Annotated in this window: 63 protein-coding genes and 1 tRNA gene (2 of these 64 only partly in view); 34 read left to right on the top strand and 30 right to left on the bottom strand. The window is 65.8% G+C overall.

The window, feature by feature from the left end:
- Positions 1-22, bottom strand: partial view of a DUF2726 domain-containing protein gene (locus tag B5D62_RS23450; RefSeq protein WP_085936451.1) — the 5' portion only. 860 nt of this gene lie to the left of the window's left edge; only the first 22 of its 882 coding nucleotides appear in the window; the start codon lies at positions 20-22; its stop codon lies off the left edge, out of view.
- A 678-nt stretch (positions 23-700) separates the two neighbouring features.
- Here B5D62_RS23450 and B5D62_RS23440 point away from each other — a divergent pair.
- From B5D62_RS23440 to B5D62_RS23430, 3 genes are read left to right on the top strand one after another with little or no spacing between them, the layout of a single operon-like run.
- Positions 701-1,006 carry a type II toxin-antitoxin system TacA family antitoxin gene (locus B5D62_RS23440; RefSeq protein ID WP_085936449.1) on the top strand — a complete coding sequence of 102 codons (306 nt, stop codon included), beginning with the start codon at positions 701-703 and terminating at the stop codon, positions 1,004-1,006.
- Positions 1,007-1,026: 20 nt separating this feature from the next.
- Positions 1,027-1,527 carry a GNAT family N-acetyltransferase gene (locus B5D62_RS23435; RefSeq protein ID WP_231714915.1) on the top strand — a complete coding sequence of 167 codons (501 nt, stop codon included), beginning with the start codon at positions 1,027-1,029 and terminating at the stop codon, positions 1,525-1,527.
- Positions 1,524-3,209: a recombinase family protein gene (locus B5D62_RS23430; protein ID WP_085936603.1), complete on the top strand. Its 1,686-nt coding sequence runs from the start codon at positions 1,524-1,526 to the stop codon at positions 3,207-3,209. The genes B5D62_RS23435 and B5D62_RS23430 overlap by 4 nt, the downstream gene beginning before the upstream one ends.
- On the opposite strand, the gene B5D62_RS23425 is transcribed toward B5D62_RS23430, so the two are convergent.
- Positions 3,168-3,244, bottom strand: a tRNA-Arg gene (locus B5D62_RS23425). The genes B5D62_RS23430 and B5D62_RS23425 overlap by 42 nt on opposite strands.
- 271 nt (positions 3,245-3,515) lie before the next feature.
- Here B5D62_RS23425 and B5D62_RS23420 point away from each other — a divergent pair.
- Positions 3,516-4,067, top strand: a complete 552-nt coding sequence (locus B5D62_RS23420) for a class I SAM-dependent methyltransferase (RefSeq protein ID WP_170921089.1) — start codon at positions 3,516-3,518, stop codon at positions 4,065-4,067.
- 9 nt (positions 4,068-4,076) lie between these two features.
- On the opposite strand, the gene B5D62_RS23415 is transcribed toward B5D62_RS23420, so the two are convergent.
- The 7 genes from B5D62_RS23415 to B5D62_RS23385 are packed head-to-tail and all read right to left on the bottom strand — an operon-like array spanning position 4,077 to position 10,262.
- Complete coding sequence (locus tag B5D62_RS23415; protein WP_085936446.1) at positions 4,077-4,862, bottom strand: alpha/beta fold hydrolase; 786 nt, start codon at positions 4,860-4,862, stop codon at positions 4,077-4,079.
- A gap of 52 nt (positions 4,863-4,914) precedes the next feature.
- A complete protein-coding gene (locus B5D62_RS23410) occupies positions 4,915-5,757 on the bottom strand; it encodes an SDR family NAD(P)-dependent oxidoreductase (RefSeq protein WP_085936444.1) in 843 nt (280 codons plus the stop codon).
- Positions 5,754-7,010 carry an amino acid ABC transporter substrate-binding protein gene (locus B5D62_RS23405; RefSeq protein WP_085936442.1) on the bottom strand — a complete coding sequence of 419 codons (1,257 nt, stop codon included), beginning with the start codon at positions 7,008-7,010 and terminating at the stop codon, positions 5,754-5,756. Before B5D62_RS23405 ends, B5D62_RS23410 begins: the two co-directional genes overlap by 4 nt.
- A 13-nt stretch (positions 7,011-7,023) precedes the next feature.
- A complete protein-coding gene (locus tag B5D62_RS23400) occupies positions 7,024-7,752 on the bottom strand; it encodes an ABC transporter ATP-binding protein (protein WP_231714914.1) in 729 nt (242 codons plus the stop codon).
- On the bottom strand, positions 7,745-8,452 hold the full coding sequence (locus B5D62_RS23395) for an ABC transporter ATP-binding protein (protein ID WP_085936440.1): 708 nt from the start codon (positions 8,450-8,452) through the stop codon (positions 7,745-7,747). Before B5D62_RS23395 ends, B5D62_RS23400 begins: the two co-directional genes overlap by 8 nt.
- Positions 8,449-9,387: a branched-chain amino acid ABC transporter permease gene (locus tag B5D62_RS23390; protein WP_085936438.1), complete on the bottom strand. Its 939-nt coding sequence runs from the start codon at positions 9,385-9,387 to the stop codon at positions 8,449-8,451. Before B5D62_RS23390 ends, B5D62_RS23395 begins: the two co-directional genes overlap by 4 nt.
- Positions 9,384-10,262 (bottom strand): branched-chain amino acid ABC transporter permease, encoded by an 879-nt coding sequence (locus B5D62_RS23385; RefSeq protein WP_085936437.1) that lies wholly within the window; start codon positions 10,260-10,262, stop codon positions 9,384-9,386. The genes B5D62_RS23390 and B5D62_RS23385 overlap by 4 nt, the downstream gene beginning before the upstream one ends.
- 265 nt (positions 10,263-10,527) lie before the next feature.
- Between B5D62_RS23385 and B5D62_RS23380 the strand changes: the two genes are divergently transcribed.
- A complete protein-coding gene (locus B5D62_RS23380; protein WP_085936601.1) occupies positions 10,528-11,517 on the top strand; it encodes an LLM class flavin-dependent oxidoreductase in 990 nt (329 codons plus the stop codon).
- Positions 11,518-11,523: 6 nt separating this feature from the next.
- Here the strand turns inward: B5D62_RS23380 and B5D62_RS23375 are convergent, their stop codons facing one another.
- From B5D62_RS23375 to rsmI, 7 genes are all read right to left on the bottom strand, one after another.
- Positions 11,524-12,405, bottom strand: a complete 882-nt coding sequence (locus B5D62_RS23375) for a LysR family transcriptional regulator (protein ID WP_085936435.1) — start codon at positions 12,403-12,405, stop codon at positions 11,524-11,526.
- 24 nt (positions 12,406-12,429) lie between these two features.
- Positions 12,430-13,281, bottom strand: coding sequence for an alpha/beta fold hydrolase (locus B5D62_RS23370; RefSeq protein WP_085936433.1), 852 nt, complete (start codon positions 13,279-13,281; stop codon positions 12,430-12,432).
- A 76-nt stretch (positions 13,282-13,357) separates the two neighbouring features.
- Positions 13,358-13,804: an alternative ribosome rescue aminoacyl-tRNA hydrolase ArfB gene (gene arfB, locus B5D62_RS23365; protein WP_085936431.1), complete on the bottom strand. Its 447-nt coding sequence runs from the start codon at positions 13,802-13,804 to the stop codon at positions 13,358-13,360.
- Positions 13,804-14,766: a glutathione synthase gene (gshB, locus tag B5D62_RS23360; protein WP_085936430.1), complete on the bottom strand. Its 963-nt coding sequence runs from the start codon at positions 14,764-14,766 to the stop codon at positions 13,804-13,806. Before gshB ends, arfB begins: the two co-directional genes overlap by 1 nt.
- A gap of 30 nt (positions 14,767-14,796) precedes the next feature.
- Complete coding sequence (locus tag B5D62_RS23355; RefSeq protein WP_139374043.1) at positions 14,797-15,642, bottom strand: SirB1 family protein; 846 nt, start codon at positions 15,640-15,642, stop codon at positions 14,797-14,799.
- Between the two features lie 3 nt (positions 15,643-15,645).
- On the bottom strand, positions 15,646-16,011 hold the full coding sequence (locus B5D62_RS23350) for a YraN family protein (RefSeq protein WP_085936428.1): 366 nt from the start codon (positions 16,009-16,011) through the stop codon (positions 15,646-15,648).
- Positions 16,008-16,904 carry a 16S rRNA (cytidine(1402)-2'-O)-methyltransferase gene (rsmI, locus tag B5D62_RS23345; protein WP_085936427.1) on the bottom strand — a complete coding sequence of 299 codons (897 nt, stop codon included), beginning with the start codon at positions 16,902-16,904 and terminating at the stop codon, positions 16,008-16,010. The genes B5D62_RS23350 and rsmI overlap by 4 nt, the downstream gene beginning before the upstream one ends.
- A gap of 29 nt (positions 16,905-16,933) precedes the next feature.
- Here rsmI and B5D62_RS23340 point away from each other — a divergent pair, with 29 nt between their 5' ends.
- Positions 16,934-18,106: a penicillin-binding protein activator gene (locus tag B5D62_RS23340; protein ID WP_085936426.1), complete on the top strand. Its 1,173-nt coding sequence runs from the start codon at positions 16,934-16,936 to the stop codon at positions 18,104-18,106.
- Between the two features lie 9 nt (positions 18,107-18,115).
- Positions 18,116-18,844: an HAD family hydrolase gene (locus tag B5D62_RS23335; protein ID WP_218191249.1), complete on the top strand. Its 729-nt coding sequence runs from the start codon at positions 18,116-18,118 to the stop codon at positions 18,842-18,844.
- A 250-nt stretch (positions 18,845-19,094) separates the two neighbouring features.
- Here the strand turns inward: B5D62_RS23335 and B5D62_RS23330 are convergent, their stop codons facing one another.
- The gene (locus B5D62_RS23330; protein WP_085936424.1) at positions 19,095-19,403 is read right to left on the bottom strand and encodes a putative quinol monooxygenase; all 309 of its coding nucleotides are present in this window, start codon (positions 19,401-19,403) and stop codon (positions 19,095-19,097) included.
- Between B5D62_RS23330 and B5D62_RS34275 the strand changes: the two genes are divergently transcribed.
- On the top strand, positions 19,307-19,756 hold the full coding sequence (locus B5D62_RS34275; RefSeq protein WP_139374041.1) for a type II toxin-antitoxin system prevent-host-death family antitoxin: 450 nt from the start codon (positions 19,307-19,309) through the stop codon (positions 19,754-19,756). The two genes, B5D62_RS23330 and B5D62_RS34275, sit on opposite strands and share 97 nt — an antisense overlap.
- Before the next feature lies 1 nt (position 19,757).
- A complete protein-coding gene (locus B5D62_RS23320) occupies positions 19,758-20,153 on the top strand; it encodes a hypothetical protein (RefSeq protein ID WP_085936421.1) in 396 nt (131 codons plus the stop codon).
- Positions 20,154-20,249: 96 nt separating this feature from the next.
- Here the strand turns inward: B5D62_RS23320 and B5D62_RS23315 are convergent, their stop codons facing one another.
- Positions 20,250-20,624, bottom strand: a complete 375-nt coding sequence (locus tag B5D62_RS23315; protein WP_085936420.1) for a (2Fe-2S) ferredoxin domain-containing protein — start codon at positions 20,622-20,624, stop codon at positions 20,250-20,252.
- Positions 20,625-20,631: 7 nt separating this feature from the next.
- Entirely contained in the window at positions 20,632-20,889 is a 258-nt protein-coding gene (locus B5D62_RS23310; protein ID WP_085936418.1) for a DUF6489 family protein, read from the bottom strand.
- 68 nt (positions 20,890-20,957) lie between these two features.
- Between B5D62_RS23310 and B5D62_RS23305 the strand changes: the two genes are divergently transcribed.
- The 4 genes from B5D62_RS23305 to B5D62_RS23290 all read left to right on the top strand — a co-directional run bounded on the left by B5D62_RS23305 (position 20,958) and on the right by B5D62_RS23290 (position 25,406).
- A complete protein-coding gene (locus B5D62_RS23305; protein WP_085936416.1) occupies positions 20,958-22,055 on the top strand; it encodes a diaminopropionate ammonia-lyase in 1,098 nt (365 codons plus the stop codon).
- The gene (locus tag B5D62_RS23300) at positions 22,052-24,091 is read left to right on the top strand and encodes a thioredoxin domain-containing protein (protein WP_085936397.1); all 2,040 of its coding nucleotides are present in this window, start codon (positions 22,052-22,054) and stop codon (positions 24,089-24,091) included. Before B5D62_RS23305 ends, B5D62_RS23300 begins: the two co-directional genes overlap by 4 nt.
- A 6-nt stretch (positions 24,092-24,097) precedes the next feature.
- Positions 24,098-24,520, top strand: coding sequence for a DUF2267 domain-containing protein (locus tag B5D62_RS23295; protein WP_085936395.1), 423 nt, complete (start codon positions 24,098-24,100; stop codon positions 24,518-24,520).
- Between the two features lie 142 nt (positions 24,521-24,662).
- Positions 24,663-25,406 (top strand): creatininase family protein, encoded by a 744-nt coding sequence (locus B5D62_RS23290; RefSeq protein WP_085936393.1) that lies wholly within the window; start codon positions 24,663-24,665, stop codon positions 25,404-25,406.
- Positions 25,407-25,442: 36 nt separating this feature from the next.
- Here the strand turns inward: B5D62_RS23290 and B5D62_RS23285 are convergent, their stop codons facing one another.
- From B5D62_RS23285 to tsaD, 3 genes are read right to left on the bottom strand one after another with little or no spacing between them, the layout of a single operon-like run.
- Positions 25,443-25,853: an EVE domain-containing protein gene (locus tag B5D62_RS23285; RefSeq protein WP_085936391.1), complete on the bottom strand. Its 411-nt coding sequence runs from the start codon at positions 25,851-25,853 to the stop codon at positions 25,443-25,445.
- Positions 25,854-25,867: 14 nt separating this feature from the next.
- Positions 25,868-26,857, bottom strand: a complete 990-nt coding sequence (locus B5D62_RS23280; RefSeq protein WP_085936600.1) for an NAD(P)H-dependent glycerol-3-phosphate dehydrogenase — start codon at positions 26,855-26,857, stop codon at positions 25,868-25,870.
- 8 nt (positions 26,858-26,865) lie between these two features.
- Positions 26,866-27,894 carry a tRNA (adenosine(37)-N6)-threonylcarbamoyltransferase complex transferase subunit TsaD gene (gene tsaD, locus B5D62_RS23275; RefSeq protein ID WP_085936389.1) on the bottom strand — a complete coding sequence of 343 codons (1,029 nt, stop codon included), beginning with the start codon at positions 27,892-27,894 and terminating at the stop codon, positions 26,866-26,868.
- A 46-nt stretch (positions 27,895-27,940) separates the two neighbouring features.
- Between tsaD and hemC the strand changes: the two genes are divergently transcribed.
- The gene (gene hemC, locus B5D62_RS23270) at positions 27,941-28,870 is read left to right on the top strand and encodes a hydroxymethylbilane synthase (protein ID WP_085936387.1); all 930 of its coding nucleotides are present in this window, start codon (positions 27,941-27,943) and stop codon (positions 28,868-28,870) included.
- Positions 28,871-28,891: 21 nt separating this feature from the next.
- On the opposite strand, the gene B5D62_RS23265 is transcribed toward hemC, so the two are convergent.
- Both B5D62_RS23265 and B5D62_RS23260 read right to left on the bottom strand, forming a co-directional pair.
- Entirely contained in the window at positions 28,892-29,422 is a 531-nt protein-coding gene (locus tag B5D62_RS23265) for a GNAT family N-acetyltransferase (RefSeq protein WP_085936386.1), read from the bottom strand.
- A gap of 47 nt (positions 29,423-29,469) precedes the next feature.
- The gene (locus B5D62_RS23260) at positions 29,470-30,975 is read right to left on the bottom strand and encodes a methyltransferase domain-containing protein (RefSeq protein ID WP_170921088.1); all 1,506 of its coding nucleotides are present in this window, start codon (positions 30,973-30,975) and stop codon (positions 29,470-29,472) included.
- Between the two features lie 132 nt (positions 30,976-31,107).
- Here B5D62_RS23260 and B5D62_RS23255 point away from each other — a divergent pair, with 132 nt between their 5' ends.
- From B5D62_RS23255 to B5D62_RS23215, 9 genes are all read left to right on the top strand, one after another.
- Positions 31,108-31,893: a M48 family metallopeptidase gene (locus tag B5D62_RS23255; protein ID WP_085936383.1), complete on the top strand. Its 786-nt coding sequence runs from the start codon at positions 31,108-31,110 to the stop codon at positions 31,891-31,893.
- Positions 31,890-32,117 (top strand): sulfurtransferase TusA family protein, encoded by a 228-nt coding sequence (locus B5D62_RS23250; protein ID WP_085936382.1) that lies wholly within the window; start codon positions 31,890-31,892, stop codon positions 32,115-32,117. Before B5D62_RS23255 ends, B5D62_RS23250 begins: the two co-directional genes overlap by 4 nt.
- A 137-nt stretch (positions 32,118-32,254) precedes the next feature.
- The gene (locus B5D62_RS23245) at positions 32,255-33,454 is read left to right on the top strand and encodes a phosphoglycerate kinase (protein ID WP_085936380.1); all 1,200 of its coding nucleotides are present in this window, start codon (positions 32,255-32,257) and stop codon (positions 33,452-33,454) included.
- Between the two features lie 12 nt (positions 33,455-33,466).
- Positions 33,467-34,078 (top strand): NUDIX hydrolase, encoded by a 612-nt coding sequence (locus tag B5D62_RS23240; protein WP_085936379.1) that lies wholly within the window; start codon positions 33,467-33,469, stop codon positions 34,076-34,078.
- A 152-nt stretch (positions 34,079-34,230) separates the two neighbouring features.
- Positions 34,231-35,559, top strand: coding sequence for a Rieske 2Fe-2S domain-containing protein (locus B5D62_RS23235; RefSeq protein WP_085936378.1), 1,329 nt, complete (start codon positions 34,231-34,233; stop codon positions 35,557-35,559).
- A gap of 87 nt (positions 35,560-35,646) precedes the next feature.
- Entirely contained in the window at positions 35,647-37,413 is a 1,767-nt protein-coding gene (locus B5D62_RS23230; protein ID WP_218191248.1) for an ABC transporter permease, read from the top strand.
- Positions 37,414-37,430: 17 nt separating this feature from the next.
- Positions 37,431-38,450, top strand: a complete 1,020-nt coding sequence (locus B5D62_RS23225) for an extracellular solute-binding protein (protein ID WP_085936377.1) — start codon at positions 37,431-37,433, stop codon at positions 38,448-38,450.
- Between the two features lie 12 nt (positions 38,451-38,462).
- Positions 38,463-39,563 carry an ABC transporter ATP-binding protein gene (locus B5D62_RS23220; RefSeq protein WP_085936376.1) on the top strand — a complete coding sequence of 367 codons (1,101 nt, stop codon included), beginning with the start codon at positions 38,463-38,465 and terminating at the stop codon, positions 39,561-39,563.
- A 29-nt stretch (positions 39,564-39,592) separates the two neighbouring features.
- On the top strand, positions 39,593-40,393 hold the full coding sequence (locus B5D62_RS23215; RefSeq protein ID WP_170921087.1) for an IclR family transcriptional regulator domain-containing protein: 801 nt from the start codon (positions 39,593-39,595) through the stop codon (positions 40,391-40,393).
- Between the two features lie 11 nt (positions 40,394-40,404).
- On the opposite strand, the gene B5D62_RS23210 is transcribed toward B5D62_RS23215, so the two are convergent.
- Genes B5D62_RS23210 through B5D62_RS23195 form a run of 4 tightly spaced genes read right to left on the bottom strand, consistent with a single transcriptional unit; the run spans position 40,405 to position 43,916 of the window.
- Entirely contained in the window at positions 40,405-40,995 is a 591-nt protein-coding gene (locus B5D62_RS23210) for a septation protein A (protein ID WP_085936374.1), read from the bottom strand.
- On the bottom strand, positions 40,992-42,155 hold the full coding sequence (gene ftsY, locus B5D62_RS23205) for a signal recognition particle-docking protein FtsY (RefSeq protein ID WP_085936373.1): 1,164 nt from the start codon (positions 42,153-42,155) through the stop codon (positions 40,992-40,994). The genes B5D62_RS23210 and ftsY overlap by 4 nt, the downstream gene beginning before the upstream one ends.
- A 9-nt stretch (positions 42,156-42,164) precedes the next feature.
- Positions 42,165-43,025 (bottom strand): diaminopimelate epimerase, encoded by an 861-nt coding sequence (dapF, locus tag B5D62_RS23200; protein WP_085936372.1) that lies wholly within the window; start codon positions 43,023-43,025, stop codon positions 42,165-42,167.
- A 6-nt stretch (positions 43,026-43,031) separates the two neighbouring features.
- Complete coding sequence (locus B5D62_RS23195) at positions 43,032-43,916, bottom strand: hypothetical protein (RefSeq protein WP_085936371.1); 885 nt, start codon at positions 43,914-43,916, stop codon at positions 43,032-43,034.
- A 74-nt stretch (positions 43,917-43,990) separates the two neighbouring features.
- Here B5D62_RS23195 and B5D62_RS23190 point away from each other — a divergent pair, with 74 nt between their 5' ends.
- Positions 43,991-44,593, top strand: coding sequence for a 2-hydroxychromene-2-carboxylate isomerase (locus tag B5D62_RS23190; protein WP_085936370.1), 603 nt, complete (start codon positions 43,991-43,993; stop codon positions 44,591-44,593).
- A gap of 27 nt (positions 44,594-44,620) precedes the next feature.
- Here B5D62_RS23190 and B5D62_RS23185 read toward each other — a convergent pair whose 3' ends face one another.
- A complete protein-coding gene (locus tag B5D62_RS23185; protein WP_170921086.1) occupies positions 44,621-45,289 on the bottom strand; it encodes a CPBP family intramembrane glutamic endopeptidase in 669 nt (222 codons plus the stop codon).
- Between the two features lie 145 nt (positions 45,290-45,434).
- Here B5D62_RS23185 and ffh point away from each other — a divergent pair, with 145 nt between their 5' ends.
- The 10 genes from ffh to leuB all read left to right on the top strand — a co-directional run bounded on the left by ffh (position 45,435) and on the right by leuB (position 53,522).
- A complete protein-coding gene (gene ffh / locus B5D62_RS23180; protein WP_085936368.1) occupies positions 45,435-46,838 on the top strand; it encodes a signal recognition particle protein in 1,404 nt (467 codons plus the stop codon).
- Positions 46,839-46,882: 44 nt separating this feature from the next.
- Positions 46,883-47,248: a 30S ribosomal protein S16 gene (rpsP, locus tag B5D62_RS23175; protein WP_085936367.1), complete on the top strand. Its 366-nt coding sequence runs from the start codon at positions 46,883-46,885 to the stop codon at positions 47,246-47,248.
- A 15-nt stretch (positions 47,249-47,263) separates the two neighbouring features.
- Positions 47,264-47,779: a ribosome maturation factor RimM gene (gene rimM / locus B5D62_RS23170; protein ID WP_085936366.1), complete on the top strand. Its 516-nt coding sequence runs from the start codon at positions 47,264-47,266 to the stop codon at positions 47,777-47,779.
- A gap of 6 nt (positions 47,780-47,785) precedes the next feature.
- Positions 47,786-48,505: a tRNA (guanosine(37)-N1)-methyltransferase TrmD gene (gene trmD, locus B5D62_RS23165; protein WP_085936365.1), complete on the top strand. Its 720-nt coding sequence runs from the start codon at positions 47,786-47,788 to the stop codon at positions 48,503-48,505.
- 16 nt (positions 48,506-48,521) lie between these two features.
- Positions 48,522-49,007, top strand: a complete 486-nt coding sequence (rplS, locus tag B5D62_RS34200; RefSeq protein ID WP_085936598.1) for a 50S ribosomal protein L19 — start codon at positions 48,522-48,524, stop codon at positions 49,005-49,007.
- A 7-nt stretch (positions 49,008-49,014) separates the two neighbouring features.
- Positions 49,015-50,460, top strand: a complete 1,446-nt coding sequence (gene leuC, locus B5D62_RS23155) for a 3-isopropylmalate dehydratase large subunit (protein ID WP_085936364.1) — start codon at positions 49,015-49,017, stop codon at positions 50,458-50,460.
- A 90-nt stretch (positions 50,461-50,550) separates the two neighbouring features.
- Positions 50,551-51,048: an RDD family protein gene (locus B5D62_RS23150; RefSeq protein WP_085936363.1), complete on the top strand. Its 498-nt coding sequence runs from the start codon at positions 50,551-50,553 to the stop codon at positions 51,046-51,048.
- A gap of 7 nt (positions 51,049-51,055) precedes the next feature.
- On the top strand, positions 51,056-51,550 hold the full coding sequence (locus tag B5D62_RS23145; RefSeq protein WP_085936362.1) for an RDD family protein: 495 nt from the start codon (positions 51,056-51,058) through the stop codon (positions 51,548-51,550).
- Positions 51,551-51,641: 91 nt separating this feature from the next.
- A complete protein-coding gene (gene leuD / locus B5D62_RS23140) occupies positions 51,642-52,256 on the top strand; it encodes a 3-isopropylmalate dehydratase small subunit (protein WP_085936361.1) in 615 nt (204 codons plus the stop codon).
- A 147-nt stretch (positions 52,257-52,403) separates the two neighbouring features.
- Positions 52,404-53,522 carry a 3-isopropylmalate dehydrogenase gene (gene leuB / locus B5D62_RS23135; RefSeq protein ID WP_085936359.1) on the top strand — a complete coding sequence of 373 codons (1,119 nt, stop codon included), beginning with the start codon at positions 52,404-52,406 and terminating at the stop codon, positions 53,520-53,522.
- Positions 53,523-53,566: 44 nt separating this feature from the next.
- On the opposite strand, the gene B5D62_RS23130 is transcribed toward leuB, so the two are convergent.
- A protein-coding gene (locus tag B5D62_RS23130; RefSeq protein WP_085936357.1) for an anti-sigma factor family protein crosses the window boundary here: on the bottom strand, positions 53,567-53,817 show its 3' end. 511 nt of this gene lie beyond the right edge of the window; 251 of the gene's 762 nt are visible here — the last part of the coding sequence; its start codon lies beyond the right edge, outside the window; its stop codon occupies positions 53,567-53,569.

Raw genomic sequence — 53,817 nt, 5'->3', positions numbered from 1 at the left:
GGTTCACAAGCCGCAGCACCATCCACTCCCTCAGTTTGGTATGAGCTTAGCCGAAAATTCCACAAGGCTGGGGTGCAGTCGTGGGCGGATCGTTGGCGAATACGTAACGGGATGCTCCCGTTGGCGCCGGCTGGTGGGTCGGCACCTTTCGTGCACTGCGCCGCTAATCGTCGAAGGTTCGGAAGTGAGGAACGGGGCCGTGGGAATGGCAGCTGTGCCCACCTGGATTACCTCGCCGCGACACTCATGCTCCACACACAAACCGCGGAACGGTTCTCCGACAAGCAGCACCCGCCTACTGCCTGTTTTCCTACGCCACAGCACGACGACGTGTCGTTTCGGTTGTGTGGGACGCCGCAGATCGGTCCACTAACGTATGGCGCAAAAACGACGTTCACGCCGAGTCCTGTCTGATTGGGCCGGCGATCCTCAGGACCTTTATGACTATGCAGATCCGCCTGCTCCGCGCGCGGCCCGCGCCCCGCTGGGCCCGGCAGGGCCTATCACCGTGACAGATGATTGGCCCGAGAGCGTACCGATCACCGACGCAGAACTCCGTGTCATAGAAAGCCACTTCGCCGACGAGCTGGACGAAATCCTCGGGCCGCGGGCTTGATGACGGGTTTGGTTAGAGGTTGCTTTGTTGGTCAATATGACGTACATTGTTGGCGAAACAAGAGACCCTGTCAGGAGTAGTTCAATGGCACGTAAGCTGGCCAAGACAACACGGGGTATGCCCAACCGAGTTGAGCGTCTCGGGTTCCGTCTGGATGAAGAAACAAAGGACCTTATCGAGCGCGCCGCCCATCTGTCGCGCCGCAAAATCAGCGATTTCTGCGTGACCGCGCTCACCGACACCGCGCGCCGGACGATCGCCGAGCATGAAACGATGGTGCTTTCCGATCGCGATCGCAAGGCGTTCTTCGACGCCTTGGTCAATCCACCCGAGCCGAGCGAGCGGCTGGTGCGCGCTTTGGCCGAACACAAGCGCCGCGTCGCCACCTGATGGCACCACCTCGGCCAGACTTGAGGATCGAGACCCTTGCGTCGCATCATGATCGGGATGGCTTTTCCTGCGGCGTGGACAGCCTTGACCGCTATCTCCGGACGCAAGCGAGCCAGGATGTTCGGCGCAAGGCGAACGGCGTCTTCATCTTGGTCGAGCCAGACAAACCGGATGTCGTACTCGGCTACTACACCTTATGTGCCACGGCGCTGCTGCCAGGCGATGTTCCGCCCGCTGCCCGTAAGCACGTCCCCCGCTATCCGCTCGTCAGCGCCACCCTCATCGGACGTCTGGCGGTTTCAGACAGACGGCAGGGCGAGCGCCTGGGCGCGGTGCTCCTCGCCGACGCGGTGCAACGCGCCTTCGCTAGCGCGGGCACGGTCGGCTCGTCGATGCTCGTCGTGGAGGCGATCAATGAGCGTGCCGCTGCCTTCTATGAAGGAAACGGCTTTGTACGTTTGCCGGACTCGCTTCGCCTTGTGCTGCCGATGCATGCAATCCAGCGACTGGTGAAACCATGATCGACACGGCTTCTACATCCTTTGAGGCGACAGCCGCCAGCACCGCCGCAAAGGCTGCGCTCTATCTGCGCGTTTCGACCGGCCGGCAGGCGGAAAGCGATCTGTCGATCCCCGATCAGCGCCGGCAGATCACCGCCTATTGCGTCGCCAAGAGCTGGGACGTGGCCACGGAGTTCGTCGAGCCGGGCAATACCGCTACGGATGATCGCCGCCCGGCATTCCAAGCGATGATCGATGCTGCGCTGGTGAAGCCGCCGACCTTCTCCGTCATCGTCGTCCACTCCTTCTCGCGGTTTTTCCGCGACCAGTTTCAGTTTGAATTCTACGTCCGCAAGCTCGCCAAGAACGGCGTGCGGCTGGTCTCGATCACGCAGGACCTCGGCAATGATCCGATGAGCGTGATGATGCGTCAGATCATGACCCTGTTCGACGAATACCAGTCGAAAGAGAACGCCAAGCACACGCTACGCGCCATGAAGGAGAACGCGCGCCAAGGCTACTGGAACGGCGCGCTGCCGCCGATCGGCTATCGCATTGTCGCCGCCGAACAGCGCGGCGCAAAGATCAAGAAGAAATTGGAGATCGACCCGATCCACGCCGACACCGTGCGCCTGATCTACAGGCTTGCACTGACAGGCGACGGCGGGAGTGGGCCGCTGGGGATCAAGTCAATCACTACCCATCTGAACGAGCGCAACATCCGGACGCGCGATGGCGGCCGGTGGGGTATTGGCTCGGTGCATCAGATCCTCACGCGTACAACCTACATCGGTGAGCATCGGTTCAACACCCGCGATCACAGGACGGGCGCGGCGAAGCCGGACACCGAGCATGCCGTTATGGCCGTACCGCCGATTGTCACCGAGGCGGAGTATCGCGCAGTCCAGGCAGCACTGAAGGCGCGCAGCCCGCAATGGATGCCGCCGCGCGCGGTCAGCGGTCCAACCTTGCTGACCGGTATTTGCTTCTGCGCGTCATGCGGTGGCGCAATGACACTCCGGACAGGCAAAGGCAGCCGATATCGCTACTACACCTGCTCGACTAAGGCGCGGATGGGCGAAAAGGGGTGTCGAGGCCTGACAGTACCCATGGACAAGCTCGACCGCGCCGTCGCTGATCATCTGGAGTGGCGGCTGCTCGATCCACCGCGCCTGGCGGCGATGATGGACCAATTGCTTGAGCGGCGTGAGGAGTGGAATGAACGCCGACGCGGACACATCGCGGAACTACGCAAGCGCGCCGCCGACGCGGGAGCGAAATTGAAGCGCCTCTATGACGCGATCGAAAACGGCGTCGTCGATGTCGCGGATCCATCTTTGAAGGATCGCGTCGGCGAACTCGCGGCGGTCCGCGATCAAGCCCAGGCCGATGCTGAGCGCGCAACCGCGGCGGTGGAGCGTCTCGGTCCAGCAATCACGTTGGAGAGTCTCAGGCGATTTGCGCTTGCCGCGCGACGCAAGCTGCGGAACGAAGATGGAACATATCGGCGGGACCATTTGCGTGCGCTTGCGCAGCGCATCGAAGTGGTTGACCCGAGCGAGATTCGCATCATGGGCTCGAAAGCCGAGCTGCTACGAACACTTGTCGCCGCTTCGGGCGTAGAATCGGCGACCGCTGGCGTTCGCAGTTTTGTACCGAAATGGCGTCCCCGAGAGGATTCGAACCTCCGACCTCCGGTTTAGGAAACCGCTGCTCTATCCGGCTGAGCTACGGGGACGTGGCGGCGGTATAGCATCCGATGCGGATGGCGTCAGCCCTGTCGCCGCCATGCGGGCCCTTGCGGCGGGAGGCCGGTTTTCAACAGGAAACGGCTGACACGGCCCCCTCGGATCGACCTACAATCGGCGGCGGAACCAGTGTCGCGATTATCCGTAGAAGCTATCGGTCTTCCGCAAAATGTGGTGCCCGCGACGATGACGATGACGGAGCGAACCAGGGCGTCCCGGACGCTGCTGCGCGGATCGACGTGGATCAGCGGATTCGCGTTCTTGCGAAGTTGGTGGCGCGCGCCCGCCGCCGTCGGCCTGCCCCTCACCAGCAGCCCCTGGACCGCCCGGCGGCTGGCCAAGGCGGTGCTCGAGGCCGGGCGATCGGACGGCCCCATCGTCGAGCTTGGTGCCGGGACAGGCGCCGTGACTGGAGCGCTCCTGGCACTGGGCTGTCTTCCCCAGGACGTCGTGGTGGTGGAGCGCGACGCCGAACTGTGTCGTGTCCTGAAGAAGCGCTTCCACGGTCTGCAGGTGCTTCACGGCGATGCCCTGCATCTTGGCGGGTTGCTGCGCGACGTGGGAATCGCCTCGGTGCGCGCGGTGTTGAGCGGCCTGCCGATGCGCGCCATCCCGGCCGAGCTGGCGGCACGGTGCTATGCGCAGGCGTTCGAGCTGATGCCGGACGGGGGCGCCATTATCCAGTACACTTATGGCCTGCGTGCGCCTGTCGATCCGACAGCGAGCGAACACAGATTCAAGGCGTCCTTCGTCGGCCGCGAATGGCGCAACTTTCCGCCCATGGGCATCTGGAAATATCGGCCCCTGCAATAAGGCGCTCTCTCATCCCAGAAACCGGCGGAACTGCTCGATCGCGAAATCGGGCCGCTCGCGCACGCTGGCATGTCCCGCCTGCGGCACCTCGACGATACCCTGGCTTCCCGGGATGTTCTCATTCATCCATCCGGCTGCATCCTTGAAGGCCTGGCCTTCGTTGGAACCCAACATGATCAGGGTCGGCATCTGCATGCGCCTAGCCTGCGGTTGCGCATCGACCATGGCCAGCATCTCGCAGGCAAGCGCGTACCCTTCGCCGCTGCAGGAGGCCCAGCTCTCCTTGACATAGCGCACGTCGGGTCCGTTCTCGTCGAGCGAGGCCTGGGTGAAGAACACCTTCTCCAGCATCGGGATCAGGCTCGCCACGCCGTTCTGGCGCGCGAGGGCCGCGCGGACCGGCCAGTTGGCGCGCATCTCGTCAGTGTAGCGCGGAGTGCAGTCGCACAGGATGACCCGCTCCACCATGTCGGGATACGTACCGGCGAAATGCTGCGCCGTCGAGCCGCCCATGGAGATGCCGGCGATGCTCGCCCTGGCAATGCCTTCGCGCTGCATCAAGGCGCGCAGCTGCTCGGTCAGCTCGGCCTCGCCATACTGGCCCTTGGGCAGCGGCGTGTCGTGATGGCCGGGCAGGCTATAGGTGATCAGCTCGAAGCGATCGGTCAACGGCTCCAGCACGTCCCAGAAATGCCAGTCCATGCCCAGGCAGTGGATCAGCACCAGCGGCTTGCCCTTGCCGCGCCGATGTACGGTCACGTCGGCCGGATCGAGGGGCTTCGGGTTCCAGTCCATGCAGCGTTCCTCCTTCGTTGGCTCTTCGCGTCGCTTTGCGGCGATGGCGCCGCTAGTGGCCCGCGAAGCAATCCGAGAGCGGATAGAGCTCGAACCCCGCCTTGCGGCCGGTGCGCGCGGCGCTCTGCGCCGGTGGGATGTCGCCGATCCAGGTGTTGGCGTCGAAGCGATAGCCGTGCACCTTGTCTGCCTCGCGCGACACGACAAAGAGCAGAGGTGCCACCATCTCGTCCGGCTCGACCAGCTTCGGTGCCTTGCCGGTGGCCGACCAATCGCGCATCTCCCTGGCCATGCCGGGCGTGTTGGCGCCGGCACCGGGATTGACGATGTTCACCGTGACACCGGTACCGGCCAGCTCCTTGGCCCAGATCTCGGTCGCCATTTCGAGCGCGGCCTTCGAGGGGCCGTAGGGCACGCTGCCTTCGCGGTTCATCGTGTCGAGCTTGGTGGTGACATTGACGATCCGCCCCCAGCCCCGCTCGAGCAGGATCGGCGCCACCCGTCGCGCCAGCTGATCCGCCACCATGTAGTTGGTATCCATGGTGTTCTGGACGATCTCGTCGGTCAGCTGCCAGAACTTCTTCGGCCCCTTCACGAAACGGTCGGGGTCGGTGTAGGTGAAGGTGAGACCGGCGTTGTTGACGAGGATGTCGAGCCCTCCGAAATGGCGTCGTGTCACGGCCACCAGTTCGTCGCACGCTGCGGGCTTGCGCAGATCGAGTGCCAGGCAATGCAAGCCATCCCGGTGGCCATCCGCCTCGCGCTGCAGTTCCGGGATGTCCTCGCTGATATGGCCGACCGCCACCACCTTGCGGCCGGTGCGCAGCAGTCCCAGGGTCATGGCCTTGCCGAGCCCGCGCAGGCCCCCCGTCACGATCGCGACATGCCCGGTCATTGCTTGGCCACTCCCATCGGATAGCGCAGCTCACCGGTCCGGTATTCCGGCGGATCGAGCACAACCTCAGCGGACGGATTGACGAACTGATCCATCCCCTGCCCCTTGAGGCCACGGAACTGCACCCACAGCATGCGCGGGTGGTCCCATTCGCCGTCGGCACCGAACTTGATGTCGCCGACGATGGTCTTGAACGTCGTGGCGTGCGCGGCCTTGGCGATCTTGTCCTGGTCCAGGCCGCCCGCCGCCGTCACGGCCTGCTGCAGGACCTCCATGGTCGCGTAGGCGAAGGGCGGCACGTAATAGCCTTGCGGGTCGATGCCCTTCTCCTTGGCGCGGGGCTGGTATTTCTTCAGCAAAGGCTCGACATCGGGAAACTTGTCGGCGACGGCCGGGCAATAGAGCTCGTAGCTCACCACGTCGTTCAGCATCTCGCCCAGATCGCCCTTGAGCGTCGCGGCCTGGGTGCCGACCATGCCGCCACCGAACAGCTTGGGACGGAAGCCGAGTTCACGCGCCGCGCGCACCATGCCGGAGGTGTCGACGGGATAGCTGCCGATATAGACGATATCGGGATTGGCGCTGGCGATGCCGCGAATGACGGGTCCGAAATCGACCGTCGAAGGCGGATAGGTGCGATCGTACACGATCTTCAGGCCGCGTTTCCGGGCCTGGTCGCGCGCGCCATCGACGGCGTTCTTGGAGAATTCGGCATCGGCCCCGACCAGAGCCACCGTCGCGGGCTTGGGACTCATGCCCATCGCCACGTCGAAGAAGCCCTCGCTGATCGACGCCTTGCCGTGCGGTCCGTAGGGCATGGTCTGGAAGAAGCGCGGGTACTTGAACTTGTCGTTGACCGCCAGACTCAGCATGCAGAAAACGACCATGCCGCGCTGCATGGCGATCGGCATGGCCGGCACGGTAAGGTTGGTGCCGTTGGTGACGATGAGGTCGACTTTGTCCACCTCGAGCAGCTTGGTGTAGATGCGCGGCACGTTGGCGGGGTTGGATTGATCGTCGTAGGTCACCAGCTGTACTGGCCGGCCAAGGATGCCGCCGCGGGCGTTCACGTCCTCGGACCAGATCTGCAGGGTCAGCAGCGCCTGCAGCCCGATCGCCGCCAGCCCCCCGGTCTGCGGGATGGAGAAGCCGATCTTGATGGGATCGGCGGCCCATGCCGTCCTGGTGCCGATGGCGGCCGTGCCGACGATACCGGCAAGGGCGGTACGACGGCCAATCAACTGCTGCGTCATGTGCGCCTCCTCCTCAAAGTCCCATGTAGAGCTTCTTGATGAGTTCGTTGTCGTTCAGCTCGTCGGTCGAGTTGCCGGTGAACACGATCCTGCCCTGGACGATGACATAGCCGCGGTCGGCGATGCCGAGGGCCTGATGGAAGTTCTGCTCGGCCATCAGCACCGTCAGCCGCTTCTCTTCCTTGAGTTCCTTGATCTTCTCGATGGTGCGCCTGACCATCAGCGGCGCGAGGCCGACCGACGGCTCGTCCACCAGCAGGATGCGCGGCTCGCTCATGAGCGCACGAGCGAGGGCCAGCATCTGCTGTTCACCGCCGCTCATGCTGCCGGCGAGCTGAGAGCGGCGTTCCTTGAGGCGGGGAAAGGTCTCGAAGCAGAAGTCGATGTTGCGCGCCAGGGATCTTCGCGCCACCCGTCGCGACGCACCGATGGTGAGATTCTCCTCGACCGAGAGGCGGGGAAACAGGCGGCGGCCTTCCGGCACCATGGCGATGCCGAGTCCGACGATCTCCTCTGTTTCGGCTCCCGCCAGCTCGTGCGTCCGCCCATCGATCTCGGCGGTGATGCTGCCGGCGGCCGGCTTGAGCAGGCCCATCACGCAGCGCATCAAGGTCGACTTGCCGTTGCCATTGGTGCCGAGCAAGGCCACGGTCTCGCCGCCGCGCACCTCCATCGACAGATCGGCCAGCACGCGCACGCGGCCATAGCCGGCGGTCAGGTTGCGGATGCTGAGGCTACTCACCGAGATAGGCCTTCAGCACATGCGCGTCGCCGGTGACCTCCCGCGGATCGCCATCGGCCACCTTGCGGCCGGCGACGATGCAGACCAGGCGCTGCGAGAAGGCCATGACCGCGCGCATGATGTGCTCGATCATGACGATCGTGACGCCGGCCTCGTTCAGCCGCAGCAGCAGCTCGACGATCTCGTCGACCTCGGCATGGGACAGGCCGGCCATGACCTCGTCCACGATCAGCAACCGCGGATTTGCCGCCATCGCGCGAGCCAGTTCGAGCTTGCGCATCTCGATCTGCGTCAGCTCGCGCGGCAGCCGGCCGGCCTTGTCCTCGAGGCCGAGCAGCGCCAGCAGATCGTGGATCGAGTCGGAGGACGGCTTGCCGGCATAGAGCATCGCCACCTTGAGATTGTCGGCGATGGTGAGGCTGCCGAACGGGCGCGGCAGCTGGAAGCTGCGCACCAACCCCAGCTGCGCCCGCCGGTGCGGCGGCAGCCTGTCGATGCGCTCGCGGTCGAGCAGCACGCGACCCGAGCTGATCGGCACGGTGCCGCTGATGCAATTGACGAGGGTGCTCTTGCCCGATCCGTTCGGGCCGATGAGGCCGAGGCGCTCGCCCTGCGCCACCTGCAGCGACACCTGGTCGAGCGCCACGAAGCCGCCGAAGCGTTTGGTCAGTTGGTCGACGGTGAGCAGCGGCGCCGTCATGCGCGGCTCCGCACGCCGCGCAGCAGGCCCATGATGCCGTTCGGTGCCAGCGAGATGAACAGCACCATCAGGAGACCGACGATCATCAGGTTGGCAGCCGACGAGATCGTGACCATCGCGGTTTCCTGGACGGCCGTGAGCAGCACCGCGCCGATCACCGGCCCGACCCAGGTGCTGGCGCCGCCGATCAGTGGCATGGCGATAGTGTTCACCGCGTAAGCGAGATTGAAGGCCGAGGGCGGATCGAGATAGGCCACGTAGAAGGGAAGCGGCGCACCCGCCATGCCCATCAGCGCGCCCGACAGCACCGTGACCAGGAGCTTGAGCCGCAGCGTCGGCACGCCATAGGCTTCGCCCACCAGCTCGTCGTCGCGGATCGCCGCGAGGCCGAAGCCGATCTTGGATCGTTCGATGCAGCGCGCCAGGACGACGGCGCCCACCGCCATGACCAGCATGACGTAGAACAGATACTCGACGTAGCTGCCGCCCCACGGTCCGGCGGTCGGACGCAGCAGGTAGGCCCCCGAGGAGCCGCCGACGAATTCCCAATTGGTGACCACCGCCTGGGCGACGATGGCGAGGGCAAGCGTGGCGATCGAGAAGAACACGCCCCGCAGCTTGAGGGTGAGGTAGCCCATCGCGAGCCCGACCGCGCCGGAGGCCAGCGCGCCGACGAGGATCAGCACGATCAAGGGCGGCTCGAACAGCTTGTTCACCGCCACCGACACATAGGCGCCGAGAGCGAAGAAGGCGGCCGTGCCGAAATTGACGTAGCCGGCATATCCGCCCAGGAGGTTCCAGGCAGTCGCGAGCAGGATGTACTGGGCGACAGCGTAGCCGGCGAAGAACACATACTCGTTGGTGACCAGGCGACCCGCGAGCCACAAGGCCACGATCAACGCCAGGCCGAGCAGACCGAAGCGCAGATTGGTCATAGCTTGCGCCCCAATAGGCCACCCGACCGGAAGGCAAGAGTCGGCAGCAGGAAACCGAAGGCGATGGCCGGCGCCCACGACGGATTCCACATATCCGACACCAGGCTTTCCGTGATGCCTAGGATCAGGCTCGCCAGCAGCATGCCGTAGAAGCTTCCCATGCCGCCCAGCACGACGACCGCGAAGGCGCGACCGATGAAGTCGCGACCGATGCTGGGTTCAACCGGCTCGACGATGATCAGCAACGCACCCGCGATCGATGCGGTCGCATTGGCGAGTCCGAAAGCCAGGGTCTTGATGCGGATCGGACTGACGCCCATCAGCCGAAGGGCGGTCTGGTCCTGCGAGACCGCGAGGATGGCGCGTCCGGTGAAGCTGCGGGCGAGGAAGCGGTGCAGCAAACCGATCATGGCGATGGAGACGACGAACGGCACCAGCATGCGCCCGGGCAGCACCATGCCGGCAAAGCTGAGGCTCGCGCCGATATAGGGGGCGGAGACCGAGCGATAGTCGGCGCCGGCGCTCAGGACGAGGCCCACCTCGGTGATGAACAGGACGCCAAAGAAGAAGGCGAGGCCCTGCAAGGATGCCTCGCCTCGTCGTTCGAAGCAGATGTGGTAGAGCCGGTAGAGCGCCAGACCGAGCAGGAAGAACAGCGGCGCCATCAGGAATCCCGCCAGCACGGGATCGATGCCGAAGTGGCTGTTCAGCAGCCAGGTGGCGAAGGCCCCGACCACGACGAAGGCGGGATGGGCGAGGTTCGGGATGTCGAGCATGCCGAAGGCGATGGCGATGCCGAGCGCGACGGCGGCATAGAAGCCGCCCAGCAGGACGCCCGCCACCACCGCATTCAGCACGGCTAATGGGTCGACCATGCGGCCGCGACCTCCCTCCCATACTTCCGTTCTTTGGCCGGAGCATGGGCCAAGCACGGCGCGAGCGGCACGCTGTCAAAGAGCAAAAGATCTGTTCCGGATTGTCCGAAATCGACGACCCGTCCGTTCCTGTGGCGCCGAGATCCGAGGCATGGCGATTTCGGACATCCGGGCAACGGTGATTTGGCGATTTCGGCATTTCCTTCCGCCGCCAGCCTGCGCCAGCATGGCAGCAGCGCCCGCGGACGGCGCCAGGGAGCGGCATATGCAATTCGGACTGTTCGGCGGCGCACGAACCAAACGCAGCGTCGGCATCGAAGACAGCCAGGGTTACGAGAGCTTCATCGACTATGTGGTCGAGGCGGATCGGCTCGGCTTCAAGCACATGTTCATGGTGGAGCATCACTTCACCGGCCAGGGCCAGGTCTCGGCCTCCATGACGCTGCTGGCCTATCTTGCGGCCAAGACCCAGCAGATCCGGCTCGGCACCGCCGTGGTCGTCCTGCCGTGGCACAATCCGGTGCTGGTCGCCGAGCAGGCCGCGACGCTCGACCTGCTGAGCGGCGGACGGTTCGACTTCGGCGTCGGCAAGGGTTATCGCCAGGCCGAGTTCGACGGCTTCTGCATTCCCATGGCCGAGGCGACCGAGCGCTTCGACGAGGCGATGGAGATCATCCGCAAGGCCTGGACCACCGACGGTCGCTTCACGCATCACGGCAAGCGCTGGCACTACGACAACATCCTGGTCGAACCAGAACCGCTGCAGCGGCCGCATCCGCCGCTATGGCTGGCTGCCGGCAGCCACGACAGCGTCCGCCGTGCCGCGCGCGAGGGCTACAACCTGCTGCTCGACCAGCTTGCCCAGGTCGACCAGATCATCCAGCGCATCGCCATCTTCCGCGAGGAGTGCGAGCGCATCGGCCGTCCTTACGATCCGAACATGGTCGCGACGTCACGAGCGCTACAGATGATCCATAGCGAGAGCGAACGGGCGCAGGCCTATGAAACGCGTCAGCGCGTGATCAAGATGATCGGCGACCTGGCGCGCGACAAGCTGGCCGACCGGATCGAGGAGGATACCGCGCCGCTGCTCGGAACGCCGGACGAGGTGATCGCGCGTCTGAAGCAGCTCGAAGCGGGCGGCGCCACCAACATCCTGCTGGTCGATCCCAACGCCTCCGTCGCCAACCTGCGCACCTTTGCCCGCGAGGTGATGCCGGCCTTCCATGCCACGCGCGCCGCGGCAGCCGAATGAGGCGGGCTATCCGCTGCGGGTGATCTGCACCAGGAAGTCGATCAAGGCGCGCAGCTTCATCGGCAGGTGTCGCTGTGGCGGATAGAGTACCGACACAGGCGCGCCTTCCAGCTCGTAGTCGCGCAGGATGGCCCGGACGTCGCCGCGCTCCAGATCCTTGCGATAAAGCCACCATGTTCCCTGGGCGATGCCGGTGCCGGCGACGACGGCCTCGCGCAAGGCATCGCCGCTGTTGATCGCGGCATTGCCGCGCACGCGCACGCCGAACGGCCGGCCGCCCTTGCCCTTGAAGCTCCATTCCGGGCCGAAGCGGCTGATGAGGCAATTGTGCTTCAGGAGATCGCGAGGCGTCTTGGGCTCGCCCCGGCGCTCGAGGTAGCGCGGCGCCGCGACCGTCACCTGCGGCCCGCGCGTCAGCAGCCGCGTAGTCAGGCGCGAGTCGGTGATGTTGCCCGTGCGCACCGCCAGCTCGAAGCCATGCGCGATCAGATCGACGGCGCTGTCGCTGAAATGCAGATCGAGGCTGATTTCCGGATAGCGTTCGAAGAAGGCCGGCAGCTCGGGCGCCAGCGTCACCCGACCGAACGACAAGGGGAAGACGGCACGGATGCAGCCGCGCGGTACGACGCTGCCGCGCTTGATGGCCGCCTCGGCATCCTCGAGATCCGCCAGGATATGGACGCAGCGTTCGTAGAACTCCTGACCGAAGTCGGTGGTGCGCAAGCGACGCGTCGAACGATTGAACAGTTGCGCTTCCAGCTCGTCCTCGAGCCGTGCGATCGTCTTGGTCACGGCCGAGGGCGACTGGCCGAGCCTGTTGGCCGCCGCGGTGAAGCCGCCATGCTCGACGACCCGGGCAAAGACGCGCAGAGCCATGAACTTGTCCAAGCGCGCCTCCGCTTCGTCAGCCTGTCACGGTCGCCGGATTGCCAGCGTCTCGCGCCGGCGCAGGAAGTCGATGAAGCAGGCGGCAAGCGTTCCAGTCTTCGCCTCCCAGGCGGCGAAATCGACATCGACATCGACGTCCTCGGTCATGATCTCGCGATACTCGCTGTTCGGCAGCAGCCGATGCGCCGCCTGTCCCGGCGCGCGCGGATGGATGCGGTCGTTGCCGGGAACGATGAGGGCGGGCAGCGCGATGCGGCGCATCTCCTCCGGGCTGAGGCCGGCGACCGGGTAGCCGCTGCCCTGATGGAAGCCCGCAAGCCAGCGGCGCATGGCGGCGACAAATCCGTCCGCGCCTAACCGATCGAGAATGCTCCTGTTGTGCGGATTGGCGGCGATCATCGCGGCGAAGTGCTCGGTCCGGGCCACGGCATCGATGCCGCCTGATTCGGCTGCGGCAATGAACTGTTCGTAGTAATTGAAGGCGAGCTTCCGGGCCGCGTACGGGCCGCCGGTCACGCGCCACAGCAGCAGCGCACGAACAGCCTCGGGATGGTGCAGGGCGAGCAACAGCGACAGCCGTGCGCCGGAGGAGCAGCCGGCAACATAGGCCGGGCCCGTGCCGAGCGCCTGCAGCAGTGCCAGCAGGTCCTCGGCCTGCTCGTGGCTTTCGGAGGTGCCGGGAAAGCCGATGTCGGAGGCGCCGGTATTGCGGCGATCGTAGACCAGCACGCGAAAGCCGGCTTCGGCCAGCAGCATGCCGAGCGCGCGGTCCGACGTCAGACCGCGACGTCCGCCCGGAGAGATCACGACCCAGGGACCGCCGTCTCCCAGCACCTCGTAGACCAGGTTGGCGCCACGGACCTGAATAGCGGGCATTCCCGCCCTCCCCTTATCGTTCGTTGAACGAACGGTAGGGCAGGCCCGCGCCGTCGACAAGTCGCGGCGGCCGCGCTCAGGAAAAGTCAGTCCGACTGCGGCGCAGCGATTTCAGGGTGCCGTGCCGCTTCTTGTCGTCCAGTCGCCGAAGCTTGCTCGACCTCGTCGGCTTGGTCGGTTTGCGCGGCGTCGGCGGTCGCGCCGCGGTCCGGATCATCGCAACCAGCCGCGCCAGCGCTTCCTCGCGGTTGCGCTTCTGGCTGCGTTCGCTTTGCGCCGTCAGCACGAGCACGCCGTCGCGGGTCAATCTCTGCCCGGCCAGCCGCTCCAGGCGATGCCGCACATCGTCGGGAAGCGAGGGCGAGCGGCGGACATCGAAGCGCAGTTGCACCGCAGTCGAACTCTTGTTCACGTGCTGGCCGCCCGGGCCGGCAGCGCGCACGAAGCTCTCCTCGATCTCGTCCGGATCCAGCCAAAGCGCGCCATTGATCCGGATCGGCGCCGCCTTGGCCGGACCCGTCATCAGCCGGCGCCGCCGCGCGTGGCCTGGTAGCGGGCCTCGATCCGGTCCCAGATCTGCGCCTCGAGCGATACGCCGTCGAAGCGATCGATCTGCTGCAGGCCGGTCGGCGAGGTGACGTTGATCTCGGTGAGATAGTCGCCGATGACGTCGATGCCGACGAAGATCATGCCGCGCCGCGCCAACTCCGGCCCGATGATCTCGCAGATCTCGAGGTCGCGCTTGGTGAGGGTCGCCTTCACCGCCTGACCGCCGACATGCATGTTGGAGCGCGCCTCGCCTTCCGCCGGCACGCGGTTCACCACGCCGGCCGGCTTGCCGTCGATCAGGATGATGCGCTTGTCGCCCTGCCGCACCTCCGGCAGGTAGCGCTGCGCGATCACCGGTTCGCGGCTGCGCTGCGAGAACATCTCCAGCAGCGAGGCGAAGTTCTCGTCATCCGGCTTGAGGCGGAACACGCCCGCACCGCCATTGCCGAACAGCGGCTTCAGGATGATGTCCTTGTGCTCGTCACGGAACTCGCGCAGCGCCCGCGCATCGGCGGTGATCAGCGTCGGCGGCATCACGTTGTCGAAATGCGTGACGAACAGCTTCTCCGGCGCGTTGCGCACGCTGGCGGGATCGTTCACCACCAGCGTCTTCGGATGGATATGCTCCAGCAGATGCGTCGTCGTGATGTACGACATGTCGAACGGCGGATCCTGGCGCAGCAGCACCACGTCGAACGTCGCCAGGTCGCGCATCTCGGACGCGCCCAGCGTGTAGTGGTTGCCCTTCTCGCGCCGCAGCTGCATCGGCTGGGCGCGGGCCATCACCTTGCGGTCGCGGAAGATCAGCTCGGGCGGCGTGTAGTGCCAGACTTCGTAACCGCGCCGCTGCGCCTCGAGTCCCAGCACGAAAGTCGAATCGCCGTCGATGTCGATCGTCGACACGTGGTCCATCTGGATGGCGACGCTCAGCTTCATGGTTCCGTCCTGTCCGCGGCAAAGGGAGCGTCAGTTAAGCCCGCGGCGCAATTCCTGCAACAGGGCCGATGCCCGTTGGCGCAGGCCGGCATCGGCCTGAGGAGGCCCGAGCCCCAGGAAACGCTCGAACGCCGCGATCGCGGCTCGGCGATTGTCGAGCCGGGCATTGATCTCACCCGACTCGTACAGGAGCTCCGGGCGATCTGGCGCGATCGCCAGCATGCGCTCCAGCGAGCGTGCGGCGCCGGTCCAGTCCTTGTGCTTGGCCAGCCGCAGCCGCACGTTGTTCTCGAGCCGCAGCAGCACGTCGCGGTCCGGCACCGGATCGAAATGGCCGGGCTGCAGTTCGCTGTCCGCCCCGAGCACCTGATGCAACAGGGCGCGCAGCTCGGCGGCATCCCGCGCGGCGCCGCCATGGAAAGGATCGAGCACGTGCCGACCGCCTTCGATTTCGACGCGGATCAGGAAATGGCCGGGAAACGCCAAGCCCTCGGCGTCCCATCCCTGCGCCCGGGCCACGTGCAGGTAGATCATCGACAACGCGACCGGGAGCCCCTTGCGTCGCTCGATCACGCGCGGCAGGTCGGCATTCTGCAGGTCGTCATAGGTCTCGGTGTCGCCGCGATAGCCATAGGCCTGGGCGATCACCTCGCCCAGCCGCTCCGGCACCGCGCCGCGGCGATGGACGAGATCCGCCACATCGCTGGCCATGGCCGACACATGCTGGCGGAACGGACCGCGATCGATGACCTCGTCGCGCTGCAAGGCTGCCATCTCGAACGCCGCTTCGACAAGGTCGAGCCGCCGGCCATCCCCTGCACACAGAGCACGGAGTCGGCTGACATCCTGTCGATGCACGGAGTTGTCAGACGCCACGCCTCACTCCGGCGCCCGCCAGACGTCGGGCAGGTGACGCGGCCACATCCCGACCACCAGCACAGCATCGAATCGTAACGAATGGGCGGCATATTGCGGGTGGCGGGCGACGAACAGGCTTGCCGCCCGTGCCACCCGACCGAACTGCCTGCCGTGCAGGGCGAAGGCGGCCGTCTCGAGATCGGCGCGCGCCTTGACCTCGACAAAGGCGAGGACACTGCCGCGCCGCGCAACGATGTCGATCTCGCCCAGCTTGGTCTTGTAGCGGCGCGCAATGATCGAATAGCCGGCAAGGCGCAGACGCCACACCGCACGCCATTCGGCGGTATGGCCTAGTCGATGAGCCTTCTGGCGGGTCTCGGTGGTCATGATACCCCTTCCCGCTTGAGAGCGAGGGCCCGAGCATAGACCTCGCGGCGCTTGAGTCCAAACCGTGCCGCCACCTCGGCGGCGGCATCCTTCACCGAGGCGCCGGCCATGGCAGTGCGCAAGGCACTATCAAGCGCATCAGCGGCCGGGGCATCGGCTTCACCCGGCGGGCCGATGACGATGGCGATCTCGCCCTTCACGTCCGCCTGTTCGGCATAATGGGCGGCCAGCTCGGAGAGCGGCGCCCGGCGCACCTCCTCGAACAGCTTGGTCAGTTCGCGCGCCACCGCCGCCGGCCTGTCGCCCAGCAACTCAGCCAGGTCGGCGAGAGAGGCCGCCAGGCGATGCGGCGCCTCGAAGAAGACCAGCGTCGCCGGCACCGCGCCGGCCTCGGCGATCGCGCGGCGGCGCTCCACCGCCTTAGCCGGCAGAAAACCGCCGAAGAAAAAGCGATCGGTCGGCAAGCCGGACAGGGCAAGCGCCATCGGCACCGCCGACGGTCCCGGCGCAGCCGTCACCGAATGACCACCAGCCAAAGCTGCACGCACCAGGCGATAGCCGGGATCGGACACCAATGGCATGCCGGCATCGGAGACCAGCGCCACGCTCTTGCCCTCGGCGAGGGCGCGGACGATGCGGGGCTCGGCCGCCTCCTGCGTGGCGTCGCTATAGGCAATGGTGGGGGCGCTTATCCCGTAATGAGTGGCGAGCTTGGCAAAGACCCGCGTGTCCTCGCAGGCGATGAGGTCGGCAGCGCGCAGCACATCGAGCGCGCGCAGCGTGATGTCGCGCAAGTTGCCGATCGGTGTCGCGACAATATGGAGACCGGGCGCGAGCGATGGTTTACGCGAGCCTTGCGCGTCGTTAGCTTGTAAGGAACCGCGTTCGTTCATGTGCATTCGCCTGCCGGAGTCCCGCGCCGATGCGTTCGTCCCTTCTTGCGCTCGTCACTGCCGCCCTCCTGCTGGCTGCATGCAGCGAACCTTCGCAGACTACCACGACTGCCGCGCCGCCCAAGCCCGCCGGGCCACAAGTCGGTTCGCCGGTCACGGCTTCGGGCAAGGCGCGCATCGCGCTTCTGCTGCCGCTCTCGGGCCGCACCGCTGCCATCGGAAAGTCCCTGCAGCAGGCAGCGGAGATGTCGCTGTTCGATTCCGGCGCCAAGGATATCGCGCTGTCGACCTATGACAGCGGCGAGACACCCGATTCCGCCGTCCAGGCCTACAACAAGGCGCGCGCCGATGGCTGTGCGCTGGTCCTCGGTCCCCTGTTCGGAGCCTCCGCCAGTGCCTTGGCGCCGCAGATCCAGCAGGGCGGCGCCAAGGTCATCTCCTTCTCCAACGACGAGAAGGCGGCGCAGCCTGGAGTCTGGATCATGGGCATCGCGGCCCCGCCGCAGGTGCGCCGCGTGGTCGATTACGCCCTCTCGAGCGGCATCAAGCGCTTCGCCGTCTTCGCGCCGCAGACCGCGTACGGCGACCAGATGGGCCGCGTCCTTCAGGACGAAGTGGTCGCCCGCGGCGGCACGGTGGTCGCGATCGAACAGTTCGCACCGCAGAGCTTGGACATGACCGCAGCCGCCAAGAGAGTGGCAGCGAGCGTCACCGGCGACAGCAAGCTTGCGATCCTGGTGCCGATCGCGCCGCCGCAGCTTTCCGCGGCGCTGGCCTCGCTGTCCGCGGCCGATATCGACACCAGCAAGGTGCAGTTGATCGGCACCGGTGTGTGGGACATCTCCGGCATCGGCTCGGAGCCGCAGCTGCGCGGCGCCTGGTACGCCGCCCCCGATCCCGACAAGCGCGCCGACTTCGAGCGGCGGTTCGTCGCCACCTACGGCCGGCCGCCACACCGTCTCGCGACGCTGGCCTACGACGGGGTGGCGTTGGCTGCTCAGCTTGCCCGGCTGAAGCCCGGCGGCGATTTCTCGACCGAAGCGATCACCAATCCTGCCGGCTGGTCCGGCGTCGATGGCATCTTCCGCTTCCTGCCGGACGGCCGCTCGGAGCGTGGGCTGGCGGTGATCGAGATCCAGGGCAACCGCAACGTCGTGGTCAGCCGGTCGCCGAGTTCGTTCGGCCAGTCGCCGACGAACTGATCGGCCCTCGTGACGGTGACAATGCTGCCGCGGGCGATTCTGTTCGATCTCGACGACACGCTGATCCGGGCTTATGCCCAGCCCGAGGAGGCGTGGACGCGGCTGCTGCATATCTTCTCGGCGCATCTCGATGCACACGACGCGGGTACCATCGAGCGTGTGCGCGTGGCGATCATGACGGAAGCACGCGCCTTCTGGTCCGATGAAGCCGAGGCCGCAAAATGGCGCCTTGATATTCCGGGCGCGCGCCGTCTTTCCGTGCGCCGCGGCCTCGCCCGCCTCGGCCGTCCCGACGACGACCTCGCCGACCGCATCGCCGATGCCTTCACCGAGATGCGACGGCAGGAATACCGTCTCTATCCGGATGCGCACGCGACCGTCGACGCGCTGCGTGCCGCGGGCGTGAAGCTGGCACTCGTCACCAACGGCGCCGGCGAAACCCAGCGCGCCAAGATCGAGCGCTTCGACCTCGCCCACCGCTTCGATCACATCCAGATCGAGGGTGAATTCGGCCAGGGCAAGCCCGAGCCGGCCGTGTATCGCCATGCCCTCGAAAGCCTCGGCGTCGCCGCCAGCGATGCCTGGATGGTCGGCGACAACTACGAATGGGAAGTCGTGGCGCCGCAGAAGCTCGGCATCTGCAGCATCTGGTACGACCCGTTCGAGGCTGGCGTACCCGCGCACGCCACCGTGCGGCCCACGCGCATTATCAGGCGCCTGGGCGAGCTGGTCGAGTAACCGGCCGGCTCTTTCCGGCACCTTCCCGTTACCGTTGCGAAGCCACGAGCAGACGCTTGACCGATCCCGAATCCTGTGGATCGCCATTAAATAAATGGCAGGAAAAGGGAGCCCCCTGGCAACTGCCTTCCGACCGACCGCAATAACGCACACCACCATGGCCCCAGCTTAAGGCCGCTGCCGTACGATCGACGATTCCGGCCTCTACCGCCCGCATGGACAAGAAATTCGGGACGGCATTCTTTGAGCCTCATACATCCCGCGTGGCCGCGACGTCATAGGCGACGAACTTTCGCTCCATCAGCCCGCAGCGACGCGCCACCACCCGCCAAGGTTCAATATGCGGAGCCTTGAGATGCCGGTCCAAAGCCTCGTGACTTGGCCAGAGCTCCGAAAACCGAATCAGACCAGGATCAAATGGGTCCTCGCCAACGTCGTAGGCGATACACCCGTCATTCCTGTATGTGGCATCTACCAGCGCCTTCAAGTGGCGACGCACCTCTTCCATCTGATCCGGAGGAAACCGGAGGATTCCAAATACGGCCACTGTTGCTTGCATCGGCTTTCCTTGGCGCTGCTGCTCCAGAGCACGCCTGCTGTGCCCCGGTACCGACCTTTAGGGGTCTTGCGCATTTTACGCAAGATACATATTTTACATATATGAAGAACTACTCCTTCTCCGAACTCATGCGATCCGCGGGTGATGTCCTGGATGAGGCGATGAAAGGACCGATCAGCCTGACAAAGCGCGGCAAGGAAAAGCTGGTCATCTTGCCGGCCGACCTCTACCGGCGCCTTGCCGGCCATCCGCCACCGCAGTCGTACAGCGTTGACGACATGCCCGCCGACATCGCCCGCGAACTCGCGGCCGGCCTGGAAGCCGTCGCGAAGGGCAAGAAGACGACCACCTAACGTGTTCCAGCCCGGCGACGTCCTGGACTTCAACTACCTCTGGCACCGGCAGGCAGAGGCCGGAGAAGAGACAGGACGAAAGGTACGCCCCGTTTGCGTCCTTCTCGCCATCAGCCGCGATCCCTCCCGACTTTATCTCTTCCCGCTGACGACACAGCAGCCCTCTGCCGATCGCGCGGCCATCGCAGTCCCGGAGATCGAACGCAGGCGAACGGGACTAGATGCGCCAAGTTGGATCATCGTCGACGAGTTCAATCTGACGAACACCCACTCCCTGTACGACTTTGCCGGCCTTACAGCTCGTGGCTCGTTTGGAACCGTCTTTACACGGAAAGTTGCAGCCGAGGCTTTGGCGCGACTCAAGCGCGGCCGCGTCAACATCGTCCAACGCTCATGAGCGGCGTGTCAGATCCGCAGGACCGCTCTGGGAGGACATTACTACCTCGTCAATTACTGGTATTGACCGCCGCGCACGATCTCTCGCTGCCACCCGTCATCCCTTCACGCGATCCTTCGGCAGCCGGTCGGTCGGTTGCAGCATGAGGCGCTCGACGCGGCCGCCATCGATCAGGTGCGTCTTCAGCACCTCCTCGACATCTTCCTTGGTCGCCACTGTGTACCAGATGCCTTCGGGATAGATCACGACCGTCGGCCCGAGTTCGCAGCGATCGAGGCAGCCGGCGCTGTTGATGCGGACCTTGCCGAGGCCGAGTTCCTTGGCGCGGCGTTTCATGTAGTCGCGCAACTGCTCCGATGCCTTCTCCGCGCAGCAACCGCGCGGATGGCCGGCCGGCCGCCGGTTGGTGCAGCAGAAGACATGCGCTTCGTAATAGGGCCTGGGATCGGTCGGTTTCTCGCGCTCGCACATGCCGCGCTCATTCCTTCTTGCCGCTGGCGATATTGGCAAGCTGGGCCCAGAACGCCTGCTGGATCTGCTGCATCTGCTCGACGCCCTGCATGGAGGCGGGCAGCCAGGTCTTGAAGATCGCCTCGGGATTCATCGCATTCAGGCTCGACCGCAGCCGCTCCTCGATCTCGCCCATGATCCGGTCCTGCATCGGCTTGAGATCGGGCAGGCCGAAGAAGGCGCGCGCCTCCTCGGGCGTGCAATTCACTTCGAGGTTCACTTTCATCCGTCGCTCTCCATTTGGCCGGCCAACCTTAGGGGATATCCCGCGTCGCGGCCATGCTATGAGCAGGCATGACTACGAGCTGGCTTGCCCACAATCCCCGCGTCGACCGCACCCGCCCCTATGGCCCCGCGCAACGCACGGTCATCGATCCTGCCGCCCTTCCCGATATCGGCAAGCTTGCCGTGCCTGACAAGAGCCAGACGCCGCTCGTGCCGCTACCGGCCCTGGCCGACCGGCTCGGCGTCGCCGAACTCCGCATCAAGGACGAGAGCCAGCGCTTCGGCTTCGGCGCCTTCAAGGCGTTGGGTGGTGTCTTCGCGGTGCATGAATTTGTCGCCACGCACAAGGACAGGGCTCCGGCCGATATCGTCTTCACCACGGCAAGCTCGGGCAATCACGGCCGCTCGGTCGCCATGGGGGCGCAGCTGGTCGGCGCACGTTGCGTGATCTTTCTGCCGAAATTCACCAGCTCCGAAAAGGAGGCCGCGATCCGTGCCCGCGGCGCCGAGGTGATCCGCATCGACGGCGACTACGACACCGCCGTCGCCGAGTGCCGGCGGCAGGCCGAACAGAAGGGCTGGACCATCATCTCCGACACGTCATGGGAAGGGTACGAGACCGTGCCGCGCGACGTGATGCGCGGCTACACCGTGCTGGCCGACGAGATCGCCCATCAATGGCCGCAGGCGCCGACGCACGTTCTCGTCCAGGCCGGTGTGGGCGGCCTCGCCGCGGCGGTGATCGGCTATCTCTGGGCCGTGCTGCCGCAACGGCCGGTGTTCATCGTCGTTGAACCGAAGAGTGCGGATTGCTGGTTCCAGAGCAACCTGGCCGGCAAAGCCATGCTGGCATCCGGCGATGCCGAAACGGTCATGGGTGGGCTTGCCTGCCGGGAGATCTCGCCCCTGACCTGGCCGGTGATCGGCCTGGGCGCGGACTGGTTCATGACCATCGAGGAGGACGAGGTGATGCCGGCCCGGCGCCAATACGCCCATCCTCTCGGCCAAGATCCGGCGATCGCTTCCGGACCCTCCGGCTGCGCCGGAATGGCCGGCCTTCTGCGCCTCTGCGCCAACGACGACGCGCGGCGCGCGGTCGGGCTCGACAAGACTGCCCGCGTGCTCCTGATCAATAGCGAAGGCAACCTCGGAGAAGGTCCGGCATGAGCGAAGGACGGAACCGCCTCGGCGACCAGACCAGCCCCTACCTGCTGCAGCACGCCCATAATCCGGTCCATTGGTGGCCGTGGGGCGAGGAGGCGCTGGCCGAAGCCCAGCGGACCAACCGTCCGATCCTGCTCTCTATCGGCTATGCCGCCTGTCACTGGTGCCACGTGATGGCGCACGAGAGCTTCGAATCGCCCGACGTCGCGGCGGTGATGAACGAGCTGTTCGTCAACATCAAGGTCGACCGCGAGGAACGGCCCGACGTCGATGCCATCTACATGCAGGCGCTTCACCTGCTGGGCGAGCATGGCGGTTGGCCGCTCACGATGTTCTGCACGCCCGCCGGCGAACCCTTCTGGGGCGGCACCTATTTCCCCTATCCCGCCCGCTTCGGACGACCCAGCTTCGTCGACGTCCTGCGTGGGGTCGCGCAGGCATGGCGGGAAAAGCCACAGGACATCGAGACCAATCGCACGGGACTCCTGAAGGCGCTGCGCGAGAAGGCGACCAACAAGGCGGTCGTCGCCAGCGGAGACGGTCCGATCATTCCCCTGCGATTGCTCGACCAGATCGCGGCCCGCCTGGCGGATGCGTGCGATCCGGTATGGGGCGGCTTCGGTCAGGCGCCGAAATTCCCGTCGCCCTATGTATTCGAGAACATCTGGCGCGGCTGGCTGCGCGGACGCAAAGAGGCGAAGCTGTTCGACGCGGTCACGGTGACGCTCGACCGCATGTGCCAGGGCGGCATTTACGACCATCTCGGCGGCGGCTTCGCCCGATACGCAACGGACGAGCACTGGCTCATCCCGCATTTCGAGAAGATGCTCTACGACAATGCCCAGCTCGTCGATCTGCTGACGCTGGCCTGGCAGGAGACCAAAAGCCCGCTCTATGCCACGCGCATCGCCGAGACCTGCGACTGGGTGCTGCGAGAGATGGTGGCCGAGGGCGGCGGCTTCGCGGCCACCTACGATGCCGACTCCGAAGGCGTGGAGGGCAAGTTCTACGTCTGGGACGCCGCCGAAATCGACGCCATCCTGGGCGCCGACGACGGCGCGTTCTTCCGTCAGGTCTACGACGTCACGCCTGAAGGCAACTGGGAGCATCACAATATCCTGCACCGGAACACGTCGCCGGCGCTGCTGGGCGATGCCGAGGAGCGGAGACTCGCTGCCTTGCGCGCCAAGGTGAAGGCGGTGCGCGACAAGCGTGTCTGGCCGGGCTGGGACGACAAGGTGCTGGCCGACTGGAACGGCCTGATGATCGCCGCGCTCGCCAATGTCGCCGCTGTCTTCCAGCGCGACGACTGGCTCGCGGCGGCCGTGCGCGCCTGGCGCTTCGTGATGGATACGATGCGGGACGAGAACGGCCGGCTGTTCCACTCCCATCGTGCCGGCAAGCGGCTGCATCGCGGTACACTCGACGATTATGCCAACATGGCCCGCGCGGGCATCGCCCTGTTCGAGACCACAGGCGAGGCCCATTACCGCGACGAGACGCAGGCCCTGATCGGTGTCCTCGACCGGCATTTCGCCGATCCACAGGCGGGCGGCTATTTCATCACCGCCGACGATGCCGCGGACCTCATCGTCCGCAACAAACACTGTCACGACAATGCCGTGCCTTCGGGCAACGGCACGCTGGTCGGCGTATTTGCCCGGCTGTGGATCCTGACCGCCGACGTGGTGTGGCGTGAAAAGGCCGAGCGGCAGGTCGAGGCATTCGCCGGCGAACTGCAGGGCAACTTCTTTCCGTTGATGACCTTCCTCAACGGCTACGAGACGCTGCACGGCGCCACTGAACTCGTGCTCGTGGGCGCTCCCGGCGATCCGGCCACCGAAGCGCTGCGTCGAGCGATCTATCACAAGAGCCTGCCCAACAAGATCGTGCGCCGCCTTGCGCCCGACGCGCTCTTGCCGCCGGACCATCCGGCCGCGGGCAAGGGGCTCGTGAACGGCAAACCGGCCCTCTATGTCTGTCGCGACATGAGCTGCGAGGCGCCCGTCACCGAACCATCACAATTCTCCCTGACCTGATCGCGCATGACGGTGCCCCAGGAATACGAACGCGCCTCGAAGGAGTTCGAGGCATTCCTGGTCGATGTGCGTGACACCGCCCTGCTGAGCACGACGCATCGCGCCTACACGATGGCGCAGGGCGTCCTGCAGGCCTTCCGACGGCGGCTGACCGTGAAGGAGGCGCTGCTGTTCGCCAACGTGCTCCCGGTAGGATTACGCGCCCTGTTCGTGGCCGACTGGGACATCGACGCGCCGAAACGGCCGTTCGCGGACAAGGCCGCGATGAATGCCGAAGTCCTGCAGCTGCGGCAGGACCACAATGTATCGACGCAGTCGGCCATCGAGGACGTCGCGGCCGCGTTGCGCCGCCGTGTCGACCACTCGGCGCTCGAGGGCGTGCTCGCCCGGCTGCCCAAGGGCGCCGCGGAGTTCTGGCGCGCCGATTAGCGAGGAAGCGGCTGGCCGCCAAACGACGGTTGTCATCGCGGGCGAAGCGAGGGATGTTTCGCGGCATCCAATCCACTAGTTCCTGGCTTCGCTCGAGATGGCCGCTGTCCTGTCGGGCCGAGCCGCAATGACGGAGTAGCGCGTGCAGCTTCAGCTCAAGACCTGGCAGTTCGTCGAGGATTACCTCAAGACCAAGACCGGCATCATCATCCCGATCGGCTCGACCGAGCAGCATGGCCCCACTGGCCTGATCGGCACGGACGCGCTGACCTCGGAGATGATCGCGCGCGGGGCCGGCGAGAAGGTCGGAGCCCTGGTGGCCCCCACCATCGCCGTCGGCATGGCGCAGCATCATCTCGGCTTTCCCGGTTCGATGACGCTGAAGCCCAGCACGCTGATCGCCGTGGTGCGCGACATGGTCCTGTCGCTGGCCCGCCATGGCTTCACGCGTTTCTATTTCGTCAACGGCCATGGCGGCAACATCGCCACCGTCACCGCCGCCTTCTCGGAGATCTATGCCGAGCGCTCGATGGAGAAGCTCAGCAACCAGCCTTCACTCAAGTGCGCGCTGCGCAACTGGTGGGAAAGCGCCGGCGTGAAGGGGCTGAGTCGCGAGCTCTATGGCAGCGCCGAGGGCAGCCACGCCACGCCGTCGGAAGTGGCGGTCACCTGGCACCTCTATCCCGAAACGGTGCAGCAGAAGCCGATGGAGCCGCGCATCGCGCCGACCGGATCGTTCGCCGATGCCGAGGACTATCGCCGCAACTTCCCCGACGGCCGCATCGGCTCCGATCCGAACCTGGCCACGGTCGAGCATGGCAAGCGCATCTACGAGGCTGCGGTCGCGGATGTGGCGCGCGACTACGAAAGCTGGGTCGCCCGCTGATCGAGGGCGCGCGCCCGAGACTCTTTGCGGGCGACCTTACTTGCCGCCTGCCATCTTCAGGATCAGCTTCCACTGCTCGGCATTGACCGGCACGACGGATAGTCGCGACTGGCGCACCAGGCCGAAGTCCTTGAGCCGAGCATCGGCCTTGATCGCCGCGAGTGTCACCGACTGTTTCACCGGCTCGATCGGCGCGACATCGACCGTCACGGCCTTGCCGGCCTTGTCGGTCGGATCGGGATAGGCGGCCTTCACCACCTCGGCGATGCCCACGATCTCCTTGCCCTCGTTGGAGTGATAGAAGAAGCAGCGGTCGCCCGGCTTCATCGCCTTGAGATTCAATGCCGCCTGGGCATTGCGCACGCCGGTCCAGGAGGTGCGCTTCTCCTTCACGAACTGATCCCACGAATAGACCGAGGGCTCGGATTTGATGAGCCAGTAAGCCATGATGCTCCCCTTCCTCACTCCCCTTCGCGCCGCAGCGGCCGCGCCAGCAGACCGCGGATGGTCTGATCGAGATCGGCGCCGCGATGCAGGATAGCATCGACCGCCGTGCAGATCGGCATCTCGATCTCAAGCCGCGCTGCCCGCGCCAGCACCGCCGGCGCCGTCGCCTGGCCCTCCACCACCTGGCGGCGGCCCTCCATATAGCCCGCGAGCGTCATGCCCTTACCGAGCGCCGAGCCGAGCGAGCGGTTGCGCGACAGCGGGCCATAACAGGTGAGGACCAGATCGCCGAGGCCGCTTAAGCCCGCCAGCGTCTCGAGCTCGGCGCCCATCGCCTGGCCGAGTCGCGCCATCTCGGCAAAGCCGCGCGTGATCAGGGCCGCGGCCGCGTTGGTCCCCAGCCCTCGCCCCTCGACGATACCGGCAGCGATCGCCAGCACGTTCTTGACGGCGCCACCCAGCGCCACGCCCAGCACATCGTGGGTCCAGTACGGCCGGAAGGCAGCCGCCGCCAGCGTCGCCGCCAGCCGCCGCCCAAGCTCGTGGTCGGCGGTGGCGATGCTGACGGCCGTCGGCAATCCGCGGACGACCTCCTCGGCAAAGCTCGGCCCCGACAGGACAGCGATGGCCCGCCCGGGTTGGCACTCGGCCAGCACTTCCGGCATCAACAGGCCGGTCTTCGCTTCGATGCCCTTGGCGCAGATCACGATTGGACCCGTGCCGCCAATCTTCGCCGAGACGGTGCGCACCGCCTGTGCCGGGCAGACCAGCAGCACGATATCGCAGCCGGCCAGCGCGGCGATGTCGCTTGCCGCCTCGATGCCGTCATCGAGCGCGATGTCGGGCATATAGACCGGGTTGACGTGCGATTCGGCAATGGCATGCGAAATGGCGGGATCGCGCGACCATAGCGTCACCCGACGGCCGGCGCGGCGGGCGAGGCAGGCCAGGGCGGTGCCCCAGGCCCCACCTCCGACGACGCCAATATGATCGAAGCTGGCCATGCTGCCCGTCATGCCGCGATCGGATCGAGCGGCCAGCGTGGCCGTGGCCGGAAATCGAGCGTGTCCTGCTTGCCGAGCCGCAGGCGTTCGAGGCCGGCCCAGGCGATCATGGCGCCGTTGTCGGTGCAGAGCTTGATCGGCGGCGCGACCAGCGTGGCACCGTGGGCGGTGGCCAACTCTTCCAGCCGGCCGCGCAGATAGGCGTTGGCGGCCACACCGCCCGCCACGACCAATGTCGGCGATGGCTCGAGCGCCAGGGCGTTGGCGCAGCGATCGGCCAGCACATCGCCCACCGTGCGCTGGAACGAGGCGCAGAGATCGGCAACCGCCTGCGCGTCGTCCACCGGCAGCTTCTCCGCCGCCTGGCGCACCGCGGTCTTCAATCCGGAGAAGGAAAAGTCGCAGCCGGGTTTGCGCCACATCGGTCGCGGCAGGGCGAAGCGCTTCGGATCGCCGCCCTTGGCCGTGCGCTCGACCGCCGGGCCGCCCGGGAAGCCGAGATCCAGCAGCTTCGCCGTCTTGTCGAAGCATTCGCCCACCGCATCGTCGATGGTCGTCCCCAGGCGCGTGAAGGCACCCGGGCCGTGCACGGTGAGGAGCTGGCAGTGGCCACCGGAAACCAGCAGCAGCAGATAGGGAAAGGCGACCGTTTCCGTCAGCCGGACCGAGAGCGCGTGCCCTTCGAGATGATTCACGGCCAGGAAAGGTTTGTCGTGGACGAAGGCCAGCGCCTTGGCCGTCATGACGCCGACCATGACGCCGCCGATCAGGCCAGGTCCGCCGGTCGCGGCGATGCCGTCGAGATCGGCCAGGTCCGTTCCGGCCTCGGCCAGCGCCTGGCGCACCAGCCCGTCCAGCCGCTCGAGATGGGCCCGCGCGGCGATTTCCGGGACGACGCCGCCGAAGCGACGATGTTCGGTGAGCTGGCTGTACACGACATTGGCCAGGATCCGCCCCACCGGTTCGGTTCCCGCCGGCGCCTCGACAATGGCGACTGCCGTTTCGTCGCAGCTGGTTTCGATGCCCATGACCCGCATGCGGTGTCTTCTAGCGTTGGCAGTCCAGCTACGCTAGAGCAGCGCCATGACGGCTACCCTCCTGCGTCTCGGCACGCGCGGCAGCAAGCTCGCCCTCACCCAGACGGGATTGGTACGCGATGCGCTGGCCAAGGCAGTTCCCGCCTTGGCCGCGCCCGGTGCCATCGAGATCACCGTCATCAGGACCACGGGCGATGCGATCCAGGACCGACCGCTAGCCGAGGCCGGCGGCAAGGGGCTGTTCGTGAAGGAGATCGAGGAGGCCATGCTCGGCGGCCGCATCGATGCCGCCGTGCACAGCATGAAGGACATGCCGACCGCCCAGCCACCGGGACTCGCGATCGCCGCCTTCCTGCCGCGCGAGGATGTGCGTGACGTGCTGATCGCCGGCGAAGTGCGGCGCATTGCCGATCTCAAACATGGCGCGATCGTCGGAACCTCCGCCCTGCGCCGCCGCGCGCAACTGCTGCATCGCCGGCCCGACCTGCAGATCGTCACCCTGCGCGGCAATGTCGATACGCGCCTCGCCAAGCGGGCCGACGGCGTGGTCGATGCCACCCTGCTGGCGCTCGCAGGACTGAAACGCCTGGGCCTTGCCGATGTCGGCGCCCCGATCAGTGAAGACGAGATCCTGCCGGCGGTCGGTCAGGGCGCCGTCTGCATCGAGTGCCGCGCCGACGATGCGCGCACGCGGGGCTGGCTCGCCGCCATCGATCATGCCGCCACGGCGACCTGCGTCGCGGCCGAACACGCCATGCTTGCCGTGCTCGATGGCTCCTGCCGCACGCCGATCGCCGGCCATGCTGTCCTCGACGCGACCGGCGGCCTCCATCTGCGCGGGCTGATCGCCAAACCGGATGGCTCTGAGGTCCTCACGACCGAGCGGCAGGGGGCCATCCGCGATGCCGAACGGCTGGGCCGCGAAGCGGGCGAGGAGCTGAAGCGCCGCGGCGGACCCGGCTTCCTGGAGTCCTAGCTGGCTTGACCGTTGGGGCCGTCATGCCACCCATTCTTTCCGCAGGATGGCGTACTGCATCGTGTTCTCGAAAATCGGGACACCCTGGTGATCCCTGGTGAAGGACACGAACTCCTTGAACACTCCCTCCCGCCTCATTCGCAATCTCTCGCACAGGCGCTGCGAGGCGCTGTTGCCTTCCTCGACATAGGCATAGAGGCGTCGCGCTTGCTTCTCCGCGAACAGATACTGGAAAAGGGCCCGCGCAGCCTCGAAGGCAAATCCCGCGCCGCCAAAATCGGCGTTGAAGTTCCAGCCGACGGCGTGGGTATCGGGAGGCTCGGGCACGCAGAAGACGTCACCGATCAGCCTATCGGCACCTCGCAGGCATACGGCGATATGCTCGTCGCTTCTGCTGCGCGTTTCCACTTCTACTTCCGCCGCTGCAAGATCTTCCAGCTTGAGTGAGAGGAAACAGCTCGCCCTGGGCTCGCGCAGATAGGCGAGCAGATCGTTGGCGTCTCCCTTTCTGAAATTTCTCAGAACCAGCCGGTCGGTCGTAATGGCGTCCATCCGACCTTCCTATCGGCTTCTCATGACCGAAGCAGGGCAGCTTGTGACTAATCCTTCTGGCAGACGAACGCGTAGCCCGCGAACAACGCCGGCTTCTCGCATTCGAGTTGCTCCCATCGGGCCAGATCGGACAGCGTCGTCTCGTTGCGAAAGCGTGCGCGATAGAGCGCGATAGGGTCGGCCTCCGCCACGGCGCGATGGGCGCTGCCAGCGTTGAACTCGAAGCCGAGGAAGGTCAGGCCGCTGCCTTCCAGGAAGGCGCGCAGGCGCGGAATGGTGAAGCGATGCTCCTGCACATGGAAGCAGAGGTCGCGCAGCAGGCTGGCACTCCAGAAATCCTCCCATGCGGTCAACCCGGCCAAGCGTCCGAGATCGCCGCCCATCACACGCCGCCGAAAGTCACGCAGGCCCTCGAGCGTTGGGGGAATTCGGGCTGCCGCGATGTCGCGCCGCGCCTTCTCGACGATCTTGCGGCCCCCTTCGCCGTAGAGGCCGAGCCGCAGGAAGGCGCCAGGCCGCATGACGGCGGAGATCGCCAGCAGGCCGGCTCTGGGATCGGCCATATGATGCAGCACGCCCACGCATTCGACATGATCGAACACTCGGCCAAGCCTCGGCAGATCGAGAATGTCGCCACGCAGGAACTCGATGTTGCCGACGCCGTGGCGCGCCGCCATGCGCTTGCCGTAGGCCAGGCTGGTACGGGACAGATCGACCGCCGTTACCTCGACGTTGTCGTAGGTCGACGCGACCAACAGCGGATGTTGGCCCGTGCCGGCGCCCGGCATCAGGACCGCGAGCGGCGTCTCGAAATCGACGGCGCGGGCGTGCGGAAAGTCCCGCTGCAGGCTCGCCCGCACATCGAGCGTCGGCCGCCGCGGCAGATGCGTCCAGCGCGGATAGGGATTGGCCTCGTACATTGCCGCCACCGACTGCGACACGGCGTCGGTGATGGGCGCGAGTTCCGGGAGTTCGGCAGCCAGCCGTCGTTCCTCGAGCGCGTCCGGTTGCGGCTGCGGCTGTGGACGATACATCGCGCCGGCGATGCCGTCGGGCACGGCAGGATCGTCGGGCCAGATATATTCGTTCTGCCAGGCCTGCTGCGCGATCGCCGCGGCAAGAGCGACGACGGCAGGGGATGGTTCAGGCTGAAGCAGCAGTCTCGCGGTCGCGGCGCGCAACGCCACGAGATGGCGTTCGAGCGTCGCATCCCGATTGAGGGACTTGCGCAGGAACTCCAGCAGCAAGCCATTGCCGGCCATCTCCGCCGGTGTTGCCGACTTCGGCCAGCCGACCACGAGCTGATGCGCGGCACCCCAGCCGAGGGCGTCCCAGTTGGCACCTTCGTCGGCATAGCCCTCGAGCAGCAGCGCAATCAGATGCTCGTTCGGCCGCGGTGTGCGAGCACGCTCCAGGATCGCATCGAGCCCCGCTCGCGCAGCCCCGAAGCCGGGCGACAAGCTGAGCGCCTGACGGTAGGCCGACATCGCTTCGTCGAGGCGCCCCTGAGCAAAGCGCTCGTCGCCGATGGCCGTGAGTCGACTGGCGTCCAATGAATATCCTGCGTGCATCGCCGCTGACCGGCGTCTTCAACGATACAATTGCGCCACAGGTCAAGTGTGCTGCCGCTCGACTCCATCTGGAGCTCCCGCTATGGTTGCCACAGGGGATATGCTTTGCGCTCGATGATTGCCTTGCTTTTGTCCGCCTTGGTGCTGGCGGCATGCCAATCTGCGCCCGTGACGGGTCGGTCGCAGTTGATGCTGGTGAGCGAGGAGGAGGAGCGCCAGGCAGGGCTGCTCGCCTTCCATCAGGTTCGCACCCAGGAACCGCCATCTCACGACGCGGCCGCAAACGAACTCGTCGAGCGGGTCAGCCGCCGTATCGCGGCGGCTGCCGAAGCACCTCCCGACAATCTCTGGAAGGCGCCGCACTATCGCTGGGAGTTCGAGGTGATCGACAAACGCATCCCCAATGCGGGGTGCCTGCCGGGCGGCAAGATCTATGTCTATACCGGTCTCCTCCCCATCACGCAGGACGATGCCGGCATGGCGGCTGTGATCGGTCATGAGGTTGCCCATGCGCTGGCACGCCATGGCGCCGAACGCATGAGCGACAAGAAGGCCGTGAGCATTGCCGCGGCTGCCGCCGTCGTGGCGTTGGCGGTCAACAGCCGGACTTCGGCCTTGGCACCGGCAACAATGGTGGCGCTGGGCGCCGGCGCAAAATACGGAATCCTCCTGCCCATGTCGCGCACGCAGGAATCAGAAGCCGACCGCATCGGTCTCATCCTGATGGCGCTTGCCGGCTACGATCCCAACGAGGCCGTCAATGTCTGGGAACGTATGCGCCTGATCGACAAGGGCCCCAATCCGCCGATCTGGGCAAGCACGCATCCCAGCGACGAGCAGAGAATCAAGGATCTGAAGGCTTGGGTTCCAGAGGCGATGAAGTACTATCATCCCCAGTGACCGACACACTCGAATACGATGCCACGGGGCTTCTGTGTCCCCTCCCGGTGTTGCGCGCCAATCGCAAGCTGCGCGAACTGCCGGTGGGCGGCCTGCTGACCGTGCGCGCCACCGATCCCGCCGCCGAGCAGGACTTTCCCGCCTACTGCAAGCAGACCGGCCACGAATTGGTCTCGACGAGCCGCGAAGGCGAGGTGCTGGTGTTTGTCATCCGGAAGCGCTAAAGCGCGATGACTTTTGCTTCGGCCGTCGCCCTGACGCTCGTAGCATGGCAGCGCATGCGTCAGGGCGACGGCTTGATTGCACGAAAAGTCATCGCGCTGTAGGCAGCGGCAACACAAGAATTCGCAGAGAGAAGGCCATGAGCGACTTCAAGACGATCGACTCCGAGAAAGTCGAGGGCAAGCGCGTCCTGGTGCGTGTCGATCTCAACGTGCCGATGAAGAACGGCAAGGTGACCGATGCCACCCGCATCGAACGCGCCGTGCCGACGCTTTCGGAACTCGCGTCAAAAGGCGCCAAGGTGATTGTCCTCAGCCATTTCGGCCGGCCCGATGGCAAGCGCGTGCCCGAGATGTCGCTGAAGCCGCTGGTCGAGCCGCTCGCCCACGCGCTCGGCAAGCCGGTGGCCTTCGCTGACGACTGCGTCGGGCCGCTGGCCGAAACAGCCGTGCGGGCCCTCAAGCCTGGCGAGGTGCTGCTGCTGGAGAATCTCCGCTTCCACAAGGAGGAGGAGAAGAACGATCCGGCCTTCGTCGACAAGCTTTCGACCCTGGGTGATCTCTACGTCAACGACGCCTTCTCCGCCGCGCATCGTGCACATGCCTCGACCGAGGGTGTCGCACATCGCCTGCCGGCGATGGCCGGCCGCCTGATGCAGGCCGAACTCGAGGCCCTGCACAAGGCGTTGGGCAATCCGAAACGGCCGGTCTGCGCCGTCGTCGGCGGTGCCAAGGTTTCGACAAAGCTCGACCTGCTGGGCAACCTCGTCGGCAAGGTGGACAAGCTCATCATCGGCGGCGGCATGGCCAATACCTTCCTGCAGGCGCAGGGCATCCCCGTGGGCAAGTCGCTGTCCGAGAAAGATCTCGGCAAAACCGCGCTCGAGATCCTCGACAAGGCCAAGGCCGCCAACTGCACGGTGTTGCTGCCCGTCGACGTCGTCGTGGCCAGCGAGTTCAAGGCCGGCGCCGCCAACCGGGTCGTCGACGCCAATGCATGCCCCGCCGACCAGATGATCCTCGATGTCGGGCCGAAATCCATCGCGCTTTACGAGAAGGAAGTGGGCGAGTGCGCCACGCTGGTCTGGAACGGCCCGCTCGGCGCCTTCGAGATCAAGCCCTTCGATACGGGCACCGTCGCCCTTGCGAAGACGGTGGCGGAATTGACCACGGCCAAGAAGCTGCTCTCGGTCGCGGGCGGCGGTGACACGGTGGCCGCGCTGGCCGCCGCGGGCGTCGAAGACAAGTTCTCCTATGTCTCGACCGCAGGCGGCGCCTTCCTCGAATGGATGGAAGGCAAGACGCTGCCCGGCGTTGCGGCCCTGATCCGGGCGGCGTAGGACTCGGAGGCGATGAGCACGCCTCCCGACATTCCCTCCGCCTCGCCGAATCGCCCGCGGCTTCCCTGGGATCCGCCTGAGCATTTCGAGAAGCGCGTTCCCGACGGCGACAACCGCGAGCGGCTGGTCTGCGCCCGCTGCGAGTTCATCCATTATCAGAATCCCAAGATCGTTGCGGGCGTCGTCTGTACCTGGGGCGACAAGATCCTGCTGGCGAAGCGCGCCATAGAACCGCGGAAGGGCTTCTGGACCTTGCCCGCCGGATACATGGAACTCGGCGAGACCACCGAGCAGGCAGCCGCACGCGAAGCGCGGGAAGAAGCTTGCGCCGAGATCGAGATCGACCGGCTGCTGGCCATGTACAGCGTCGCCCGCATCGGCCAGGTGCAGATCATGTATCGCGCGCGCCTTGTGAACCCCGATATTGCCGCGGGCGTGGAGAGCGAAGAGGTCGGGCTGTTCGACTGGAACGACATTCCGTGGGACCAGCTCGCCTTCCCCACTGTGGTGTGGGCACTGGCGCACTTCCACGAGGCGCGCGGCAAGACCGATTTCGCGACCTACTCCAATCCCACGGGCGACCTCGCCCGGATGTGGCCGCCGCGAAAGCCGGCCGGACTGTAAAGAAGTCACGATCCTTCAGGCCGCCATTGGGCGGCTTTCTTTTGCCGATTTGCGCCAAGTCATTGCATTTGCAAGTGACTTTCATTGCCGATGAAGCCGCTTCCTGCTAATATCGTACAAAAGTTCGGTAGACGGACAAAACGGAGGAAACGATGCTGACTCAGGCAAACAACGACATGCTGTGCCGGGTGGGGCCGGGCACCCCGATGGGCAATCTGATGCGCCAGTATTGGGTTCCCGCCTGTCTGTCGTCTGAACTCAAGCCGGACGGCGAGCCGATGCGACTGCTGCTGCTGGGCGAACAATTGATCGCCTTCCGCGACACGCAGGGCCGCGTGGGCATCATGGAACATCGCTGCCCGCATCGCTGCGCGTCGCTCTTTTTCGGACGCAACGAGGAAGGCGGCCTGCGCTGCGTCTATCACGGCTGGAAATTCGACGTCGAAGGCAACTGCACCGACATGCCGAACGTGCCGCCGTCACAGGACTTCAAGGAGCGCATCAAGGCGAAGGCGTACAGGGTCGTCGAGCGCGCCGGCTTCGTCTGGACCTATATGGGGTCGCGCGAGGAAGCGCCCCCGCTTCCTAACATCGAAGTGCTGATGCTGCCCGAGGAGGAAAGCAACATCCGCGTCCACCAGCGCGAGTGCAACTGGTTCCAGTCCCTCGAGGGAGACATCGACACCTCCCATTTCGGCTTCCTGCATATCGGCAGCCTGGATGTGAAGGACGTCGATCCAAAGAGCATTCATCGCTGGGGCGTCATGGACCGTGCCCCGAGCTACAAGGCGACCGAGACGGAATGGGGCACCATGTATGCCGCCTATCGCGAGGCGGATCCGGATACCTTCTACTACCGCTTCGCCCACTTCCTGCTGCCCTTCTACACCTTCACGCCAAACGGCTCGTTCGAGGACCAGGTCGCGTGCACCATCAACGTGCCGATGGATGACACGCACACCATGACCTACAACGTGAACTGGAAGAAGAAGACGCTGCCGCTGCAGACGCTCGCGAACGGCGACTGGATTCCCGGCCTGCAGCCGGACATGCAGTACCTGCCCGACACGACCGATTGGTACGGGCGCCATCGTCTCGTCGCGCGTCGCGACAACGATTACTTCATCGACCGACAGAAGCAGAAGACGGAGAGCTATACCGGCATCCAGGGCATCGGCCGTCAGGATCAAGCCGCAGTGGAGTGCATGGGCGAGATCGTCGACCGTACGCTCGAGCATTTGGCGCCATCGGATCGCATGATCGCGATCACTCGCAAGCGCGCCCTGTCTGCGGCCCAGGAGCTGATGAACGAAAACAAGGTCCCGGCCACTGTCGATGATCCGGACATCTATCGTCGCGCCCGCGGCGGGTCCTTCATCGCCTCCGCCAACCTCGACTGGTTGGCCGCCTATGCCCAGAAGCTCGAAACGGCGAAGAGCCCGCTTGGCCTGCTGATGCGGATGCCGGAAGCGGCGGAGTAACAGGGTCAGTCGAGCGGCTGCAGAAGACGGCCGCCGCAAGGTCGCCAGGGCGAGAGCGACGGCCCTGGCCGACGGGAGGAAACGCGAATGGGATCGGCTGCGCTTTGGCAGCGTTCAGACCGCGCGACCGTGGCTGGCGCTCTTCCGCTGCAGGCAGACCTGCCGCTGGCGAGAGTGCGACGTCTCGGCCGGCCCGCGGGCATCGCCGCACTTCTGCTGCTTCTCGGCTTTCTGTCGGTCTATCCGATGGCCATGCTGCTTTACGGCAGCCTGCATTCGACGCCGCCGGGCATGGCAGGCGAATTCAATCTCGACGGCTATGCCAGTCTCCTCACGCAGGCGAATCTCATCGTGCTCGCCAACACGGTCGGCATCTCGCTGGTCAAGACCGTCCTTTCGATCGCCCTGGCGATCCTGCTGGCCTGGATCATCGCCCGGACCGATACGCCGGGACGCGGCCTGCTCGAGGTGCTGATCACGCTGCCCTTCTTCATCCCTCCGATCCTGACCGCCACCGCCTGGGCGATGCTTGGCAACGCGCAGGTCGGGACAATCAATCTTTTCTGGCGCTGGCTGACCGGCAGCGACGGCACGCTTGTCGACGTCTATTCGTATGGCGGCGTCATCTGGCACATGATGCAGTATTCGACGCCGTTCATCTTCCTGTTCGTCGTCGACGCCTTCCGCGCCATGGACCCGTCGCTGGAAGAGTCCAGCCGCATGTCAGGCGCGACACGCTGGCAGACGTTCTGGCGCATTACTTTCGTGCTGATGCTCCCGGTCACCACCAGCGCCTTCATCCTGAGCTTCATCCGGGGCATGGAATCGTTCGAGTCGGCCGTCTTCTTCGGAACGCCGGTCGGCATAAACGTGATCACCACGGCCATATATGATTCGATCACCCAGCGCGGTCAGCCCGACTACCAATTCGCTACCTCGCTCGGATTCGCGGCAATGGTGCTGATGTTCCTGCTGCTGGTGCTGCAGTCGCGCCTGCTCAAGGGCCGGAGTTTCACGACCGTCACCGGCAAGGGTTACGCCCCCAATGTCACCCGGCTGGGCGGACTGCGCTGGATGACCTTCGGCATCTGCGTCGCCTTCGTCGTCGCTACCGTCGTGATGCCGATCGGCCAGCTTCTCCTGAGCTCGTTCTTTCAGTTCTTCGGCTTCTACCAGCTCGACATGCTGACGCTCGATCACTATCGGGCGATCTGGACCAACGACGAGTTCTGGAGCGCCCTCGCCAATACGATGCTTTTGGGCTTCGCGGGCGCCACCGCGACAATGGCCCTGGGCGCCATCGTCGCCTACATCACCACGCGCACCACATGGCCGGGACGCCGGCTCATCGACCTGATGGCCTGGCTGCCCTGGATGATGCCGGGCATGGTGCTGGGCGTCGGCTTCCTGTGGGGCTTCGCCACCCTGCCGCACGAGATCCCGATCTACGGCACCTTGTGGGCCCTGTTCCTTGCCTACGTCGCCTTGGGCACGCCGGTCTCGGTGCGCGTGATGTCGGGCGCCTACCAGCAGATCGCCCGCGACATAGAGGAATGCTCGCGGGTTCATGGCGCCGGATGGTGGCAGACACTCGTGCGCATCCTGATCGCTTTGGCCTGGCCCGCCTTCGCCGTCGGCTGGGTGCTGGTCTTCTTCGGCATCATGCGCGAGCTCAGCGCTTCGATCCTTCTCTACGCGCCGGGCACGAGTGTCCTGTCGGTGACGATGCTCAAGATGTGGGTCGGCGGCAAACCCGAGGAAGTCAGCGTCATAGGGCTGTTCATGCTCGCGCTCGTCCTGCTGTTCCGGTGGGTCCAGCTCCGCTTCATCAAATCAAGACTCAACACCTTGTAACAGGGAGGAAAGACGACATGACGCCGATCCGCAGGAAGACTTTCCTCGCCATGGCCGCAAGTCTCGCCGTTGCCGGTCACGCCGCCGCGCAGGACGACGCCGAATGGCAGAAGATCGTCGAGGCGGCAAAGAAGGAGGGCAAGCTCACGCTGTACACCGCGACCATCGGGTCGCCGTGGCACAAGGCCGTGTTCCAGGCCTTCGAGAAGACATACGGCATTCATGTCGAGCCTCTGGAGGCGCGCGCGAGCGAGATCCGTGAGCGCGTCCGCGTCGAACAGGCAGCCGGGCGCTTCGTCGGCGACATCCATCACAATGGCAGCACGACGACCGGGCTGATGCTACGCGACGGCAACTTCCAGCCGCACGGCAGCATCCCCAACCTCAAGAATATCGAGGCGACCTATAAGGCCGATGACATCCGTGTGCCGGCCGAAGTGATCAGCTATTGCCTGTTGATCAACCGATCCCAGGTGAAGCCCGCGGACGAACCGAAGAGCTGGAAGGACCTTCTCGATCCCCGGTGGAAGGGCAAGATCCTTTCCGACGACTTCCGCGCGCTCGGCGGCGGTGCGGTGTTCTTCATGGTCACCTACGACGCCTTCGGCAAGGAGTTCCACGAGAAGCTGGCCGCCCAAAAGCCGGTCTTCTCGCGCGACATCGCCAACAGCGAACGCCGCACCGCCCGCGGCGAGTTCCCGCTCTACCTCCCCTTCTCGCTGCAGGACTACAATCAGATCAAGAGCCTGCCGGTGAAGCCGATCGTTCCCGCCGAAGGCCGGCCCTACATCCTGTTCCAGCTGTCGATGCTGAAGAACGCGCCGCATCCCAACGCGGCTCGCCTGTTCATGAATTTCTATCTCGAGCACGAGCAGCAGCTCGTCTTTGCCAACGCAGGCTACAACCCCGTCGTGACGGGAGTCGTGGAGAAGGTCGTGGACGATCTGCGTCCCCTGCTCGCCGCCAAGGCGATGGGCACCACGTCGCCGGAGAAGCAGGATGCGATGCTCGAGCTCGCGAAGCAGATCTACAGCTGACGGAGGACCAGGATGCCGAGCGTCACGTTGCAGTCGGTCGGGCGGCATTTTGCCGATCTCAAGGCGGTCGACGGCATCGACCTCGCCATCGAGGATGGCGAGTTTCTCACCCTGCTGGGACCGTCCGGCTGCGGCAAGACCACGACGCTGCGCATGGTCGCCGGACTGGAGCGGAACGACACCGGCAGCATCGCCATCGGCGGACGCATCGTCAGCGATGCCGATAGTGGCCTGTTCCTGCCGCCCGACCAGCGCAAGCTCGGCATGGTGTTCCAGTCCTATGCGATCTGGCCCCACATGACGGTCTTCGACAATGTCGCCTATCCGCTTGTCGTGCGCCGCACGCCGCGGCGGGAAATTCGCGACCGCGTCCTCACCGCGCTTCGTATGGTGGAGATGGAGCGCTATGCCGACCGGCCGGCACCCGCCCTGTCCGGCGGCCAGCAGCAGCGCGTGGCGATCGCGCGCGCCCTGGTCTTCGCACCGGAGGTGCTGCTGCTCGACGAGCCGCTCAGCAATCTCGACACCCGCCTGCGTGCGGCCATGGGCGAGGAGTTCCGCGCGCTGCAGCAGCGGCTCGGCATCACCACGCTCTACGTGACGCACGACCAGGAGGAGGCGATGGCGCTGTCCGATCGTGTCGTCGTGATGCAGCGCGGTCGCATTCAACAGGTCGGTTCGCCGGAGGAAGTGTACCGCCGGCCCGCTACTCGTGAGGTCGCCGCCTTCTTCGGCACGCCGAACCTGATCGAGGCCACCGTCACGGCCTGCCAGGCGCTGGACGACGGCGAGTTCAAGCTCGGAGTCGGTGGCGCGGGATGGCAGGGAAGCTGTCGCGCGGCCCGGCCCTTCGCATCGGGCGACAAGGTGCTGGTGATCGTCCGCCCCGAAGATGCGCTGCTCGACGGAGCGGATGTCGCGATCGCGGACGGCCGGCTCGGGTGGCGAGGACGCGTGGTCGACACGAGCTTCCGCGGTGCGCGCCGGTCGCTCGCGGTCGAAACCGATACGCTTCGTTTCAGAGTGGAATGTGCCGCCATGCGCGCCCCGCCTCCCGGCGAGACTGCGACCGTGCTGGTCGATTCCCACAATGCCTGGGCCATCCATGCCTGATAGTCGAAGAACGGGCATGGAGGACGTCGATGGGAAAACTGCGGGCCGCTGACGCGGAAAAGCGGGCAGCGAGCGGTTATGGGCCGGATTTCCTCGAGGCTTTCGCGCGCGGATTGCGGGTGATCGGCGCGTTCAGTCGCGAGCGTCCGCAGATGACCTTGAGCGACGTCGCGCGCGCCACCGATCTGCCCAAACCCAGCGTACGCCGGGCGCTCTATACGTTGACCTGCCTCGGGCTGGCGGCCAGCGACGGCCGCACCTTCCGCCTGACCCCGCGCATCATGGAACTCGCCTCGGCCTATCTCGGCTCCAACATGATCACGACGATCGTCCAGCCGGCCTGCGAGCGCCTGTCCGAGAAGACGGAGCAGTCGTGCTTCGCTGCTGTTCTCGACGGCTACGACATCGTCATGATCGCTCATTCGCTGCATGGCCGGCCCGATGTCCTGGCCCCGACCATCGGCTTGCGGCGGCCGGCCTTCAACACGGCGGCCGGCCGCGCCATCCTCAGCCAGCTCTCCGACGAGGCGCTCGACGCCTGGCTGGAAAAACTCCAACCCAAGGTGATGACCGATTTCACTGTGACCGATAAACGGGCTCTGCGCGCCGAGATCCTGAACGTGCGGCGGCAGGGATACGCGGTCACCGTGCAGGAGCTGCGTCGCGGCTACCATGCCGTGGCGGTTCCGTTGCGGCGCTTCGACGATACGACGATCGCCGCTCTCTGCATTGCCGCATGGGTGGAGGATTCGTCGGTCGGCTCTTCCACCGACGATTACCTGGCTGCGCTGCGCGACGAGGCGCAGGGACTACGGCCGCAGCTTCTGTAGGTTTTGACCGATCAGCCGAACGGATTGCCGTCGCCGTCCCAGTAGCGCTTCAGGAGCGGGATCTGGAGGAACGCGAAGACCATCGTGAGCGGGAAGCTGACGAACATCTTGCTGGCGATCCAGGTGTCGGTCGAGAAACCGCGCCAGAACACCTCGTTCACCGCCGCCAGCACGAAGAAGAACAGCGCCCAACGCATGGTGAGCTTGCGCCAGCCCTCCTCGGTGAGCCGGAAGGCAGCGCCGAAGATCGGCTTCAGCAAGGGCCGGCGCAGCAGCAGCAAGCCGCCGCCCAGGATGAGGCCGAACAGGCAATTCAGGATGGTGGGTTTCAGCTTGATGAAGAGGTCGTCGTGCAGCCACAGCGACAGGCCGCCGAACACCAGGACGAAGAAGGCGCTGACGACAGGCATGATGGGCCAGCGGCCTTCGAGCCAGCGATAGCAGGGAAGCGCGATCGCCGAGGCGGCGATGAAAACGGCAATGCCGTCGTAGATGCCCCACCGTGAGTTGGCGAAAAAGAACAGCGCCAGCGGCGCGAGTTCGAGCAGGGTTGCGTAAAGGCGATGGCCTTCCTTCGGTTTGCCACGCGTGTCGTCGCTCATGCCGGCAGCCCCATCAATCCTCGCGCGAACGCCCGCGCCTCGAACGGACGCAGATCGTCGATCCCCTCGCCGATGCCGATCGCCACGACCGGCAGCTTGAACTTCTCCGCCAAGGCCACGAGCACGCCGCCCTTGGCGCTGCCGTCGAGCTTGGTCACGACCAGCGCATCGATCGGCGACATGGTCTTGAAGGTCTCGACCTGGGCATGGGCGTTCTGGCCGGTCGTGGCGTCCAGCACCAGCAGGCAGGAATGCGGCGCCGAGGGATCGATCTTGCGGATGACGCGCACGATCTTGGCCAGCTCTTCCATCAGGTTGGTCTTGTTGTGCAGGCGTCCGGCCGTGTCGATCAGCAGCACGTCGCTGCCCTCGGCACGCGCCTTCTCGAGCGCCTCGTAGGCGAGGCCTGCGGCATCGGCACCGGTAGGCTTGGAGATCACGGGCACGCCGGCGCGGTCACCCCAAACCTTGAGCTGTTCGACAGCAGCGGCGCGGAAAGTATCGCCGGCGGCCAGCATGACCTTGCGGCCCTCACCCTTGAACAGGTGAGCCATCTTGGCGATGGTCGTGGTCTTGCCCGACCCGTTCACGCCGACGACCAGCACGACATGCGGCTTGCGCGCCGAATCGATGGCGAGCGGCATGGCCACCGGCTGCAGGATCTCGGCGATGTCGTCGGCGAAGGCGGCGCGCACTTCCTCGTCCGTGACTTCCTTGCCAAACCGCTCCTTGCCCAATTTGGCGATCAGGCGCGCGGCGACGCTGACGCCGAGATCGGCCTGGATCAGCGCATCCTCGAGTTCGTTCAGCGTTTCCTGATCGAGCTTCTTCTTGGTGAAGAGGCTGGTGATGCTCTCGGTGACGCGCTTGGTCGACTTGGCGAGGCCGGCACGCAGCCGCGACAGCCAGCCCTTCGCCTCGACCTCTTCTTCTTTTTTCCCGGCGTCCGGACCCGGCGCGGCGTCGAGCACCTCGGGCGGCGGTTCGCTTGGGGACGGCGCGACTTCGGCCGAGGGAGGCGCGACCGGTATGTCGGTCTGTTTCTCGACCTGCCGCTCTGCCGGTTGGGGAGTCTCGCTCGGGGGCGTCTCGTTCGCCGGGGCTCCCCGGGAGCGAAACCGCGCAAACCAGCCCTTTTTCTCGGGTTCCGTCTCGCTCACCGGGCCACCTCAGGAAAGGAGCGAGCGATCGAGCTCGCCCTTGAAGGCAACGGAAATGCCCCCGGTCATCAGCACATGGTTGTCGCGTAACCATTCGATGGTCAGGGAACCGTGCTCGAGGATGATCTCGGCCTTGCGATCGACCAGACCGCGGCGGCTTGCCGCCACCACGGCCGCACAGGCGCCCGAGCCGCATGCAAGAGTCACACCCGCCCCGCGTTCCCACACGCGCAGGCGCAGCCTGGCCTCGCCCACCCGCTGGGCAACGCCGATATTGGCCCGCTCGGGAAAGAACGGATCGTGTTCGAGCTTCGGCCCCAGTTCCTCGAGCGGAATGGCCGCCAGATCCTCGACGAAGAAGGTCGCGTGCGGATTGCCCATGTTCGTGCCGACAGGATCCTGCAACGGACCGAGCCCGACCGGCATGTGATTGGTGTCGCAGGCCTCGCGCACCGGGATCTCGCGCCAGTCGAGGCGCGCCGGTCCCATGTCGACCGAAATGACGGGCAGGCCGTTGGTCCCGGTGCCCATTTTCTGGGACTCCAGCAGCCCGGCGATGGTCTGGACCGTCACCCGGTCGGCCTTGCGCTCGTCCATCACCAACGATGCGACACAGCGCGTGGCATTTCCGCACGCGCCTGCCTCGCTGCCGTCGGGGTTGTAGATCCGCATGAAGACATCGGCGTCGCGCTCGGTCGGCTGTTCCAGCACGATCAGCTGATCGCACCCGACCCCGAGGCAACGGTCGGCAATGGTGCGCCGCCGGGCCGGCGTGAGCGCCAGGGCATGCGAGCGCGCGTCGAGGATGACGAAGTCATTGCCCAGACCGTGCATTTTGAGGAAAGGGGTCCCGCTCCCAGTGCCTGCCATGGCGCGCTATATGGCCGTTCGCCCCGGCCAGCGCAACGAGCGCGCCCGGACCTCGCCGGCGTGCGGACCGCCCACCTCGCGGACGTCCAGCGCCGGAAGCCGCTTGGTGTAGATGGTGAGATGCAGGATGCCGAGCGGGTCGTAGGGCATGGCCGGCTCGACAAACAGCGCCCGCTCGACGTCCCAGGCCGGCGTCGCGTGATGGACCGGCCAGTTGCAGCGGCTGGGCAGCGGCTCGTAGTCGAAGCCCTTGTCGTAGACCAGGACGTTCAAGGCGATCTGGTCGGTCATGTCGCGAGAACGCTGCAGCGCCTCACCCAGCAGCCCGGCCCAGCCCTGCCAGTGCGGCGCATCGGCCCTCAGCGCGAACACGCCGGCATTGATGAGCGGGTAGCGCACTAGCCGTTCCGCCGTTTCCCGATCGAAACACGACGCGAAGGCGGCGCCGTTGATCGTGGAGAACTCCGTCCAGGCGTGATGATAGTGGCGCATCGAGCGGTGGATCTCCGGCGCCACGGCAAGCTTGCCGCTGCGCGCCGCGCGCTGGAACAGGGCGATCGCATCACCCTGCTGCACCCAGCAATCGCCGTCGATCCAGAGATAGAGATCGAAGCCGGGAAAGTAGCGCGGCAGGAACGGCCGTGCCGTCAGCGCCTTGTAGCCATCCTTGAGCGTCTCGCGGCCGGGAAAGTCGAAATCCCATCCCGGAACGACAAGCGTCGCGCCGCGTGCCTGGCACCAGCCGCGCTGCTCCTCGGTTAGCCCGCAATCGAGGATGCCGAGCGCAACGGCGCGCCCTTCCTCGGTCGCCTGCAGCGAGTCGATGCAGTCGCGCATGAGCTCGAAATAGCCGGCATCGCCGCCCGTGATCGCGATGGTTCGTTCCGTCACGTGATCAGCATGGCGAATGATCGCTTTGCTGTCGCCGGTCTTTCGGCCACAGTCCGGCGGCCGCGGAGGACACCATGCCCAAGCACGTCGATTACTACGTCTCGCTCAATTCGCCCTGGGCCTATCTCGGCTCCAAGCGCTTCGAGGCCATCGCCGGGAAGCACAAGGCCGAAGTCACGATCTGGCCGGTCGATTTCGGCTCGGTCTTCGCCGTCTCGGGCGGCCTGCCGCTGCCCAAGCGGGCTCCGCAGCGCCAGGCCTATCGCATGATGGAGCTGAAGCGCTGGCGCCAGCATCTCGGCGTGCCGCTCAATCTCGAACCCAAGTTCTTCCCGGCCAACGAGGTCCCGGCGGCGCGCTGCGTAATTGCCCTGCGCGAACAGGGGCGCATGGCCGACGCCATCACGCTGGCCCATGCCGTGATGCATGCACTGTGGGCCGAGGAAAAAGACACCGGTGACGTGGCGACGCTCAAAGCCATCATCGCTGGCTGCGGCCTCGACGCCGATCAGGTGATGAAGGCCGGAGACGCGCCGGAGATGGCGGTGAAGCGCGAGGCCTACACCCGGCACGCCATCTCGCAGGGCGTGTTCGGGGCGCCGTCCTTCGTCATCGACGGCGAGATCTTCTGGGGTCAGGACCGGCTCGACTTCGTCGATCGCAAGCTCGCCGGCTGAACGCCCAGCCGCTCGGTCTGGCGCCGATCAGCCGTCGACATAGGCGGCAGCCAGGACGGCGAAGCTGTTGTTCACGATGTGGGCGACGGTCGAGGGCAGCAGCGAATCGGTCCGGCGCCGCAGATAGCCGAACAGGAGGCCGAGCGGCAGGACCAGGAGGATGTGGGCCGGCTCGTAATGGGCGATCGCGAAGGCGATCGAGCTCACGAGCCAGGCCGGAATCGTCCCCCAGCGACCGGCGATCCAGCCGTACAGGAGACCGCGAAAGATCAGCTCCTCGACCACAGGGGCCAATAGGCCCAGTAGGAGAAGGCTGGACAGGAAGGCACGCGGCTCGCGGACCAGTTCTTCGACCGCCTGCATGCCTTTCACTTCCGGGCCGATCTTGCTGACGGCCACGGACAGCACGAGGGTGCCGATGGCGCCAAACACGACAGGCTTCCAGCCGGCGCCCCGAACCCCGAGGGCGGGAAATGCCGCCGTCCGGAGGGGAGCGATCGACACCACGACGGCACAAAGCATGACCGCGTAGAACGCTCCGAGGATGCCGAGCATCCCCAGTTCCATCAGGTCCGGCCCCACGAACAGGCGGAGAGCGACGCCAAAAACCGCCAGAGCGGCCAGGAAGAGCAGCAGAGCCCAACCAGGAACCGGCCGATAGCTGTTGTACATCAAGGGGTTATCGCCAAGCGCCAAATCTTTGACTCCATGCCCGTCTGGCCTTATACCCCGCCCGTTCAATCGGTCGTGCCGATTTCTGAGGTTCCCCCTTCGGGGAGCTCCGTTGATTCGCGAGGGTTCGCGCATCGGCGCGATACCTGTTTGGGCTGACGGGAGTACGATGTTCGAGGGTCTGAGCAAACGTCTGGGCGACGTATTCGACAAGCTGCGGGGGCGCGGAGCGCTGTCCGAGGCCGATGTCGATATGGCGTTGCGCGAGGTGCGCACGGCCCTGCTCGAAGCCGACGTGGCGCTGCCCGTCGTGCGCCAGTTCATCGATTCGGTGCGCCCCAAGGCGATCGGCGCCGATGTCATCCGCTCGGTGACGCCGGGCCAGATGGTGATCAAGATCGTCAACGATCACCTGGTCGAGATGCTGGGCGGCACGGTCGCCGACCTCGACCTCAACGCCATCCCGCCGGTCGTGATCCTGATGGTCGGCCTGCAGGGCTCGGGCAAGACCACCTCCAGCGCCAAGATCGCCTACCGCCTCAGCCAGGGCCCGCAGGGCATGGCCGCCGAGATGTTCGGCGGCGCCTTCTCCACGAAGCGCAAGGTCCTGATGGCCTCGCTCGACACGCGGCGCCCGGCCGCGCAACACCAATTGGCCGTCCTGGGCGAGCAGACCGGTGTACCGACGCTGCCGATCGTGCCGCTGGAGATGCCGCTCGCCATCACGCGGCGCGCGCTCGAGACGGCGCGGCGCGAAGGCTACGACGTCCTCATCCTCGACACGGCCGGCCGGCTCTCGATCGACGAAGAGCTGATGACGGAGGTCAAGGAGATCTCCGACCTCGCCAAGCCGAAGGAGACGCTGCTCGTCGCCGACGCCATGACCGGCCAGGACGCGGTCAATGTCGCCAAGGCCTTCAACGATCGCCTGGCCGTCACCGGCATCGTGCTGACCCGCGTCGACGGCGACAGCCGCGGCGGTGCCGCGCTGTCGATGCGCGCCGTGACCGGTCGGCCGGTGAAGCTGATCGGCGTCGGCGAGAAGTTCGACCAGCTCGAGCCGTTCCATCCCGACCGTATCGCCAGCCGCATCCTCGGCATGGGCGACATCGTCTCGCTGGTGGAGCGTGCGGCCGAGACGATCGACAAGGAAGAGGCCGAGAAGCTCGCCGCCAAGGTCCGCAAGGGCCAGTTCGACATGGACGACCTGCTCAAGCAGCTTCGTCAGCTCCGCAAGATGGGCGGACTGCAGGGCCTGATGGGCATGCTGCCCGGCGCCATGCAGGCGAAGGCGGCGATGTCCAAGGCCAAGATCGACGAGACGCAGCTCAAGCGGCAGGAGGCGATCATCCTGGCGATGACGCCGAAGGAGCGCCGCAACCCCGACGTGATCCATGCCTCGCGCAAGAAGCGCATCGCCAAGGGATCGGGCGTGCAGATCCAGGACGTCAACAAGCTCCTGAAGCAGCACGCCGACATGCTGAAGATGATGAAGCGCGTCAACAAACTCGGAGAAAAAGGATTCATGCGCAGCCTCGGAGGCATGACGCCGCCGCCCGGCTTCCCGCGCTGAAGTTTCGTGAACTCAAGTCTATCTGACGAATCGAAGGAGAGAGAATGCTAGCGATCCGCATGACCCGCCACGGCGCCAAGAAGCGCCCGTACTTCCACATCGTGGTGGCGGATTCCCGCAGCCCGCGCGACGGCCGCTTCATCGAGAAGATCGGCACCTACAACCCGATGCTGCCGCGCGAGCATGCCCAGCGCCTCACGCTCGACAAGGAGCGCGTCGCCCATTGGCTGAAGGTCGGCGCCCAGCCGTCGGACCGTGTCGCCAAGTTCCTGGCCCAGGCCGAGCTGATGAAGCCGCGCGAGCGCCGTGAGCAGACCAAGAAGAACCAGCCGCGCGCCAAGGCGCAGGAGCGCATGAAGGCCGCCGCTGCCGCGGCCAGCGAGGGCGAGAAGGAAGCTGCCGCTTCCTGATGAGCGGCTGTCTTGATGTCCAAGGATCGCGTTCTGCTCGGCGTCGTCGCGGCGCCGCATGGTGTACGAGGCTTGGTGCGCATCAAGAGCTACACCGAGGATCCGATGGCGCTCGGCTCGTACGGGCCGCTGTCGGATGAGACGGGGAAGAAGGCGTACCGGGTCGAAGCGCTGAGTGCCGTACGCGGCGCGGTGCTGGCCCGGATCGAGGGCGTACCCGATCGCACGGCAGCGGAGGCCTTGCGCGGCTTGCGGCTCTATGTGGAGCGCAGCGCGCTGCCGCAGGCGGGCGAGCGGGAGTGGTATGAGGCGGACCTGATCGGGCTCGCCGCGGTTGGCCGGGACGGCCGGGATTGGGGCAAGGTTGTCGCCTTCCACGATTTCGGTGCCGGGCCGGTGATGGAAGTGTCGGCGGGGCTGATGTTGCCCTTCACCGACGAGGCCGTGCCCGAGATCGATGTCGAGGGCGGCAAGATCGTAGTGACTCCGCCGGCGGGCCTGTTGCCCGGCGGCGAATCGAAGGAGGCGTGAAGCAACGTGTGGCGCGCGACGGCGCTGACGCTCTTCCCGGAGATGTTTCCGGGCCCGCTGGGTCTCAGCCTGGCCGGCAAGGCATTGAAGGACGGCGTCTGGTCGCTGACGGCAGTGGACATCCGGCGGTTCGCCAAGGATCGCCATGGCACGGTGGACGATGCGCCCTTCGGGGGCGGCGCCGGCATGGTGATGAAGCCCGACGTTCTGTCGGCGGCGATCGAGGCGGTGGCCGAGCCGGGCGTCCCCAAGATCCTGCTCTCGCCGCGCGGTGCGCCGTTCAGTCAGGCGCGCGGGCGGGATCTGGCGGCGGGACCGGGTGTGCTGCTGGTGTGCGGGCGGTTCGAGGGCGTGGACGAACGGGTCATCGAGGCCCACGCGCTGGAGGAGATTTCGGTCGGCGATTTCGTGCTTTCGGGCGGCGAGATCGCGGCCATGACGGTGATGGATTGCTGCGTGCGGCTGCTGCCCGGCGTGATGGGCGAACCCGCATCGGCGAGCGAGGAGAGTTTCGAGGACGGTTTGCTTGAGTACCCGCACTACACCCGGCCGGCGATCTGGTCAGGCCCCGATGGAATCGAACGGCGCGTGCCGGAGGTCCTGGTATCGGGGCACCACGGCAAGGTCGCGGAATGGCGGATGAAGCAGCGGGAAGAGATCACGCGGCGGCGGCGGCCCGATTTGTGGGCCCACCGACGGACCGCGACGAGGAACGAAGAGAAGTGACGAAAGGATGGATGCGATGAACATTCTCGATACGCTGGCCCAGGCCACGATGGACAAGGTGTTGGCCGAGCGGCCGGTGCCGCGCTTCGAGCCCGGCGACACCCTCAAGGTGCACGTCAAGGTGCAGGAAGGTAATCGCGAGCGCATTCAGGTCTATGAGGGCCTGTGCATCGCGCGCAAGAACGACGGCGTGAACTCCTCGTTCACCGTTCGCAAGATCAGCTTCGGCGAAGGCGTCGAGCGCGTGTTCCCGCTCTACAGCCCGGGCATCTGGGAAATCGAGGTGGTCCGCAAGGGCACGGTGCGTCGCGCCAAGCTCTATTACCTGCGCGAACTGCGCGGCAAGGCCAGCCGTATCGCCGAGGACGTCGAGGCCCAGCGCGAGCTGATCGCCCTGCAGGCCGAGGAAGAGGCCAAGCGGCCGCGGCGCGGGAAGCTCAAGAAGGAAAAGCCCAAGGAAGAGAAGACCGTTCGCGCCGCGAAGGGCGGCGGCAAGAAGTAGGCCCGCCATGGCGACCCGCAAGAAGGCGGCCGTGCCGCCACCTCCCCCGCCGCCGCCGCGGACCCTGTTCGAGAAGATCTGGGACAGCCATGTCGTCCATCGCCAGGACGACGGCACCTGCGTGATCTACATCGACCGTCACCTCGTCCACGAGGTGACCAGCCCGCAGGCCTTCGAGGGCCTGCGCATGGCGCACCGTCCGGTGCGCCGTCCCGAGGCCACGATCGCGCTCGCCGACCACAACACGCCGACGACCGATCTCAGCCTGGGCATTCCCGACGAGGAATCGCGCATCCAGGTCGAGACGCTGGAGAAGAACGTCGCCGAGTTCGGCGTTCCCTACTTCGGCCTGCAGGACCCGCGGCGCGGCATCGTCCATGTGACCGGACCGGAACAGGGCTTCACCCTGCCGGGCACTACGATCGTCTGCGGCGACAGCCACACCTCGACGCATGGCGCGTTCGGCGCGCTGGCCTTCGGCATCGGCACCTCCGAGGTCGAGCATGTGCTCGCCACGCAGACGCTGATCCAGAAGCCGGCCAAGAACATGCGCGTGGCCGTCGAGGGCAGCCTGCCGCTGGGTGTCACGGCCAAGGACGTGATCCTCGCCATCATCGCCAAGCTCGGCACGGCCGGCGGCACCGGCTACGTGATCGAATATGCCGGCCGCGCCATCCGCGAGATGACGATGGAAGGCCGCATGACGGTCTGCAACATGTCGATCGAGGCAGGCGCCCGCGCCGGCCTGATCGCGCCGGACGAGACCACCTTCCAGTACCTGTTCGGTCGGCCCAACGCGCCGAAGGGCGGGGCCTGGGATCTGGCCCTCGGCCAGTGGCGTCGCCTGCCGAGCGACAAGGGTGCCCACTTCGACGCCCAGATCGACCTCAATGCATCGGACATCCCGCCGATGGTGACCTGGGGCACCAGCCCGCAGGACGCGCTGCCGATCACCGATGTCGTTCCCGATCCGGCCAACGCTCCCGACGAGGCCCGCCGCGAGGCCTGGACCCGGTCGCTCGCCTATATGGGCCTGACGCCGGGTACCAAGCTCGTCGACGTGCCGGTCGATCGCGTCTTCATCGGCTCCTGCACCAACGGCCGCATCGAGGATCTGCGCGCCGCGGCCGAGATCGTGAAGGGCCGCAAAGTGGCTTCGACCGTCTCGGCGATGGTCGTGCCGGGCTCCGGCCTGGTGAAAGCCGAGGCGGAGAAGGAAGGTCTGGACAAGATCTTCCTCGAGGCCGGCTTCGAGTGGCGCATCCAGGGCTGTTCCATGTGTCTGGCCATGAACGCCGACCGGCTCGAGCCGGGCCAGCGCTGCGCCTCGACATCGAACCGTAACTTCGAGGGCCGTCAGGGTCGAGGCGGACGCACGCATCTGCTCAGCCCAGCAATGGCGGCGGCGGCGGCGATCAAGGGAACGCTCGCCGACGTGCGCGACTTCCAATAGCCGCTTCCGAAGCGATAGTGATACAGTCACGGGCGGTGCAGCAATGCACCGCCCGTTTTCTTGTGCCGGATATCTCGGGGGAGAGCCTGCATGACCAACGTGCCACCGCCGCCACCGGTGTGGGATGCCCAACCATCAGCGGCTGCAGCGACGAGATATGGCGGTTTCTGGATCCGCGTCGTGGCCTACCTGCTGGACGGCGTCCTGCTCTATGTCGTTGGCACGGTCGTGGGTTTCGTCTTCGGATTGGTCGTCGGCTTCGTCTGGCATTTCGTCGGCGTGCCAGCAACGGCCCAGACGATTGCCCGCATCGGCGGCGGCATCCTTGGCCTCGGCTTGGGCATCCTCTACTTCGCCGTACTGGAAAGCTCCGAGCGTGGAGCCACGCTGGGCAAGAGGGCGGTTGGACTGCGCGTCGTCACCGACCAGGGCCAGCGATTGACGTTCGCGAACGCCTTCGGGCGCTACTTCGCCAAGATCGTGTCGCTGCTGGTGCTCGGCATCGGCTTCCTCATGGTGGCTTTCACCGACAGGAAGCGCGGCCTGCATGATATGATGGCCGGCACTTTGGTCATCCACAACCGCTGACGGTGCCATGCCAAGCGTCCCAACCCAGGGTCCTCCCGTCCCGCCTCCCGCTCCCGTATGGGATGCCCAGCCGCCGACTTCCGGCGGTGCCGGCTATGGCGGGTTCTGGATCCGCGTCGTGGCCTACCTGATCGACGCCGTCATTCTGGGCATCGTCGGAAGCGTGCTCTTCGTCGTGGTGGGCGGCATGCACGTCCTCCGTGGCGGCCATCCCCTGTACGACCACGGGATCAACCTGGTCTCCCTGGTGATCGGCTGGCTCTACTTCGCCCTGATGGAGAGTTCCGAGCGCGGCGCGACCCTGGGCAAGATGGCGGTCGGGCTGCGGGTCGTGACCGACCGCGGCGAGCGCCTGTCCTTCGCCAATGCCACCGGGCGCTACTTTGCGAAATTCATCTCCGCCATGCTGCTTTGCATCGGCTTCATCATGGTGGCCTTCACCGACAAGAAGCAGGGCCTGCACGACATGATGGCCCGAACCCTGGTGATCAAGGTCCGCTAGGCGCTTCCGGGGCGCGATAGGCCGGTCGGCCAGCGGCTTGACCCGGCCGCCGAAAGCCCGTTTATTCCGGCGTTTCGCGAGGGGATGCCCGATGGAAAAATTCACGACGCTGCGCGGCGTCGCCGCGCCCATGCCGATGGTCAATATCGACACCGATATGATCATCCCGAAGAATTTCCTGAAGACCATCAAGCGTACCGGTCTCAAGGACGGCCTGTTCTACGAGCTGCGCTGGACGGCGGACGGCCAGAAGAAGGACTTCGTCCTCGACCAGCCGGCCTACCAGAACGCCAAGATCATCGTCGCCGGCCCCAATTTCGGCTGCGGCTCGAGCCGCGAGCATGCGCCCTGGGCCCTGCTCGACTTCGGCATCCGCTGCGTGATCTCCGAGAGCTTCGCCGACATCTTCTATAACAATTGCTTCAAGAACGGCATCCTGCCGATCAAGGTGCCGAAGGAGATCATCGACAAGCTGATGGACGATGCGAGCCGTGGCTCGAACGCCGTCATCGAGGTCGACCTCGAGAAGCAGGAGATCAAGGGACCGGACGGCGGCACCGTCCATTTCGACATCGATCCTTTCCGCAAGCACTGCCTGCTGAACGGCCTCGACGACATCGGCCTGACGATGGAGAAGAAGCCGGAGATCGACGACTTCGAGACGCGCCAGAAGGAATCGCAGCCCTGGCTGTACGCCGCGGAGTAATCCGGACACAACCTCATCCTGAGGAGGCCCGCAGGGCCGTCTCGAAGGATGGGCCACAGACAAGGTGCTCGTTCCCACCCTTCGAGACGCGTGCTGCGCACGCTCCTCAGGGTGAGGATTAACTCTTAACCGAGGACAAAGAAGACAATGGCGTCGAACCGCAATCTGCTGATGCTGCCCGGCGACGGCATCGGCCCCGAAGTCATGAACGAAGTGCGCAAGATCATTGCCTGGATGGGCAAGAAGCGCGCGGTCGGCTTCGACATCACGGAAGACCTGGTGGGCGGCGCCGCCCTCGACAAGCACGACACGCCGATTACCGACGATACGATGAAGATCGCCCTCGAGGCCGACGCCGTGCTGTTCGGTTCGGTCGGCGGGCCGAAGTGGGATACCGCGGACTTCACCAAGAAGCCCGAGCGTGGGCTGCTGCGGCTGCGCAAGGAGATGGATCTATTCGCCAACCTGCGCCCGGCCAAGGTGTTCGACGCGCTGGTCGACGCAAGCTCGCTCAAGCCTGAGATCGTCAAGGGTCTCGACATCATGATCATCCGCGAGCTGACCAGCGGCGTGTACTTCGGCGAGCCGCGCGGCCGGCACGTCAACGCCAAGGGCGAGGTCGAGGCCTTCGACACGCAGCGATACACTGCGCCGGAAATCCAGCGCGTCTGCGCCGTCGCCTTCGAGCTGGCGCGCAAGCGCCGCAACAAGGTGACCTCGTCGGAGAAAGCGAACGTCATGCACACCGGCGTGCTGTGGCGCGAGGAAGCGACCAAGCTGCACAAGGAGAAGTACTCCGACGTGAAGCTCGACCACATGTACGCCGACGCGCTGGCGATGCAGCTGCTGCGCGCTCCGAACCAGTTCGACGTCATCGTCACGGACAACCTGTTCGGCGATATCCTGTCGGATGAAGCCTCGATGCTGACCGGCTCGCTCGGCCTGCTGCCGTCGGCATCGCTCGGCGCGCCCGACGCGACTGGCCGCCGCAAGGCGCTCTATGAGCCGATCCACGGCAGCGCACCCGACATCGCCGGCAAGGGCCTGGCAAACCCGATCGCGCAGACGCTCAGCTACGCCATGATGCTCCGCTACTCCTTCGACCTCGGCAAGGAAGCCGACCTGGTCGAGACCGCGGTCGAGAACGTGCTGAAGGCAGGCTATCGCACCGGCGACCTGCTGGTCGGCAAGACCGACGGCACCAAGAAGGTCGGCACCCAGGAGATGGGCGACGCCATCGTCAAGGAACTCGATCGACTCGTGTAGAGCCAAAGGGAACGTGGGTCTCGCCGGGGCCCACGTTCCGGCTGCTACCGATCGCTGTCGATCGTCCTGTCGATCGCCTTCGCAAAAGACTCCATCTCACTTGTCCCGACGTCAGACACGGCGCGCATCTCGAAGCCGCCGTGCCGCCATTGCGCCAGCACGAAGCCGTCGCGTTGACTAATATCTGGCGGGACGCCGTTGTCGGCCGAAGCCGGCCACAGGGTCAACGCCAGCTTGTGCTGGTTGTGCCCATAGACCAGCACCGCGACCTTGCGCCCGTCATAGACGTCGATCC

The sequence above is a fragment of the Enhydrobacter aerosaccus genome (genome assembly GCF_900167455.1).
GTDB lineage: Bacteria > Pseudomonadota > Alphaproteobacteria > Reyranellales > Reyranellaceae > Reyranella > Reyranella aerosaccus.
The sequence above is the reverse complement of the archived record's forward strand: the minus strand, read 5'-3'. Positions and strand labels throughout refer to the sequence as shown.

Bases quoted from the DNA above. Each gene is read 5' to 3' on its own strand.
- B5D62_RS23220 (WP_085936376.1), top strand. From the start codon at position 38,463: ATGCCGAGCGTCACGTTGCAGTCGGTCGGGCGGCATTTTGCCGATCTC.
- B5D62_RS23150 (WP_085936363.1), top strand. From the start codon at position 50,551: ATGACCAACGTGCCACCGCCGCCACCGGTGTGGGATGCCCAACCATCA.
- B5D62_RS23405 (WP_085936442.1), bottom strand. From the start codon at position 7,010: ATGACGCAGCAGTTGATTGGCCGTCGTACCGCCCTTGCCGGTATCGTC.
- B5D62_RS23285 (WP_085936391.1), bottom strand. From the start codon at position 25,853: ATGGCTTACTGGCTCATCAAATCCGAGCCCTCGGTCTATTCGTGGGAT.
- B5D62_RS23315 (WP_085936420.1), bottom strand. From the start codon at position 20,624: ATGTGCGAGCGCGAGAAACCGACCGATCCCAGGCCCTATTACGAAGCG.
- B5D62_RS23390 (WP_085936438.1), bottom strand. From the start codon at position 9,387: ATGACCAATCTGCGCTTCGGTCTGCTCGGCCTGGCGTTGATCGTGGCC.
- B5D62_RS23280 (WP_085936600.1), bottom strand. From the start codon at position 26,857: ATGGCCAGCTTCGATCATATTGGCGTCGTCGGAGGTGGGGCCTGGGGC.
- B5D62_RS23310 (WP_085936418.1), bottom strand. From the start codon at position 20,889: ATGAAAGTGAACCTCGAAGTGAATTGCACGCCCGAGGAGGCGCGCGCC.
- rimM (WP_085936366.1), top strand. From the start codon at position 47,264: ATGTCCAAGGATCGCGTTCTGCTCGGCGTCGTCGCGGCGCCGCATGGT.
- rsmI (WP_085936427.1), bottom strand. From the start codon at position 16,904: ATGAACGAACGCGGTTCCTTACAAGCTAACGACGCGCAAGGCTCGCGT.
- B5D62_RS23215 (WP_170921087.1), top strand. From the start codon at position 39,593: ATGGGAAAACTGCGGGCCGCTGACGCGGAAAAGCGGGCAGCGAGCGGT.
- B5D62_RS23210 (WP_085936374.1), bottom strand. From the start codon at position 40,995: ATGAGCGACGACACGCGTGGCAAACCGAAGGAAGGCCATCGCCTTTAC.
- B5D62_RS23440 (WP_085936449.1), top strand. From the start codon at position 701: ATGGCACGTAAGCTGGCCAAGACAACACGGGGTATGCCCAACCGAGTT.
- B5D62_RS23380 (WP_085936601.1), top strand. From the start codon at position 10,528: ATGCAATTCGGACTGTTCGGCGGCGCACGAACCAAACGCAGCGTCGGC.
- B5D62_RS23340 (WP_085936426.1), top strand. From the start codon at position 16,934: ATGCGTTCGTCCCTTCTTGCGCTCGTCACTGCCGCCCTCCTGCTGGCT.
- B5D62_RS23295 (WP_085936395.1), top strand. From the start codon at position 24,098: ATGACGGTGCCCCAGGAATACGAACGCGCCTCGAAGGAGTTCGAGGCA.
- gshB (WP_085936430.1), bottom strand. From the start codon at position 14,766: ATGAAGCTGAGCGTCGCCATCCAGATGGACCACGTGTCGACGATCGAC.
- B5D62_RS23370 (WP_085936433.1), bottom strand. From the start codon at position 13,281: ATGCCCGCTATTCAGGTCCGTGGCGCCAACCTGGTCTACGAGGTGCTG.
- arfB (WP_085936431.1), bottom strand. From the start codon at position 13,804: ATGACGGGTCCGGCCAAGGCGGCGCCGATCCGGATCAATGGCGCGCTT.
- B5D62_RS23255 (WP_085936383.1), top strand. From the start codon at position 31,108: ATGATTGCCTTGCTTTTGTCCGCCTTGGTGCTGGCGGCATGCCAATCT.
- B5D62_RS23145 (WP_085936362.1), top strand. From the start codon at position 51,056: ATGCCAAGCGTCCCAACCCAGGGTCCTCCCGTCCCGCCTCCCGCTCCC.
- B5D62_RS23245 (WP_085936380.1), top strand. From the start codon at position 32,255: ATGAGCGACTTCAAGACGATCGACTCCGAGAAAGTCGAGGGCAAGCGC.
- leuD (WP_085936361.1), top strand. From the start codon at position 51,642: ATGGAAAAATTCACGACGCTGCGCGGCGTCGCCGCGCCCATGCCGATG.
- B5D62_RS23430 (WP_085936603.1), top strand. From the start codon at position 1,524: ATGATCGACACGGCTTCTACATCCTTTGAGGCGACAGCCGCCAGCACC.
- rplS (WP_085936598.1), top strand. From the start codon at position 48,522: ATGAACATTCTCGATACGCTGGCCCAGGCCACGATGGACAAGGTGTTG.
- B5D62_RS23350 (WP_085936428.1), bottom strand. From the start codon at position 16,011: ATGACCACCGAGACCCGCCAGAAGGCTCATCGACTAGGCCATACCGCC.
- B5D62_RS23385 (WP_085936437.1), bottom strand. From the start codon at position 10,262: ATGGTCGACCCATTAGCCGTGCTGAATGCGGTGGTGGCGGGCGTCCTG.
- B5D62_RS23305 (WP_085936416.1), top strand. From the start codon at position 20,958: ATGACTACGAGCTGGCTTGCCCACAATCCCCGCGTCGACCGCACCCGC.
- ffh (WP_085936368.1), top strand. From the start codon at position 45,435: ATGTTCGAGGGTCTGAGCAAACGTCTGGGCGACGTATTCGACAAGCTG.
- leuC (WP_085936364.1), top strand. From the start codon at position 49,015: ATGGCGACCCGCAAGAAGGCGGCCGTGCCGCCACCTCCCCCGCCGCCG.
- leuB (WP_085936359.1), top strand. From the start codon at position 52,404: ATGGCGTCGAACCGCAATCTGCTGATGCTGCCCGGCGACGGCATCGGC.
- hemC (WP_085936387.1), top strand. From the start codon at position 27,941: ATGACGGCTACCCTCCTGCGTCTCGGCACGCGCGGCAGCAAGCTCGCC.
- B5D62_RS23190 (WP_085936370.1), top strand. From the start codon at position 43,991: ATGCCCAAGCACGTCGATTACTACGTCTCGCTCAATTCGCCCTGGGCC.
- B5D62_RS23225 (WP_085936377.1), top strand. From the start codon at position 37,431: ATGACGCCGATCCGCAGGAAGACTTTCCTCGCCATGGCCGCAAGTCTC.
- B5D62_RS34275 (WP_139374041.1), top strand. From the start codon at position 19,307: ATGTGGCATCTACCAGCGCCTTCAAGTGGCGACGCACCTCTTCCATCT.
- B5D62_RS23410 (WP_085936444.1), bottom strand. From the start codon at position 5,757: ATGACCGGGCATGTCGCGATCGTGACGGGGGGCCTGCGCGGGCTCGGC.
- tsaD (WP_085936389.1), bottom strand. From the start codon at position 27,894: ATGCGGGTCATGGGCATCGAAACCAGCTGCGACGAAACGGCAGTCGCC.
- B5D62_RS23265 (WP_085936386.1), bottom strand. From the start codon at position 29,422: ATGGACGCCATTACGACCGACCGGCTGGTTCTGAGAAATTTCAGAAAG.
- B5D62_RS23395 (WP_085936440.1), bottom strand. From the start codon at position 8,452: ATGACGGCGCCGCTGCTCACCGTCGACCAACTGACCAAACGCTTCGGC.
- B5D62_RS23300 (WP_085936397.1), top strand. From the start codon at position 22,052: ATGAGCGAAGGACGGAACCGCCTCGGCGACCAGACCAGCCCCTACCTG.
- dapF (WP_085936372.1), bottom strand. From the start codon at position 43,025: ATGGCAGGCACTGGGAGCGGGACCCCTTTCCTCAAAATGCACGGTCTG.
- B5D62_RS23415 (WP_085936446.1), bottom strand. From the start codon at position 4,862: ATGGACTGGAACCCGAAGCCCCTCGATCCGGCCGACGTGACCGTACAT.
- B5D62_RS23235 (WP_085936378.1), top strand. From the start codon at position 34,231: ATGCTGACTCAGGCAAACAACGACATGCTGTGCCGGGTGGGGCCGGGC.
- B5D62_RS23330 (WP_085936424.1), bottom strand. From the start codon at position 19,403: ATGCAAGCAACAGTGGCCGTATTTGGAATCCTCCGGTTTCCTCCGGAT.
- B5D62_RS23240 (WP_085936379.1), top strand. From the start codon at position 33,467: ATGAGCACGCCTCCCGACATTCCCTCCGCCTCGCCGAATCGCCCGCGG.
- rpsP (WP_085936367.1), top strand. From the start codon at position 46,883: ATGCTAGCGATCCGCATGACCCGCCACGGCGCCAAGAAGCGCCCGTAC.
- B5D62_RS23230 (WP_218191248.1), top strand. From the start codon at position 35,647: ATGGGATCGGCTGCGCTTTGGCAGCGTTCAGACCGCGCGACCGTGGCT.